Raw genomic sequence first — 57671 nt, 5'->3', positions numbered from 1 at the left:
CCCTGTCGATCAGGCCGATATCATCACCGACGCGCCACGCGTCGGTACGAAGCTGCGGCTCGCGGCCAGACGCGCGATCCGAGCGGACGCCCTGACCGCGCCACGCGTGAGGTCCTTCACCGGCTTGCCGGGACGGGCCTCGAAGCGCGCGCCGTCATCCGACACGGCGAAGTGGCCATCGAACTGGTCCGGCCCGACGACGACCACCCGCTTGCCGTTCACCGGAGCCCAGAGCCTGCACTGGATGAAGAGATCGAGATCGTCGCCGCGGGCGATCGTGTCTGGATCCTCGGCCGGCCTCATCAACCAGACATCCTTGAGGCTGGGGGCGGGCTGAATCGTGTCGTAGATCAGCGTCAGGATCGTCTGCCTGGTCGAGCGCACCTCGTCCTTCATCGCGAGGAAAATGGTGCGGTTCACCCCCGACATCGTCCGCAGGGAAAAGCCACGGGTTCCGTTGCCCGGCGCGATGAGGGCGACCGCCGCGTGGTGGATCGAATGAAGGGCCTGGATTTCATCGTCTTGATGCATTTCTGAAAAGCCTTGCTGATGGACAGCGGCGGCAAGGAAGAATTTTCCTCACTTCACCGCTTTTCGATTTGAAGGCACCACAGTGCTGTCGCGCTGCAGCGCTCTTGAACACCTCGCGCGCGCACGCGCGGGTCCTGACACGGACCTCCCGAATGAAGGTACATGATGGGATTCATGAGTGGAGGGGAAAAGCCGCGTGCGCGCGGCCGATCTTAATCAGATTTTAGGAATTCACCGCTTAGGCTCCGCCTGGGGCGAAGTTCGGAGTTTGTATGCATTTTCCCCTCTATCTACCGTATCACTTCAATAACATCTGTTGAATCGCGCGTGCGCGCGCAGGAAAGGGGGATGGCGCCTGCAGGCGCCCGCCGGCGGAACCGTCGAGACGGGACAGGACCGCGGGCGATGGCCTCAGGCCGCCCGACGGTCGGTGCTGGCGGCCATCCCTGCGAGCATCTCGGCCGTGACCGCCCGTTCGGCGTGCCGAAGGCGCGTCCGGGCGCGGGCAATGCCGTCACCGAGGTACTGCGTGGGCCGCTGAGCGATCGAGAAGAGTTCGATGCCATCATAGCCGAAGCAGACGTTGAGGCGTCGCGGCATGATCAGGAGCGGACCGCCGTCTTCCGGTGCCCACAGAGCGCAGTCCGTCCAGCGGAAGATGACACCCTCGCGTTCGGAGAACAGCACGACGTTCTGTGGACCGTCCTGCGGGCGGGTCTTGGAGAACTCCAGATAGATGAGGTCACCTCGGCACTGCGCGCAGATCGCCGCGGTTCGATCGAGGTCCGAGGGCTCCATTGGATGGCCGCCCGCCATCAACACCGATACGCCATCGTTGGCGTATTCCGGGTCCGGTGCCTGGTACAGCAGAGCCTGCGCGGCGATGAGGAAGCGATCGATCTTGTCTTGGGCCTGGACTGTCATTTACATTTCCTTCGATGATTTCGATTTTCCAAACAACTGTCTGGACACATCAAGATCTACTGAATGGAAACCTCTGAAACCGTGACGGTTTTTCCAGCGAACGGTCCTCAAGGGTGTAAGCGGCAGCGCATTCACGCGTCCCGACGAGTTGCCTGTATGGCATGACGTCCGCGGCCCCTTTTCGAAGGCGATGCCGGGTCGGCGGATGGTCGTTTCAGGGTGATCGCCTGATCGAACGGTCCGCGAGAGGCGCGTCTTCGACACCGACCGTCCGCCATGGTCAGGTCTTGACCGCGCACACCATCGTGGCGGCGGCAGGCATGTCCGAGCGTCGAGATTGCCCCCTCCGCGGGTGTGTCGATCGGAGGCCGGGCTGGCGAGGCAGGGACGTTGCCGACCGCCTCGACGAAAGGTGCACGGCGATGGGATGGCATGGCGGCCAAAGGGGCGAACGACGGGAGACGGCATCGGGCGATGTCCGGCGCGGCCGAATGGCCCCGTCACACGGCGCTGATCTCATGAAGTTTGAACGCATCGGTCCCGATCGCGGCGTGTGCGATCTCCACGAGGTGTTCGTGGTGGGTAAAGACGATGACCTGCGTCGAAGTCGACAGGTCGCTCATCTGCCGGAGCAGCCTTGCCGATCGGGCGTCATCCGCAGTGATGAAGAGATCGTCGCAGACCAGCGGCATCGAATGGTCCGCAGCCTTCTCCTCGATCGCCGCCAGACGCAACGCGAGGAAGAGCTGGTCGCGCGTTCCTTCGCTCATTTCTGCTACGCCGCACCTTTCTCCTCCTGCGCGCTCGGCTACGATCACCGGCTCGTCGCCCCTGCTCCAGTCGAGGGCGAGGCGGCTGAACCGGCCATCCGTCACGTTCGTCAGGATCGAACCCGCCCGCGCAAGCAGTGGCGCTTGCTTGGTCTCCCTGTGCCGGTTGATCGCCCACCTTAGCATGGTGGCGGCCGACTTCGCGCGGATGTACCGGGCGCTCATGTCCACGATCGTGGCACGCGCGGTCTCGGCGGCCTGTGCGGCCGCGGCTGCCTCCGATCCGCTCGATGCGTCCCGCTCGTCGGTCTTTGCAGCCGCCAGATCGGCCGAGAGGACGCTGATCACGCCGATCATCTCCTGTTGGTCACGTTTCACGTCGCCAAGTTCACGGGACGTCTCCTCGATCGTCGACTGGGCGATCTCCGCGCGCAGCTCCTCCTCGGATCCGCCGTCCGTCGCGTCCGTCAGATCGTCCCTCAGAGCCGCTATCTCGGAGACCAGCCTCGACTGGGTGGCGCGCCTATCGATGACGGTTTCGAGCGCCTGCGCGTCGGTGACGTCGGCCGCTTCCATGAGGCCATCGAGCCGGGACTGGATGGCCGCCCGCGACGCTTCCAGCGATGCGATCTGCGCAATTGCCCCAGCGCGTGCCGCCGTCAGGCGAGCTCGATCACGCTCCACATGCTTCGCTCCTTCGTATTCCGCACGCAGAGCCGTCAGATCCGCCCTGCCGTCGGTGACCCGCGATGTCGCCGTCTCCAGGCTTTCGACGTCATTCTCGAAGATCGCGATCGACCGTCTGAGGTTGTGCAGACGCTGCGTCGCCTCCTGGTCCACCGCATCGCGGTTGGCGATGGCGTCGAGCGCCTCCACCGCCTTGTTCGCGGCCGACAGGGTCTCGCGGCCGAGCCCAAGGGAAGCGAGCAGGTCCTGGACGACGACGGCGGCGCGATCGCGATCCTTCACCGCTCCAGCCAGTTCCGCATCGGCGTCCGCCAAGGCGCGCTTCGCGTCGATGGACCGGGTGGTGGCGAGCAACGCGTCGTCCCGCAACTGTTCCAGTCGGACGAGGCATGTCGAAGCGATGCTGATCGCGGCATCCAGGTCGAGGGGGAGATCGGTTCCCTGACCCCAGACGCGTAGAGCGGCGAGGACCGCTTCGCGATGGCGCTCGACCTCGAAGTCGTAGGCTGCCGCTGCTCGACCATGATCGGCAAGTGCGTCCGACGCCTCGATGGACTGAATGCGCGCGTCGAGCCACGCCGCCACCTGCTGCGGCGGGATGCGCGACGTGAATCCTGCAGCGCGCCATACGGCCTTCCATTCGATATCGGCCGCGACCTCTGCGGCCTGAAGACGCGCAGCTTCGTCGGGTACGTCGTTGAGAACGGTCTGCGCTCGCTCGATCTCGGCGAGAGTCCGGGCGTATTCACCGATCCTGGCAGCCTCCGCTTCGCGACGATCGGCGAGTTCGTCGGCCGACCGGACATTCGCCTTCGTGGTGGCCAGCATGTCGGCCCTATCGCCGTTCGCGTCGGCGAGCCTGACGATGGCCATGTCGCGTGCAGACCGCGCTTCGTGGAGAATCTGCGGGGTCGGCGGCTCCCGGTCGAGATTGCTCAGGCGTACAAGTTCGCCCCGGGCGTCGGCGAGCGCGGAACGGGCATCCGCAGCCTGCGTGTCCTGACGCAGGCGACGTTCCGCGAGTTGCGCGAGGCGGGTACGATGATGGTCGAGAACGTCCGTCGACGGGGTCGCGGCCAGTGCCAGTTGCTCCGGAGTCCCGGTCCAAGGTGCCAGTTGGGCGAACGCGCGGCTTGCCCGCATCGTGCTGGTTTCGATGTTGAGCGCGTGTTGCGCCTTCATGCGGAGACTGTCGCGAGGAACGGATCCAAGCGTGGCGCGCAATGGTGCGATGGTCGAGACGTCAGGAACGTCTGCGGCGTCCTTCTCGGCGATCGTGGCCTTGTTCCGAGCGCCAAGTACCGTGTTCTCGAGTCGCCGCACGGACTGCTCCGCGAGACGCAGCGTCTCAACGGCCCTGCGAGCGTGCGCACGGGACGCCGCCGGGGGGACGGTCGTCGTCGAGGGAAGTCCTGCATCCTCAAGGACGCGACGCCGATCCCGCAGCGCATCCTCAACGCGCCGCTCCGCTGAGGGAAGTTCCGCGACATCGGCACGATGGAGCGCGGTGGCGTCAGCTAACCGGACGATTTCCGCGCCGTGGTCCAGGAGAACGCTTCGCGGAGCGAGATTGGCCATGTCGCTCTCGCATGACGCTACCGTCTTGCGGCGGTCGGCGATGCCGAAGCCGGTTTCCGCCAACGTGCCGCGCGCTTCCCTGAGCGTCTCAGCGGCGTCGGCGGGCAGCGCAGGGATCGGACCCAGTCGCTCGAGTTCCTCGATGCGGCCGTCCATCTTCGTCACTATCAGCCGAGCCCTCTGCATCCGCTCCAGCACGGAACGGCGACTTTCGAGCGACGTCGTCCGTTTTACTGCCGCCGCGAGATCCTCCTCCGCCGACGCGACGCGGGCGGCGATCGCCTTCCAACGGGTTGGCGAGATCGCCGCCGTCCGCATGGATGCCAGGCTGATCTCGCGTTCCCTCAGCGCCAGGTTCAGGGGCTTGTTCCTTGCGGTGCCGGCGAAGATCGCGGATGCCTCGTTCTCCAACCCGCTGAGGATCGCGCTCACCCCGCTGAGACCTGTGCCCGCTTCGAAGAGGACGCGCGCGACGTCTTCCCTGCCACTGAGCATGTTGAGCCCCCCGGCACGAAGGCGTTCGTGGTTGAGTCCGAACATCCGGTCGAAACCGACGCGATCGAGGCCGCCGAGAAACGGTGCCAACGAGGAGTCCGCCAACGGTTCCTCGCCCGGCGTCAGCAGCGAGCCGGTCCGTGCCTTCCGGCGGCGGAAGCCGAGGGCCTTGCCGTCATGCTCGACGACGCCTCCCAGACGTAGTTCGCCGTAAGGGTGGCGGAATGCGAACGCTGGCCGTTCACCCATCCCCCAGAGCAGATCACCGATGGCCGCCAGAGCCGTCGACTTGCCAGCTTCGTTGGCGCCGACGATGATGTGAAGATCGGTGTCGCCGTCACCGAAATCGAATGTTCGATCCGTGAAGGCGCCGTATTTCGCGATTTCGAGACGTCGCAGCCTCATGGCCGTTCTCCTGGCATTCGAGACCCGATCGCTTCGGTGGCGGCCTTCGCCAGCAGAGCCCAATCGGCCTTTTGAAGAGCCACTAGCAGCGGATCCTCCTCATCCAGCCTGGCGGGCAGTTTGTCGGCCAGAGGCTGCAGCGCCGCCTGCACCGCGGCGAGCGCAGTCTCGTCTTCGGCACTGCCGTCGATCAGGTCGGCGATCTCCTTCGGAAGAGCGACGGACATCGAACGGTTCGCCTTGTGCCGTACCTTCTCGAGCCAGACGGCGTCGGCGGCCTGAGCTGCGATTGCACGGAAGTCTGTGTCCACGACGTCCATCGTCCTGCCGAGCTCGTCGGCGTCCGCGTCCCGTGCCTCGATGAGGACGCGAACGATCATGGGCCTGCCTTCGGCCTGTGCGGCGAGCTCGTCGAGTCTTGCCCGGAAGACGTCGCGCAGGTTGGCCAGTTCACCGGTTGGCACCACGATGTCCATCCGCGCCCATCGGACGTCGTCGAGCTGAACATGGCGGAGACCGATCACCGTCCTGTCCTCGACCTCGACGAGTACGGCGCCCTTCGGCCCCGTTTCGCGAGCGTGCCTGCCTTGCAGATTGCCGGGATAGACGACGTGGGGATGCTCGCTGTGCACGACGTGGTCGTGCACATGACCGAGCGCCCAGTAGTCGTGCCCACTCGTGCGCAGTTCCACGAGTCTGCAGGGCGCGTAGGGAGCGTGCTCGTGACCGCCTTCAAGGGCGGTATGCAGCATCGCGATGTTGAACATGCCCGGTGTCGGCGGCACGTATTCTGAAGCGAGGTTGTCGAGCACGGCGGCGGTCTTGAAGGAGCGCCCCTGGATGGCGACGCCGAGATTCTCCATGACGACGACTTCGCCAGCCTTGCTCCCGAAGAAGTGGACGTTTGCAGGTATGGGCAGGTCGATCGTCAGTTTGCTTTCGGCGTCGTGGTTGCCGAGGATCACGAACGTCCGGATGCCTGCGCGGCCCAATCGTGCGAACTGCTGCATGGCGAATATTCCGGTCCGCATGTCCTTCCAGGTACCGTCGTAGAGGTCGCCCGAGACTACGACGAAGTCCACCTTCTCGTCGGTCGCGAACTGGACGAGATTCCTCAGTGCCTCGCGGGTGGCGGCACGGATGCGATCGACGGGAGCGTCGGTGCGCGAACCCAGACCGACGAGCGGACTGTCGAGATGGATATCGGCGGCGTGCAGAAACCTGAAGCGGGACATTTCATTCTCCGGCCGGTTGAAACCATGGTGTGCAGGCATTCCTCGCGACCGACCCGACGAAGTGAGACCGACGCGGGTCGGAACGTCGGCGGTCGCGAACGACCGGTTGCCAGATCAGCCCGAACTCATCCTTCGCGGCGTGGTGGGCGGCAGGATCGTGTCGCTGGCGAACCCGAGAAGCTCGTTCACGGTCTTGGCATCGGCACTGAACACGACCTCGCGACCGTTCCGGACTGATTTCACCAGGCCTGCCCGGTTGAGTATCGCCAGATGCGTCGACATCGTGTTCGGCGGAATGTCGAGTGAGATCGCTATGTCGCTCGCACGGACCCCGTCGCCGTTCCGATCGACGAGTAGCTGTAACGTGCGCAACCGCGTTGCCTGGGCGAGAGCTGAGAAGGCGATGACGGCACGATCTATTTCCATGGTTCGAGAATATAGGGTGAATCGAGCGTTTTCAATGCGCGCCCCGCCGGACGGGTAATTAATTCGACGATTCGAGATTGGTTGAAATATCGATCGGGTTGCCCATCTGGCCTCTGCGGCCGTGATTCTCCTGATGGGGCGCCGGCGGGTCGCGGGAGATGACGCATGAGGGACGAGGATCCTCCGGAGCGCCGCGGGGCCGAGTACGAACGGCGGATCAATATCGAACTGATGGCCGCCCGGAGGTGTTATGACACCGCCAGGCTTCGTCTGTTCGATGCCCATCTGCGTTCCGTCATCAAGAGCGTTTCACCGTTGACCGTCGATGCGCTGACGGCGGAGGGTCTTGGGATCGAGGAGGTTGTCGCGCGTCTCCGGGCCCCGACGAACTGGCCCTCATTGTCGTTGCTGGTTCACGACACGTTTCGTCCGACGGATTATGATTCTCTCGCACTGATGCAACACCGCGGCATGGAGGCGGAAAGACGTTTCGAACGTCGGCATCGGTCCGGCGCCGGGTACGTGTTGCGAGAGGCAGGCCGGGCTGGCGGAGGTCTGGGCTTCCGCGTGTGCGGCGACGGTCTGGAGATCGCGATGCTGTGCGAAGACTATCTACTGACGACGGCGGGGGGGAAGGGGCGTTTGCTGATCTTCGGCACGCTACCTTCGACCATCGGGGTGGCGATGCTAGGCCGGCCGGTCGCCGATTTGATCGATCACCCGCTCCTGACGGGGCGTCGATACCTCGTGAAGCGCGTATCACAGAACGTTGCGACCGGATCGTCATTCATCGTCTTCGACACCGGAAGGCAACAGGTAGCGCTGGGAGGCTAGTCGTCGGAGGCTGCTTCGACATCGTCTCGGAGCGTCTCCCCGATGGGACAGGTTAGTAGGGTCTTAATACTAGCGCCTCTACTACCGCGTACGGTTAGCGGAGATGTCGGTTGGCGAAGAAGGCAGTTACTGGATTCTCCCTCTCGCGAACGGTGAAGGTCGTCGGACGGCGCAAGGACGCCGCGGACGGTCGGGCGGATCTCATCGTCGAGATCGACGGTAGATCGACCACCACCGTTTACAACCAGGCCACGCATCAGGAGGCGATCTACGTCGCGACCGTCAAGGCGATGCGACGGGCGAACAACGATGGCGTTACGGATCTGACGATCCAGAGTGCCAACAACTTGGTCGAAGGCCACGTCGAACTAGATTGGCGATCGCGCGAGGAGCGGCTGACGACGTTTCGAAGCGATGTCACCGCCTTGAAGGCCGAATTCGACTCGGTGAAATGGATCTGAAGGATCCGGATTATCCGCGAAGTTCGCCAGCCGGTCTGCGTACCAGTTCAATCCACAGTTCCAGCGTGTCGGCTTCAAGAAGCTTGATGCGGGAGGATGTCCACCGTTCCGCACGGTAGTCGACATGCCAGGTCAGGGTGTCGGCGACATCGAAGGCCGTAAGCGGCGCCATGCCGTCGATGGACAGGGCCGCGATCATCTTGCCATGTGCCGGATCGAAGTAGCGGACATGTCGGATTCCGATGGGAAGAACGATCGCTCGCAACGCCGTTTCGTTCTCTAGGTCCGCCCAAATCGCGACCTCGCGTATGGCGGCGATGACGGGCTGAACGTCCTCAAGTCTTGGGGGGTCACCGGGGACGCCGGCGAATGTGCCCAGGCTCATGATTTCCTTAGACATGCATTTTCCTACCATATGTTACGGACGTCCAAGCCTGCTCGAATGCTTCATCAATTCGTCTGCAAACACCGCCGTTTCGCTCGCTGCGGCCGATCTGGATTGGCTCGGCCAGTTCGCGCGCAAGTCGACCGCGCCGACGTACGTCTCCAGCAGGGCACGCCCGGTGTCACGCGTCGGGTAGCTCGCCGCCGTCACGCCCGGCGGCTGTTGGCGGCGGTCAGTTTGGGTCCTCGGAACCCGGGTCTAGCGGTACTTGAACTATCGCCACCTGCGAGGATGGATCGTCTCCGATAAGGTCATCGAGGCGGAGTATGGCGTCACCTGTCAGAATGCCCGCCACTCGCCGCGCCAATCGTAGAGAACCGCGGTCGTGGCATACTCGCGCAGATACGAGAGCTTGCCTTCGCGCAGATGGGCGATGGTCCCACCGTCAAAGCTTCTTTCTTTACCGCGCCATGTATAGTGGAAGGTCCATTCCGCGATCTCCACCTCAGGAAAGGATCGTATGTCGTGCACCGTCCAATTGATCACGCGGCCGTCCTCGGCGATCCACTTCGAGACCCAAAACGCTACCCGTTCATGCCCGCGGTAGATCGGTCCGAAGCTCTCGGTGACGACGCAATCCGGTGTAAGCGCTGATAGGATCGCGGCCACGTCGTGCGCCCGCCAGCCGTCGATATATTGTTCTAGCGGCGTCATCGGTGTGATGGTCTTCCTGCCCGTCTCGTCTCGTTGTGGTATCTGCCAGACCATACTCGGCCAACGGCGTGTGGACGACTGGTTTCGGCCGGCCCACCGTTAGGGACAGTCGCTGCGTTCGACGATCTGCCTTCGGCGAACCGTGTGCACTGTTGGTAAGCAGATCGAGCCGTTCCGGTGGCACGGGCGTCGCGCCGATCCGCGCCAGCGCCCGTGCACGCGGATCCTGCACCGTTCAGACCGGTTCGGCATCGCGTTGCGTTGCCACGATGCGCCTGGACTTGCGCGTCCCCGATGGAATCCGGCTCGATCGACGACTTCGATTTCCTGGGCAAATGTTTCCTGTCAGGCATGTTCGTTCGCGGTAGTCTCGCGCCATGCATCGAACGAGGTTCTGGCGACGTTGGTGAGCATGCTCGAGAATATCTCGGGTTTCGCCGCGTACAGACAATGACGCATGACCGTAAACGCGTTGAACCGTTCGCCCTTGCCCGACCCGAGGAAGTACGTGCGGTAGCGGCGGACCATCGCAATCGTGGTGCGGAGGTAGTGGTTGAATTCGCCGCGACTGACGGTGGGCTCTCTGTCGATGACCTCGGCAGTGAAGCCGTCAACGCTCTTCGCCTCGAACGCGCTCTCGGGGAAGAAGTGTTGGGCGATCCTCAAAAGGCGGAACGCGTCGAGAGGGGCATGTTGTCGCCGGACTTCGTCAGTCGTCTCTGCGCTGGTTTCGGGGCACGACAGGCTGAGACCCTCGCCCGCTGGACCGGTTTCGGGATCGGGTTCGGCGCTCGCCTTCTCGATCAGCCGGTCGGTCTCCTCGCGCACTTGTCGAAATTCGCGATCGGCGAGCTCGAAAATGGCCGCGAGCATGTTGATGCGCCTCCGTAGCATCGCAGGTATCGACTTCTTGTACTGGATCTTGTGATCAAGCGTACTCCAGGAGTCCTGGATGATCGTGCGTATCTGGAGTTCGAAGCGGTAGGGCGCAAAAAGCTGGTATTCGGGCATCTCCGCTCTGTCCGCCTTCAGTTCCAGATCGAGATGCAGACCTTTGTAGCCGAACGCGTTCTCCATGCCTTCCATCTCGGCCGATTTGTCGGTCACCTCGATCACGTTGAAGTGTGGGCGAACGAGATCCCCCATCGCCTCGATCTGGTCTTCGTACAGGCACACCAGGCGCAATCCGATCAGATCTGTCACGTGATCCTTGATCTCGTACGGCGTTCCGGACCGCTCTAGCTGACCCTGGTACTTCCGCGCGAACTTCTTGATCGACTCCTCCCGATCCTTGATGCGCCCGGACGCCGCAGCCACGGCGATGTCGCCGTGAGCAAGAAGCGATACGATCAACGTCAGGAACGCCTGCTTCGCTTGTTCCAGGCGTTGCGCATGATCATCATAGTACCCACGAAACGCAGCCTTCTCGTGTTCGAAGTCCAGTGTTGGCATCGTGATGTATCTCCTAAGCATTCATGTCCGGCAGTCAGCCGAGGAATGCGTTTCGCCGGATCTTGCCGCGTCGTCATTCCGGTAGCAGCAAATTCACGTACGCCATTGTCCCATTCGTCCTATGCGCGTCTCTTCCTCTTGACGACCGTCGTACGTGAACCGGTCGGTCGTTTATCGACTGTCATTACCGATTCTACCGCGTATCAACGCCCCATGACAGAAAGGGCCGATCACCTAGCCTCGATAGCCGACACGGCGTTAAGCCAGTTCAGCGCGCACGCGAAGGCGGTCGAACGGGTTGCGCTCCGTCTGCCGGACACGGCCGACCGCGCCGAGCTCATGTGGCTGGTCGAGAGCCTGCGGGATCATGAGCACCGGATCCGCGATCGCATCGCTGCACTCGCGAACGGCTCGAGCTGATTGCTCCGGGTCTGTACGGGAGCCGAGAATGGCGTCGGATGGTCGCGCTTGCCGAGACCTGCCGTCGGAATGCCAACGAGGTGGAGCGTGTTCCTGCGTTTCGCGATCACAAGCGAAGATCTTGATGGTGCCAAGATCAGACCGGTTTTTGATCCGCGTTCGTGCCATGCTCACGGTACACTGCCGGTAGGGAAGCGAGTGCGCCGATGCGGCGCCCCACGTCAGCGGCGACGATCTGACATGATGATATCGACGAGCTGGTAGGTCCGCGGCCACGGCAGTCGGCGGCCGCAAATCATCCAGCCCACGACCTGATCGATGAAAAAGTTACGTCGATAGTTCGAGAACTCTTGAAGTATCTTGATCGATGACCATGTTGGCTTTGAACGTTGCATTCCCGCGTTCGCAGCCGGGCGGAGGAGGCCCGCGGAAAGGAGATCTGACATGTACATGGAGACCACGCGCATCGACCGCGCGAACGCCCGTCCCATCGGCCCGTCGACCTGGTTCTACGAGGATCCGACGGATCCGGATGCGCCCGAGGACGACGTCATCACGACGACGAGACGCGGCCTGTGCCGGCTGGCGACGGTGGCTGCCGAGGTCGGCGGGCGATTTCAGCGCGAAGGAACGTCGCTCGATCCGATGGGGTGGATGCTCGCGCCGAGGGACCTTTTCCACGGCGGCGCGGCGATCCAGGCCTGCCTCAGGCGTGATGATTTCATGCGGGCGACGCTGCTTCACGGACTCGCGCTCGGTCTGGATGCCGATCCCGAGGAGATCGATCATCTCCTGGACGATCAGGGTGACGCGGGGGAGGGGACAGGTTCCGGAGAGACGCCTTCCCGGCTGCCGGAGCCCTTCGCCGGACTCGCGGCGGGGCCGCACCTATTCACGGCGGTGATCGTCCACTTTGACGAGGACGTCTCGCTGCATGCTTTCCACGCGTTCGTCGCATCGAATGCCGAGGACGTGGTCGAGTTGCTCGTCGAGCGTCACGGCGCGTTGATCGCTGGAAAGGCGCTGATAAGTTCTGGCGTGGACATGACCGATCCGAACGTTTCGGACCTCGTGTCCCCGTCGATGATCAGGCTCCTGCGGCACATCGAATGCGATCCGGAAGCTCCTTTCGCCGATGGCCTCGCGATCAACATCGAGCAGCGCTTCGACGCCTGAGCCGTCCCAACGGATCGGCGGCCGTCTTCCGCCCGGAACCCCAGAGAGCCGACATGCGAACGGGACCCGTGCGTCCCGTGATCGCGCCGCGCCCGTGGATGATCGAAAGTGGAAGATATGGTCATGTCAGCGCCCGTCACCGTGCAGTCGTCGAGCCGACGGATCAGGGCAGCGTGGCGCCGCCTCGACGCGTTGGTCGATCTCGTGCAGTCCGCTCCCGCGATGCTCTTCGCAGGCGGTCGGCGCTTCCTGTTTCCACCGCGTGAGCCGCTCGACGGCGCGAACGGTGCGAGGGGCGGGACCGGTGGGGATGGGGGCGGATCGAAACCCCGCGGCGTGCCCGCCACGAAGCCGGAAGCAGCGCCAACGCTGTACGACCGCGAAGGCGCTGCCACGGGCAAGGTCGCCAGGCGCCAGTCGAAGGCCGATTGTTCCGCGGCACGGGTGCCGCGCCGGATGCGTCTCTTCACGGCGACGATACTTCACTCCGGAGGGAACGTGATGCTGCAGGCGTTCCATGCGTCCGTCGCGGCGAACCGGAACGAGATCGTGCGGCGGCTCAGCCGCAGACATGGCGGCACCGCGGTCGCGTCCGCCGACATCAGGATCGGCTTCCACTCGGCGAATCCGGTGACGCTGGCACTGGTACCGCAGGCCGTCGCCGAGGTGATCCGGGAAGTCGAGAAGCAGGCGGACATGGCGGCCAACCACACATTCGTCGTCGACATCGAACAGCGGATCGAAGCCTGACCGGTGGGGGCCACCACGCTGGAGCAGACCGAGACCAAAGACCGGGAGTAAGCAGCATGCAGGACCCGAAGACCGATTACTCGCAGGATCTGAGCGAGTTCCCGACCGTCGCCGAATTGAAGCTCGTGAGCGGACCGACGGGAGACGGCGACGCTCGCGGCCCATATGTTGGAGTGGCGCTTGGGGCCACGACGATTGGACTGGCCCCGGAGGACGGCGCGATCATGGATCTGTCCATCCGCCGGTTCCGGTACGACGAGGCCGGCCACATCACGGACATCGACGAGCCCTACGCATGGTTGGAGCATCCGGGTCGGCCGGTACCGGCGGATCTAATGGCTCGGACCGGGCTCACGGAAGCCCATCTCGAGGGCCAATCCATCGACGACGAGGCTGCTGCGACGTTGCTCCGCTCGGCGTCCTTCATCACCGCACACCACGCGCGATTGCAACGGCGTTGGGTCGAACATCGGCTCGAGGGCGCGCGCGGACTCAACTGGGCATGCTCCCACGACCAGATCGACTGGCAGGCCCACGGATACGTGGGCGATGGACTTGGCCTGCTGCTCGCCCAGTCCGGACACCTTCACGGAGGTCATCGCGTCGGCACCGACGTCGACGCGGTGATCCAGCTTCTCCGGACGCCGTTCGACGATGGCAGGACGGCACTCAAGGAGTTGATCGGAAAGGCTTCCCGACGCACCTGGATCATACGCGCGGTCGGGGCGGACGCGACCGCCGCCGACATGCTGCGCCGGCGCGGGTACTTCTGGGATGCCGAAGAAGAGGAGTGGTGTCGCGAAGTAGGCGACGGAGGTCGCGTCGGCGAGGAGTTCTGGCTGGCGGGCCACGTCTACGACATGGCGATGAACCCGAAGGCCATCGGTCCGAGCCTGCACCGTGTCACCGCAGCGACGCGGTTTCTCTGACGCGCCGGCCGCATGATGGCCGCGATGATCGGCCCGGTCTTTCCAGGCCTACCGACGATCAGATCGGACCGCCCCCGGGCGGCTCTGCCAGGCGGCTGGCATTGGACGCATCGAGTGGCACCGTGAGCCTGCCGCGCGACGCCCCACCCCAATCGGAACGGCGTCGCGGTCGTATGGCGGGCCACTCCCGGTCGACGCAGGGCGAAAATCGTCTTCGAGTACATGGTGGGCCAACCGGATCAATGGTCCGCGCGGTGCCGGCTGGCGTCCCTGCTCGGCTCGAACGCCGGTTGGCAGGGTGCCGACAGACGCAGGTGATCGCCGCACTTGGGCGGCGAGTGACCGGTTCGGATGGCCTTCAAGAGGCGATCGACGCGATCCAAAACTCAGCGAGGAGCAGATGATGGTTTCCAGAACGATGATGCGGACCGGCTCGCGAGATGCGGCCGGTGATGCCGACCGCCCGACAGGTAGGGTTGATGGCGATGATGGCTCCGGTTCTGCCGAATGGCCGGCGCCCCCCTTTGCGCGCCGGGATCGCGATGATCTCGCACGCCTCGGAGAGAAGGCCGCATCGCCGTGGGCTGCGTGCGTGCCTGCCCCCAAGTCCGCAAGTCTCGGGTCCGACATGCGCCGTCATGGGGGCGAGCGCCGCGTCGACGGGTTCTACTGGACCGCCGTGGAACGGATGACCAAACCGGTCGGGATGGCGGAGGTCGAGGTCGCCGACCGGATCGAAGCGCTGGCGACCGCCCTCGTCATGTCGTCAGCGGTGAACGGACCGATCGTCGTGTATGCGGCAGCAGCGCGCATGCAACGGACCGAGGCTGCCTCGATGTGCCGCGTCGCGTTCGACGTCATGATGCTGATCAGTGCGTCCGAGCGCGATGTCATGCGCATCGGCGTCGAAGTCGACGCGACGTCGGTCGTCATCCACTGCTCCGGCACCGAGACCGGCGGGGCGCGTGGTGATCTGGAACGCTCCCCGGAGTTTCGCCGCATCCGACGGATGTCGCGAGCCCTTGGGGGCGACGCCCACGACGCGTCGGACGACCGCGGCCGCGGTATGGCCGTCTGTTTCGGGCGTGATGGACGCCGGCGCTGATCCGCTATCGTCGCGACGGGACGGGCATCGGACCCCTTGTCCCCGGCGGTCATTTCGAGCGTCGTTTGGTTCGCGCGACATCGATGCCTTTTCACAGGGGTTTTCACGGAGGGGACTATGACTGACGTAGCGGGAGCAGGCGGCGAAAACCTCGGTCGCCTCAAGAGCCGGCTTCGGCGCAATCCCCAGGCGCTTGCGGCGTTGAGAGGGCTTGGCCTTGGTGGAGCGCTGGTGGACCGACTGCATCTTGGTCTCAAGGAACCATACAGGAGCCGCGTCGATGGGCTTCAGGTGGAGGATGCGCTATGCTTCCCGCTGCTGGGCGACGGTATGCGTCCGTTGGGTCGATACGCGTACGTGAACATCCCGGACGTGACGATGAATCCGGTCGGTCAGACGAGCTGGGGGCCCGGCCCTTCGCAGATGTACAGGCTTGGATCGTTCGCACCCGAAGCGGATGCCTTCGTCGCATTCGAACCGATGGACTGCTGGCTCGCATGGCAGCTCGCCGCGGGAGCGCAGCCAGGCGCGACGTTCATCGCCCGTTCGCATGCGCAAGGCTGGCCCGCCGAGTGGTCCAGCCCCGGCTTCTGGTCGCGTTTCAGACGGATCGTGCTCTTGCCCGGTCCCGGCATGTCCGACTTCGAACAGCGGATCGCGCCGAAGATCGGCAGGTCGATCGAGAAGCTCCATCTTCCGGCGCCGTTCGGCACGTTGGGCGAGTTGGCCGGGAGCCCTGCCAGGCCGTCGTTCGACGACCTCGTGGCGGGGGCGAAGCCGATCGTCGGCGTCGTCGTCCGAGGCGTGGCCGACGTGCCTGATGACGCGCTTGGCAGCTTCGCGGCGGCACCGGTGCGGGTGGCCGGCGCGTTCGTGAACGGTTTCAGCTACTACCCCTTCGCCATCGAGAGCAGGGAACTGGAGACCGTCGACGCGACCACACGCAGCAGGATCGTTCACTCGTATTCCACGATGATCGTCAGGTCGGACGGTCACGTGCTCTCGACCGAAGTCCTTCCGGCGCCGCGGGGGACGCCGGCGGATCAGCGCATCCTCGCGCTGAGCGACGGTACGCGGATCGTGTCCGAGCCGATCGCGAGCAGGACCGGCACGTGGTCGTACGCGGCGATCCAGCGCTTCGTCGATTGGCGCCTGAAAGGTGCAAGACCGCCGTTCAGGCCCTTGTCCGACCTGTTGACGGAACTGGAGGCGCATGTCTCCGCATGCGTGTGGCTGCCGGTGCCCGGACATGCGCTTCTGGCGGCGATCTACATCGTGCTCTCGCACGTCTTCCAGGTCTTCGATGCGATCCCCCTGCTCCTCGTGACGGGGCCGGCGGGAACCGGCAAATCGGAGTTGGGGGAGGCGATCGGGAGGCTTTCGTTCAACGCCACGATTGCGGGTCAGCTGCGGGCGGCCGGAATGATCCGTCTGCTCGACGAGACCAGGGGAACGATCGTCCTCGACGACATGGACGGAGATGGTCCCGCGTCCGTCACCGGGACGGGTGAACTCGCGCAGGCGTTGAAGACGTCATACAAGCGCTCGACGTCGGTGAAGCCGGTGGCCGACCGTGGCGGGCGCGTTCGCATGATCGACTTCTACGGTCCCAAGGTGATCGGCAACACGCGCGGCGTCGACCAGGTTCTTGGAGCGCGGATGTTCTCGATCCTCACGGCGCAGGCGCCCGACGGTTGGGGCGCGACCGGTGCGCGGGCGGACGAGACGGCGTTGGACAGCCTGCGGGACGAGCTGCACGCGTGGGGCATGGCGAGTTCGCTCGAGCTTCACGAGATCTATCGCAGCTTGGATCGGCATCGGACGGACCGCCGCGCCGAGATCAGCGCTCCGATGCTTTGTATCGCGAAGATGGCGGGGGAGGGAGTGGCCGCGCGATTGGGCGCGGCGTTGGACGATCCAAGATCGAACCCGCTGAGTTTGGACGCAGCGCAGGCCGCATGATTTAATGCAGGCATTCAGGCCCCAAAAAGACGTCCACCGCTTTAGTGTAAGAAAATTTGACGATGAGCACCCTCAGAAGCGCGGAAAATATCGTTTGATTACAACGATGAAGCGACGGTTTTCTTGTCGTCGCGAACGAGGTCCGCGGCTGAGGATTTAATGGACTTCACGCTTGGTAGCTATAGCGGTGTTGGCATTGAGTTATGAGCCGAGTGTTTTCACACCGCGTTGAAAAACGGTAATAATTTCTCCGACCGCCGGTTGTAGCACTAACTTAGCATGCAAGGCCGCGGAGCCGTGTGTACTAGCGGTTTTCGCGGTCGTCGGAGCCCGCTGCGCGGTCGTTGATCGAGCGCACGAACAGCCACCCAAACACTTGACCGATAGGGTATCACGCACGATCGACGCGCAACGCGCCGTGGAGCCAGCGTCAATGTTCGCGGACGCGCGGGCCTCATCGGGTACGCAGGAAAATGGCGTGATCACCTATTAGGTTCGAAGAAGCCCGTGACCCGTCAGGCGCCTGAGTAAGGTCCTGGATGTAGAACGAGCTTACCATCGCCGGACGGTGCCTTTGCCAGTCCGGCTCGCTTCAATGCAGTCCACATGTCCGCGATCTCGTCCTCGAGAAGCTCTCCGGAGTCGCAGAGTTCCCTGCCCATCCAATCGATCGCGCTAATGTTGCGAGCGACCAATTCCTCCGCCTCCAGCCATCCCCGGATGAACGCGTCGCGTTCTTCCCCGGGATGCAACCAGCGCAGTCGGCGGCGCACCCGGCCCAAGTCGCTTCGGTCATCGACATCCTCGCCCGCGACGCAACGCTCGGCCAGCTCCGAGGCAACAAGCCACAGGAAGGCGCGTGAGCGCCGTCGCCATCGCATCTCAGCCAGAGGACCACATAGATAGAAGAGGATGTCATTCCAGGCGAAGGTCCGCCAGCGCGCCTCCGTCGCTGGCGAAGACTCCGCCGTTTCCATGCGCGACGGTTGCCACTCGGCCAACGTGTCGACGAAGCCGAGCATATCTCCATCGCCGTCGCTGAGCGTCGCGGAATGGATGGGCGGGCCGCCCGGCGTCAGCATTCTGGCCGCGACATGCCCGGCCTCGTGCATCGCCACGGCGAGTCTCGTCGGTAGTTTCGCCAACGTAGTCTCCTTCGAGGAAGGACCCGGTCGGCTTCCTTTCATCGATCGACTTTTAGGATCGTCCGGTGGGATCAGTAAGCTGATCGGTGGAACAGCCGGTGAAGGCTCAAGCCGCGAACGTGGGGGGGGGGGGGGGCAAGCCGGGACGTCGCAGCGGTCCGGTTCACGGTCATCGGCATTCGTGGAATGAACGTCGGGCAATACGGCCCGTGTGTTGGCGATCAGTTCGAAACGCGAGCCTGCGATGACTTTCACCAAGGCGGTGTTCGTCAAGCTGGCGCTGTGCGGAAGTGCCGGGCGTCGGCCGGAATGGCGAGACGGCAGTCGGTCTAGGACCGACATTGGAACGCCGTCGGCGCGTCAGCGCTTCGTTGGCGAAACCCGGGTCGCGCTATCCGTCTTCTTCTTCTCAGCGGTCCGCGGCTTCGTCGCCGTGTGGAGTTTGTCCACGGGCAGCGTCAGTTCCTCTACCTCCATGGCGCGAAGGCACTGGAGCAGGAAGATCGCGCTGAAGCGTCCGTTGTTGATCCGGTTGCGGACGTTTGGTTCGGTCTCCGGGCGGCCGATCGCCCTGAGCCGATCCGTGAGATCGGCATAGGTCAGGTCCGCCATCGTCAGATGGACCTTCACGAGACCGCGTACGAACTGCTCCCATTCCGAATCGTTTCGCGGCGTACTGGTGATCACCTTCATCGATTCGCTCCAATTTTCACGTGAATATTCCCCTTCAGCATCAGCCTGATTTTCAGGATGAGATTAGAAAGTATAAAAACCACTGTTTTCTCCTCGGTGAAGACTATCCAATTTTCAGGATAGAGAAATCCGTATAAAAGGTAAAAATAACCCTTGAACTAACGGTCAATTACTATCCATTATTGTCGTGTAGCGGCGGTTGAACGAGCGGGTTCAGTCAACGGGTGCGGCGTCGTCTCGATGTGAGCGCGGCTAGACAAAAGAAAATGGGAATGATCGATATGGGTACCAAGAAAAATCTGGCGAACGCTTCGGATGCACGCGACGTCGTGGGGCAGAGCGCGGGCAACGACCGGGTTCCGGCAATGCTCGAGATGAGCAAGACGCCGGCGGCGATCAACGACAATGGTGGGCCGGGAATCTCGCCGCCACCGGGCGCTGCCTCGGCGGCATCGGCGATGCCCGCGATCTGGAGCAAGAGCGAGCCTTACGTGATGAAGCTCGCGGACGATGTTGAGGAGGCGCTCGAAGGCAATCTGCCCGTCTCGGATCGAAAGCTCCTCGACTACCTCGGTGGCGTCGTCGACGGTGACGGGATGCTGCCGTCGATTTTCGGACGACATTCGTACCGCGGCATCTGCAAGGCGGCGGGACTCAGGGGCCTGGCACTCCGGCACAACAAGCCTTTGAGGCAGCGCTACCAGGGTCTGATCGACCGGTTCAAGGTCGACGACGGCAACACCTTCCACGGCGTCGGGTCGTTCACGAAGGAGCCCGTGACCCTGCACGACAGAATCAAGGGCTACGTCGCGGACGCCATCCGGGAAAAGCGTTCGATCCCCTCCGATAGGTGTGGTCGCGTGAGCCGGCAGGGCGTTTCCGACGAGACCGGCATCTCGCTCTACAAACTGAGCCAGACGCCGTACTTCAAGCTCATCCTCGATGCGCTCGACGCCGGCTTGGTGCAGCTCGGTCCTGTCTACACCCCGGGATCGGTGATGACGCCCGAACAGCGCAAGGCGCGGTTCGAGGAGCTGAAGGCCGTCTATGACGGCTTCGACGTCCCCGGCGGCAAGGTTCCCGAGAGCAAGAAGCGCATCGGTGCGGTCGACTGGGATTATTGCGCGTCGCTGACCGGAGTGGTCGAACCGACCATGCGGGACTACCGGCCGCTGACCCTGTACGTGGCGCGCATCGTGGCTCGACGCGGCACGGCGATGGTCGGTCTCACGGCCGACGACAATTCGGTCGCCGTGGTTCGCCGGCACATCGTCGACAGTGTCGAGAAGGATCAGAAGGCGCGGGGCATCGTGAGTTTCGTGAACGTCGTCGCGGGCCATCGCAGCGCCTACGACCGCCTCGTCGAGGCGGCAGGGCTGGAGGCCGAGGACGACGTCGCACCCGCCTTCGGCGACGAGTTCCAGCACCACTACGACAGCGTGTTGCGCGGGGTGGCGAACCCCCGCACGGCGGCGAACGTCGGGCGGTTTCTCGAGACGGCTCGCGAACTCTATCTGGCGCGTCTCGGCGCGGACGACCTTCCGGCGGAGCTCGGCGCCTGTCTGACGCACCTCATCGAGTCGAACAATACGTCGAGAGCCGCACTGGCCCGGGCGGTCGAGTGCGAAGCCTACAACATCGCGAGTTGGCAGAGCGGTATCTGCAGCGTCAGCCGCGAGAACCTGCCGGTGCTCGGCCGTATCGAGCAGCATTTCAAACTGCCGCGCGGAACGCTGCTGGAGAAGGCGTCGAGCACGATGGGGCGCATGCGAAAGCACGGTGGAGGCAGCGATCAGTGGCGGGCTCTCCCGTCCAACGTGCGAGCGCTGCTACCGAACGAGGCGAACGAATGGTCCGCTTCCAAACTCGCGGATGCGGTCGCCAAGGTGAAACCGCTCCTCGCCTGCGGAACGCAGTATGGCAGGCTCTGCAGTCTCGCGCACGAAGCCGACCGAAAGATGCCCCCCTACGAGCCGGGCGACGCCTTGCGGAAACAGTTCGATGAGTTCATCGCCTACAAGACCGCGCCGATCACAGGAGATCTCAATCGGAGCATCCGTGGCGTCTGGAAGTCCGAGGCTTCCGTGGCTCTGCGCATGGACACCATCGGCCAGTTCTTCCGGATCATGACCAGTCCGATGATCCATGGCCCCAATTCCGGCCTTGGCATGGACGCGAGCGACGAGACGTTCGCCTGGTTGGCCCACACCCCACTCGTCGTGGCTTCGATCGCGCAGCGCGGTCGACGGTTCGCGGACATGGACTGGAACGGCAGGCTGCGTGGCACGCTGTTCACGTCCGGTGAGGTGAACTTCGCCAAGATCGTGGCCTCGATGACGAACGCGGCCACCGGGTTCCTCACGCAGCAGCCATGGCTGGCGCAGACGCTGGTCCCATCGACTGCAAGGATGCCGGCGGAGTATGCGGACGCCCTCTACATGCTGGATCGCGAGGCTGGCGCTTTGCTGCTGTCGGACGAGGACGTGGCGTTCGCCCGGCGTGACTGGCCGGGATACTGCCGTCGCAACCACCGCCAGTTGCAGCAGGCGATCCACATGCTCGGGGACGAGGTGGAGATCTCCCGGAACCCCATGGAGAGCATCGAGGGTCTGCTGCGTGCCGATGAACCGCTCGCGGAATTCATCGCGCTCGCAATCGATGCCGAGGCACGCTGGGCCGATGCCCGCATCCATCCGTTCGCGAACCGCATAGACGTCCGCAATTCGGCGATGGCCCGCATTCATCCGATCACGGGCTTCCGACCGGAGAACATGTCTGGACTCCTCTTCACGGGCGATCACCGCGGCGAGATCAGGAAGGTCGATGGCGTCTGGCAGATCGAAGTCTCATACAAGAAGTTCAAGAACTTCAACAGCTGCCGCCTGTTCGGACCGCCGAGCGCCCGGCAGAACTACCGGATCGACCTGAACGACCAGGCGGGCCTGTACGACGTTCTGGATCATTACTTCTTCGAGGCACTGCCGGGAATGCGCAAGGAGAACAGCGGTAAAGCGGCGTTCGTCACAAAGAGCGGCAAACCGATGATACCAAGCGACTACCGCTCGGCCTTCGTCAACTATGGAGCACAGCACATCGCCTACAATCCCGTACTGGACCGTGGTTATCCAGGTGTAACCTCCATAACGCCCTACGCGATCCGTCATCTCCGGGCGACGAACGCCCTAAAGAACGGATCGTCCGTGAATAGGGTGGAGGAGGCCGCTTTCAGCATCCAGACCGGTGAGGAAATGATCAGACAGCATTATGGTTTCATGATTCCGCAGACCGCACTGGTCTCGAGCCACAACACGTTCGGCAGGGCGGCTGAGAAGGCGATGCGCCGCCGCTGACACCCTGGAGTGGCAAGATTACGCCGGGTTCGACAGTGTCGTGCCCGGCGTTTTCCGTTGCGACGCGCCGGACGACGCCGATCGGTCGGCGCCAGCGCGCACGATCTGTCGGCGGTGGAGGTCACCACGTGCAGGTGTCCGCCGATCTTCACGCAGCAACCGTCTAAGAAAATCCAAGATGGAGCTTGGTCACCGCGCCGTTCCCTCCGTCGAAGTCGGCCCGTACGGACGACCCTGTCTGGTCGTCACGATCGCGTTATCGCATCGCAGGCCGTCGATAGCGTTTGCCAGAATCAATTAACGAGCCGGTCCCGCCGCGTGAGGTCAGTTTCGGGATCTCGCCGGTTTTCGCCAGTTGCGGTGTTCAACGGCCAGACGGGAATGTCGAGTTCAATAGCCAGCCCATGCCTGATCGGATTGGCGTCAACGACCCGGCATGGGCAGTCGAACGGAAGCTCGGCGAAGGAGTCGACCCGACGTCCGGCGAGGAGATGGGTGCGTGATCGCACAACTGACGGTTGCGATGTTCAGCGAAGCGGGCGGAAGAAGACGCGAATATCCTCGGCGAGGGCGGCTGGCTGTTCGAGCGCTGCGAAATGCCCGCCCTTCGGCATCACGCTCCAGTGTCGAACATCGAAAACACGCTGGACCCAGCTCTGGGGAGGCAGGGGCAACTCGCACGGGAAGACCGCCACACCTAGCGGAACCGCGACACGCTCGTCCGGACCGAACGACAGCGGGCGGAGCCTGTTTTCCTTGTAAAGCCGGAGAGATGCGTCGATCGTCCCCGAGAACCAGTATAGGGCGATGTTCGTCAGGATCGTGTCCAACGGGATTACTGCGTTAAGATCGCCGTCATGATCACTCCAGGCATCGAACTTCTCGATCATCCATGCGGCAAGACCGACTGGGCTGTCGGAAAGGGCGTAAGCCAGCGTCTGCGGCTTCGTGCCCTGTAGCGCCGCATAAGCGCCATTCTCAGCCGCGAACAACCGTGCGCTCTCGAGGAAACGCTGCTCGCCAGGCGTGACGGGGTTCGTGGTTTCATGGACATGCGGCATGAAGCTGCCCGGGATATAGTTGACATGAATCCCGGTCAGTAACTCCGGTCGCTGCCGTGCTAGCCACATGGACACGCCTGCACCGATGTCGCCACCCTGCGCGCCAAATCTGTCGTAACCCAGTCCGGACATCAACTCTGCCCACATGTCGGCGATGACTGCTGCGTTCACGCCAGCCGCCGGCGGTGCCTCGCTAAAGCCGTAACCGGGGAGTGACGGTACCACCACGTCGAATGCATCGGCCGGGTCACCGCCATGAGCGCCGGGGTTAGTTAGGAGCGGCAGAATGCGCTCCATCTCTATGAACGACCCTGGCCATCCGTGCGTCAGAACGAGCGGCATGGGCGCAGGACCGATGCCACGCTGATGGACATAGTGTACATCCAGACCCTCAATCCTGGCGATGAACTGGGGCAGGCGATTGAGCCGAGCTTCCGCTGAACGCCAGCTGTAACGGTTTAGCCATCGATCGATCAGTCGCTGCACCAGCCGCAGACTGGCGCCGTCGTTAGTCCCGTCAAGATTGATCACTTCGGGTAGGCGCACTGCTGACACGCGCCGATGCAACTCGCTCAAGGCTTCCTCGGCGATCGCGATCGTATGCTGACGTGGTGGCACTACAATCTTCCTTCTGTTCTGGTCATTACGGCAAGAAGCTGGGTTTGCCGGTCAGCGTCGAGAATGAAACTTCGGTTTGCTCGGTCTGTGCCAGATCACCGGGGATCAACTGCGTGACATTGCCCTCGATCCAATCAGTCAATTGGGCGAGCTGACCGGCCGCCTCGTGACCGAGGGGAGTCAGCGTATATTCCACGTGCGGCGGCACGACCGGGAAGCTGCGCCGCTCGATGAGGCGATATCGCACGAGCTGACGTAGGCTCTCGGCCAGCATCCGCTCGCTGACCCCGTTCACGCGACGGCGCAGCTCGGCGAACCGCATCGTGCCGCCATCTAGCGCTACCAGGATCAGAACGCTCCACTTGCCGGTGATGGCGACCAGCACCTCGCGTGATCGACAGTTGGCGTCGAACGCGTCGCCGTGCAGCATCTGGGACGCGAGGTGTCCGTCGGTCGTCATTCGACACTTACCTTCATGTGCGTACTTACTATCCGATAGCTAGTTCAATACGTGAGGTCGCTCAAGAAATAAGGAGCCGACCATGTTCGCAGTCACTGGAGCAACCGGGCAGCTTGGCAAGCTGTCGATAGATGCGTTGCTCAGGATAACGACGCCCGATCAGATCGTGGCGCTCATCCGTGATCCCGATCGGGCGACTGATCTCGCGGCTCGCGGCGTGGCGGTGCGACGCTTCGATTATGACGACCCTGCCGATCTCGCCGCTGCCCTCCTGGACGTGGATCGGCTGATGCTGATCTCTGCCGACGATCCCGCCCGTCGCGTCGAACAGCATCGCGCCGTGATCGATGCTGCGGTAGCGGCCGGGGTGCGCTTCATCGCCTATACCAGCGTTCTTCACGCCGACCGCAACCACCTCGGCGTGGCACCATCCCACCGGGCGACGGAGGCGTTGCTCGCGGAGTGTACGCTGCCGCACGCCGTCTTACGCAACGGCTGGTACATCGAGAACTACCTGATCGGAGTTGACGCCGCGCTGGCGCACGGCGTGTTGCTCGGCAGCACCGGTGACGGGCGTATCTCGGGGGCCGCGCGTGCCGACTACGCTGAGGCGGCAGCTACGATACTCGCCGCCGGACCGGAGGCGGCCGGTGTTCACGAACTGGCTGGTGACACGTCGTTCACCCTCTCCGACGTCGCGGAGGTGTTCGCCGAGGCATCCGGTCATCCGGTGATCTACCGCGACCTGCCCGAAGCCGACTACGCGCAGGCGTTGGCCGCGAGCGGCATGCCGGCGCCCGTCGCGGCGATGCTGGCCGGCCTGAGCGCCGGCGCCGCGGGTGGCGTACTGGAAGACAGCTCGGGTACGCTTGGGCGTCTGCTGGGACGACCAACTGCCAGCCTTCGAGACGTGGTCCGGAAAGCCTTTTCGCAGATCGTGCTGGAGGAGCTCGGCATTCCCTACACCGCGCATCGCGTGTCGGCGCGAGCGGCAGACGACGAGACCTCCCGCCCGATCTGGCGCGCGCGCAACCCCAAGGGGCGCGTACCTGCGCTTTCGCCTGTCGCAGGACGCGCTGCCGGCGAGCCGCTGCTGCTCACCGAGGTCCCGGCGATCATGACCTATCTTTCGCGGCTGCGGCCGGCGCTCGGCCTTGTGCCCACCGATCCGGCGCGGGAGGCGCGCACGATCGAATGGACCAGCTGGCTTTCGGGTCATGTCCACGCGATCGCGTTCGGCGGTCTGTGGCGGCCTGCACGGTTCACCGACGACGCCGGGGCAGAGGCCGGGATTGCCGCGCGTGGGCGCGCCAGCGTGTTGGACGCCTTCGGCAGTATCGAAACGATTTGGGGCGACGGCCGCTGCTGGGCCGTGCCGGACACCTACACGGTCGCCGACGCCTTCCTGCTGGTCTTCTATCGCTGGGGAACGACGATCGACGTGGCGATGTCGGCTTATCCGGCGTGGACCGGCGCCACTCGTCGCCTGTTGGAGCGACCGGCGGTCGCGGCAGCCTTCCATAAGGACGGTCTGCATTTGCCGCAGCCCTGACGCCGTACAGCCTGATTACCATTTCCGATAAGGAACGCCGTACAAGAACGATGTTCCTCGCTGGGCTATCAGCCGCAGCCGTCGATTGGCGCCAAAACGTCAGTTGACGAACTTCGTCCACGTTGCTTGGGGGTTGGCGCGGCTCGCGCGTTGGGGATGCGTCATCGTTCGCGTCGCTCCGGTCGGGGCGTTCGATAATAGCCCTATAATGGGGAAACCCGGATCCGATCCACCAGCTGCCGGGACTAAACGCCTAGGAACGGCATCGAGACGACAAGCGCGTTCTCGGATTCAGATAGTCCATTGAGAACGCGGCGACTTCCTGAAGGTCGTCGTACATGCGGATGTTAGAAGGGTCTGTGCGATAACGAACGGCAATGTCTGGTGAGGACCAGTCCGTCCGCTTCAGAGTGTTCTAGCCGAAGAAGCGGACGTCTAGCTTGACCTAATGATCGGCGGGAAAGCCGCCTTCGAAGGACAGTTCCGACAGTGGCAGTCGGTCGCTCGGCCGCTCCCGCTCGCGCAGCGAGGCGGGCAGGGAGACAGGGTCGCCGAGCCTGCCGATCGCAAAGCCTGCCTCGGCGCTGTAGCCTTCGGGGATGTTCAGCGTCTCGTTAAGGCGCTGGCGATCGAAGCCCGCCATGCCGTGAACGGACCATCCCATGCGAAGCGCCTGCAACGCCATATAGCCCGAGGCGGTGCCGGCATCGAACGAGTGGGTATCCGCGTGGCCGACCGCTATCTCGACGGGCGTGTCTTCCTGATGGGTGATGCAGCGCACGCCATGGCGCCGTTCGGCGGCATGAACGCCAACACCGGCATCGCCGACGCGCACAATCTAGCGTGGAAACTGGCAGACGTCCTGAACGGCAAATCAGACGCCGGTCTGCTTGAGAGCTATGAACGCGAACGCAGGCCAGTGGCGGAACGGAACGGCTTCCAATCCCGACTCCGCACCGATTTCGACGCGAGGTTCGGCATCCGCACCGCTACGAACGCCGCGCAGATCGCCGCGATGCAGGACTATGACGAGGTTCAGATGCGATACCGCTATGGCGATGACGACACTGTCGCGGTCCTGCAGGGCCAGGCTGGCACGCGGTTCCCGCACGCCTGGATCGACGTGGGTGGCGAGCGTCGCTCTACCCTCGACCTGTTCGGATCGACGCCGGTGGCGATCGGCGGTCCTGCATCGGAATCGCCGTCGACTGGTCGATTTTACCGGGACGGCATCGACTTCGCCTTTACCGAAGGAGGCGTGTCATGGGAAAGTCTGACAAGACAAGCTGACGACGCGGTTATCTACGTCCGACCGGACGGTTTCGTAAATGCAGGGGTTTTGGCGCTGTGATAGCGCTCTGGATGGACTACAGTTTTCTCCCCAGAGGAAATGCGCTTGCTCGCGAGACAACTCGCCTGTCTGATAGCGCCAAGTTAAGTCAGTGCATCGATGCCAAGGCGCTCGTCGATCATCCCAGCCCAACTCTGACATGCGTCACACCCAATAGTAACGTTCACGCATCTGCGTCCTTGGTGGGAATACTAGGCCGATCAGATGCGAATTTGCGGTTCATGCCGCTAGTGGTGCCCGCCGTATTCGGAGACTAGTTCTGAGCGCAGTGATAATCCAGGCATTTGGAGGGCCTGAAATCCGACGCTAGCGGACGTATCTGATCTGCAGCCCACCTCCTGCCAAGTCCCGATCGCATAGAGGCGATCAGCGTCGGTTTGTAAGACGTCATGTTACGCAATGGGTCCCTCGCAGCTTATGACTTCAAGGCAGCGCATATTGCAGGAGGGGAGATTGCCGGGACGGTCGCGGCCGTCACGGACGACGCTGATTGGTGGTAGCTTGGGCGTCGTTCCCACCTTCTCGTTCCAGCCGCCGCGAGGCACCTCGGCCCGGACCATGCCGAGCTCGTTCAGCCGACGTGTGCGCGGATCTAAGGGGCGCGGTCGCCGCCATTGGGCGCGATCAGCGTCAACTGGTCGAAGAGCAAAAGCGCCGGCTTGACCCAGGTGACGGGCGGAACTGGGACAAGGAAAGTAGAGCGTGTTTGTCCGGTACAAGCCCAGGATCAGCGACGGCGGCGCGGCCCAGGGCAGGTCCGGTCGCCGGCCAGATGCGTCTGCCGCATCGGAACCGGCATACGCTTGGGGGATGCGAACACCGGAAGTCGATTGACGGGTAACGGGACCACACGCATTCGCCCCTTTGATGGGCGATGTGACGAAGGGGGGCGCCGATGCCGCTGGACGGAACGATCAGGACCCTATCGACGACACGGACGCCCTGGAGATTGCGGAGACGGTCGCCGCAGCTCTGGATCTCGGACTGCAGGACGTGCCGCTGCCTTTATTGGTCCCACGCGAGACGAGGCGGTGCTGGCGCTCGAGCTCGTTCCAGCTCGGTGAAGTTTTCCAGCGGCCAGATTGAAAGAACTGTCGACGACATGGCGCGGGTTGGGGGTGTCCGAGGATAAAATCGGCACTTTCCGGCCAACGTTAAGGCTCGTCGTGTATGTCACGGATAGCCATCCGATCGGTGGATCAGGACCTGTGCGAACTCGACATGTGCCGAAGACGTTCGTACCGGTCTAGGAACTCGCGTTTGGCGTCATCGGGGTTGAGATAACGCACGCGGACCGCTGCTGGAACGATGCCTGCCTCGGCGGCCCAGCTGTTCGTCCCGGGGGCCATCACCTGTGCCTGTTCGGCTGCGAGGACGCTGAGGTCGGCCGCCTTCACCGCCGCTCGGTATCCGTCGCTCATTCCGAAGCGCTTCGAAACGGCGTCCTCGACGTTGGCCTCGATGACCTTGTACTCCGGCAGCAGCTGCTTGAGTGGGCGGGTCACGTCACCGATGAAGGCCTCGGCCGCGTCGTGGAGCAAGGCTTCATACGGGTGGTCGACGGTGACGTCGCTGACCAACATGCTGTGTTCGGCGACGGAGTAGAAGGCCCGGCACTGACCAGCGTACCGGCAGACATGGGCTAGGCCGTGCGCGACGTCCTCAATTGTGAAGTCGCTGCCGTGAGGATCAAGGAAATCGAAGACCCGCCCACTGGCGAGCATGATGGTCGGGCCGCGGGCGATGTTCACGGCGATTATGCGATTGGTCATGACGTTCATTTTCCTCCTTTTGCACGATGGCACCGTCGAGCCAAGGATCTGGACTAGGACTTCTTTGAACCGTCACTGGGGGTGCGAGGCGACGCAAATCGCATCCGATGCGGTTGCGTCGATTGCCAACGCGTCTGGGATGACCAACGGAATGGATCGTGACGAAAACATCCGGAGATGCAGATTATGAAGCTGTTGATTGTGCTCTCCGGTCCGGTGGGTGTCGGCAAATCTTCGTTCGCCGACGAGCTGGGTGTGCTGTTCGGCGCGGAGCGCGTTTCGACGAGCGCGTACATTCTCGCCAACTCTTCGGTCGAGAACCATCGCGGCCAGCTCCAGGTCGCGGGAGATCGACTGGATCAGGAGACCGGCGGCGCATGGGTCGCGACGATGATTGCCCAGGAGGTGGCGCAACGAGGCGACGATGCCACGCTTCTCGTCGATTCGGCCCGAACGCCCGAACAGATCGAGCATTTGCGGAAGAGCTTCGGGGCGAAGGTCTTTCATGTGCATCTGCACGCGGATGACGAGCTTCTGGGCAGGCGGTACCTGGCACGCAGTCCCGAGCATCGCGAATTCGCCTCGTACAATGAGGTGAAGGTGAACGTGACCGAGAGTCGCGTCGGCGAGCTTCGAGATTGCGCGGATCTCGTCCTGGACGCCGACAAGGCGGATCCGACCACTTTGGCGGTGACCGCGATGGCTTTTCGCGATCAAGCGGCGCCGCAGCCGGGACGGCTGGTGGACGTGATCGTAGGGGGGCAATACGGCAGCGAGGGAAAGGGCAATGTCTGCGCGCATCTGGCAAATCGCTACGGGGTCCTGATGAGGATCGGCGGGCCGAATGCTGGACACCTGGTCAAGGATCCGCCCTACAAGTACGTGCAGTTGCCGTCCGGAACCGGCACGAACACGGATGCCGCCATCCTGATCGGCGCAGGCTCGACGCTCTGGCTGCCTCAGTTGATGCTTGAGATACTGGAGTTGAAGCTGACGCCGGAGCGGCTGTCGATCGACCCTCAAGCGATGGTGATCGACGACGAGGACCGTCGGATCGAGAGCAAGGCGCTGACGTCGATCGCATCCACCAAGCAGGGTGTCGGCGCCGCGACGGCGCGCAAGATCGTCAACAGAGGCGAAGAACCGATACTCGGTCCGGCGGTCAAGCTCGCGCGGGATGTGCCTCAGCTCGCGAAGTACGTGCGCGATGTTCGTGCCGAGCTCGATCGGCACTTCTCCGCCGGCACGCGAGTGCTTCTGGAAGGTACGCAAGGCACGCTCCTGAGCATCCATCACGGCTTCTGGCCGAGTGTCACGTCGCGTGAAACCTCTGCTGCGGGCTGCCTCTCGGACGCCGGGATCGCTCCGGCACGTGTGCGGAAGGTCATTCTGGTACTGCGCACCTATCCGATCCGCGTCGGTGGAACGTCGGGTTGGATGGGTCGCGAGATCGACATGGACGACGTCGCCGAGCGCTCCGGCATTGGCAAGGGTGAGTTCGCCAAGGTGGAGAAGGGCACGATTTCGGGAAACAAGCGTCGAATGGCCGAATTCGACTGGGCGCAGCTGCGGCGTTCCGCGCTGTTGAACGGAGCCACGGACATAGCCGTGACGTTTGCCGACTATCTGGGTATCGATAACCGCGCCGCCGGCACGTTCGACCAACTGAACGAAGAGACGCGCACCTTCATCGCTCGAGTCGAGCGGGTAGCCGGGGCACCGGTGACGCTGGTATCCAAGGAGTTCGCCCTGGACGGGGTTCTTGAAAAGGGGTTCGATCATGACTGAGCAGGAGCTGATCGCGCGATACCCCCGGCTCTGGCACATGGCCCATGACGGGGCCTGGCCGGCGATCCGCGACAATGGTCTGCTGAGCGCCGCAGCTCTTCTTCAGGCTTACGGAGTCGAGGGAAAACGGCGTCATCAACTCGGGTCCTGCCGCCGACCGGACTCCGTGCCGTTGCAGGCCGCAAGTCAGCCCGGCGCGGTCCTGCGCGATCAGAAGCCGATGACCGACGACAAGTTGGCGGCCTGTCTCGATGACGGCCTTTCCCCGCAGCAGTGGTACGAGCTTCTCAACTCGCGAAGTTTCTTCTGGCTCTCGCGATCCCGCATTTGGACCCTGTTGGGAGCGGCGGCCTATCGCAACGTGACGCAGACCGTTCTGACGATCGATACGGCGCGCCTCGTGGCCGCCCATCGCGATCGCATCTGGCTGAGTCCGATCAACAGCGGCGCGACGCTCTTCAAGCCGCAGCGCCGAGGATTGGCCACTTTCAAGCGCGTCGCCGACTTCCCGTTCGCGGAACGCGGAAAGACCAGGAGTGACGCGAACAACGTGGTCGAGCTTGTAGTCGATCATTCCGTGCCGGACATCGCCGCGTACGTGCTGGCAGTGCATTCGGTCCGCAACGACACCATATTGTCCGAGATCTGGCGGTCGGCTCAGGCGACTCCGGACGATCATCCTTGATAACACCCTTCGGGTAAGCCCTTGCGGTGGGACTAAGACCCGGACACGCGCGACCTTCCCTGGCAGTTACATGGAACGTGTTACCCAAAGGGGCGTGATGTCGGCGGCATTACCGCCCCGGGCGATGATCCGTGGCTTGGTCGGTACTATCGGCTGCTCGTCAGACCGCCGCGCTGCGTGGCGGAAATCGTGCGGGGAGGCCTGCGCGTCGGAGCAGGTCCGCCACGTGGCTCGTCAGCCCCATCTCGCCGACGACCGTGACGCCGCCGCCGGCCGGGAGCCGGTCCAGCAACGTCCGGAGGCTGTCGAGGCCATCCTCGATCCTGAAATCGGTCCATGTCTCGGCCTCGCCGGGAACGATCGCGGTTGCCGAGCTTTCCGTCGCCCCGCAGTGCAGTTGGACCACCCAAACCTTGGTTCCGTCATGAACCCACTCGAACCGCACGGGCCCCAATGTCCTGCGCAGCATGTCGAACACCGCATGGACGTCGTTGATCACATTGCTGGGAAGGTCCTCGGGAAGCTCGATGCCAAGCATCAGCCTGTCGCCCTCGCCGTGCCGACCTTCGATTAGCAGCGTACCGGTCGATCCGACGATCGCGGCGCCGGAGTGAGAAGCCGGCACCGCGTCCTGCCTCAGCACCGAGGCGATGACCTGCCCATCCGGGTCTTCCTTCGCCAGCAGGGCAAATGGGTCCGTCCATCCCTTGACCGTCGTGAACAATCCCGGATGTGGTTCGACGGGACAGGTACGCGTCCATATCTCACAGGATCCGGTCGGCGTTCCGAAGGTGAACGGCGCCAATCTGCGGTTGATCACGAGTGTTCGCGGTACCGGCAGGCCGAGGCCATGTGCGATCAGCAGGCCATATGTCTTGTCGCCGATCATTCTGCTGAACTTGTTCGGCCAGCGCTGCGCCGCCGCCATGTCGCCGGGAACTTGGCTTTCATGTTCCCAAAGCAGCGTATGGCTTCCAAGCCAACCGCGTTCGGCGGGATGGATGCTGAATTCCGACCGTTCGCCCGGCGCTGACCTGAGGTCGGGGGTGAAACCATATACGTTCGTCAGAAGCGTGACCGCTTGGTCGAACGGAAGCGAGACGACGCCGGGCTTCTCGACGCACCTTGGTGTGTCGTCGGGTGCGAACTCCACGAGGTCGCCTTGGACGACGCCGGACACACCGCCGTCGTGGATGTCTATCGTCTCGTTTACCAGTAGGTGAAGTCCGGTCGCGGCCAGACGGCGGACTGTCGCGATCGCTTCGTCGAGTGATTTGATTCCGTAGACGAATTCGCGGCTGCGGGGATCCGCGGGTACGTAACTGCGGACATTCACGCTGCGCTCTGCGCTGCTGGCGATCAGTGCGGCGATTGCATCTTGATAGCTTGGAAAGGCCACGTTCGGCTCGTGTCCAAGGATGCGATTGTAGCTCTGCTCAAGACCGTTCGGACCAGGGCGCAAACCGACGAACTGCGCGACGTTCCCGATCCTCGCCAGCCGATCAAGGATCGCGTCCTTATGAAGTAGCATAACATTGGGTCTCCGTTGCGCCGCCGACTCTAGCGCGACGCCGGTTATCGAATTGCATAGATGAAGGCGTCATACGTCGTTTCGGTGCGTCGCACCGCGTTGCGTGTTTGCCTTGTAGGATCGATGACGCACCGTGGAAACGAAACTTATGCGCGGTGCCACCATCGCTTGAACCGTGCCGCGCGCGTATATGCGTGAGCGACATCTCGTGGCCGCCCGCCGGGTCCGGTCGCGACGCCGGCATGTCCACGAGCGAAGTCGTCGCCACAGCTAGTGGATGTCCAGCCTGACGAAGAACGGCCGGGGCTTCAACGCGGCGGCACCCTTGGGATCCCATCCCGCCCACGAGATCCGGATGACCTGTCTGCCCGGCAGTGCGGCGAGATAGACCGGAGTCATCGGGTGAGATCCGCTCCGATTGACGACCTGCACGTCGAGACCTCGAGCATGCCGGCTATCGAATGAGAGCGATTGCCCCTTCTGCAGGTCGATGTTGAATTCGCAGAACCGGGTCGCCCGGAGGTTGCCCCTGAACTGTAGCGTTCGCCCATTGAGTCCGCCCTGGGACAGTTCGCAGCCCGACGTCTCCATGGGCACGGGCTCCGCGTCCGAGGCCTGCGCTCCTGCCAGAAACATTCGGACCGATGCGGGGCGGGTCAAAGTTCCACCGGGGCTGCGGTGGATCCGGAAGGCGCCATCGCTGCGCAGGCCGGCTTCCATGCGCTGGCCGTTCGGGTCGAGGAGAAGATAGGCTCCGTCGCCACCGGGAGTCGCGGGGGAATGAGCGACGAGCAGGTCGCCTTCGCGCCGCAACGCCGGTTGTCCGAGCAGTCGCAAGAAGGTCTGGTAATCGCCGGCGAGTAGGTTGCGCACGTCCTGGGCGACGACGCTCTTCGCCAGCAGGCCGCTCCGATCAAGGTTTCTTCCCACCAGTGGTTGCAGTGAGCCCCATGGGCCGACCCTACGGCCACGCTCCTGTACGCGGAGTTCGGGCACATGGGTTTTGGGGGCGATGCGATATGCGACGAACAACGCGCCTGCGGCGATTACGCCGAGCAACGCCAGGCTGACGAGCCAGCCAAGTATGTCGGATCCCTTCGTCGAACGCGATATCTGCACACCTGCGGCGTCGCTGAGGCCCCGGAGCCATTTGATGAACCGTTCCGCCCAGGGTATCGCCCCTGTTCCCCGGAACAGGGCGATGAACGCGAGGAAGCCTGTCCCGAGCAGGACGCTGCAGAACGCTAGCGGATTGGCGACGATGACGTTTATCAGACTCACGACCGGGCCGGGTCCGACCTTGGGACAGGCGACCTGATTGGCGAGCGCGGCGCAGAGTATCGGCTGGATCTGCACGGCACCGGCCCACAAGGCCAGCGCCGACAGGAGGATGCCCACCATGATGGCGTAGAGCTGCAGACGGGATGTGTTAACCGACTCCGCCGCCGAGTCGGTCGCGCCTATCGACATCGCCAGATTGTCGAAATCGTAGCGGATGATGTCGTCATGGGTGACGAATGTCGGAGATGCCGACCGTTCGCGGGCCGTCACCGCCAGGACAGATTGGAAGGCCTTGGCATAGGCGATGATGCCAAGCGCGCGCTTGTGGCCTTGGAGCGATTTGCTCTGCCTCAACTCCACGACGACCCTAACGAGGCCGCGCAGTGTCACATATCGCCAACGCACTTCGTCGGCATGGAAATCAGCGTCCGTCTCGGCGGAGGAGAGGCGGGTGAGTGGTAGGATTTGATCGGAATGCGGGTCGTGATGATAGTGAGCGTGAAGGAGATCCTTCACGAAGTAGTAGGCCTGCGCCGGAAGTCGTTCGGCCGTGAGCGCTTCTTGTGGCGTCGCGGTCTCGTCCGCCGTCTTGCGGCCGACGAATTCGTCGATGTCGAACCAGATGCGAAGCTCGCCGGTTCGGAACAGGGCGAAGCGCAGCAGGTAGCAGGCGACGTGCGGACGGGCGCGATCGATCTCGTCGAGCAGATCCAGCGCTATTCCGCTGCCATGGTCCGCGGCGCCTTCGGCTCTGTCCGCGATCGCGTCGGCAATGGCGTTGTCGAGGCGTCCGAGAAGATTGGTGCGATGCGTCTTCGTCGTGGCGTCGTCATCGACGGGTACGACGATGATAACGCCGCACAGTGCGCCATGCTCGTCGTCCGCTTCCTTCAGTTCGGATCCGACGAAGTACGGCGTCCTCACGCGGCACGATTGCGCCAAGACGATGAACTCCTGCGCGGCCGCGGGACGGAACGTCTTCACCAGATAGTCCCAGAAGGGGTAGTCTTGGGCGAGACGTTGACGTTTCAGCGCGACGACCCGTGGTTTGCCCAGATCGGCCTGGTGATTGTACGTCGATTGGGATCCTCGCGGATCGACCATCGTGAAAGACAGGTGGCCCGACACGTTCGGAACCCAGCCGGCGAACGAATGGCTGGCGCCTACCCAAGGCATCTCGCCTGCCGAAGGGAGGCGGAACGGACTCTCGATCAAGAGGGAATATGCCCGCTCAGATGTCGGAGGTGGGCGCGCGCGTCTGGCGAACGTAGCTCAGGCGGCCGGCCGATGCGCGCATCTCCAGCCCTTCGAGTTCGTGAAGCGTGCTTCCCCCACCGGACGTCTTGGACAGTCCCCCCGTCGCCCAGGGCACGAGTCCGTAGTGCTTGCGACGCAGATACGCGACCTTTCCCGGGCCGGCACGGAGCACGCGCCAGAAGGCCACCGACACGAGGATGGCGACGCAGGTGACTATCGTCGAGGCAAAGGCGAGCAAGAGGTCTGTCATTGTGCGGGTGCCAAGGCGAGGTGGTGGTGCCGAGGTGACGACGTGGCGTTACCCAATTGTTCTCATCAATGCAAACTGCCGAAACTATGACGGTGTCTCGTGTCGGAACTGACGGCGACGATCATCCGACTTCGCGACGTCGAACGCACCTGCTCTGCGAGGTCTCAGGACACGGCGATGAAAGTCGTTTCGCCGGCGCGCCGACGCCGAAGGCGGACATGACCCATTATTCGGCGTACGCACTGACCGCCCTCCACCCGACAGCCGTCGTCAAGGAGCGAGATTGCGTCTCGCCGCCTCAGCGGCGGCCAATGTTCCCAATGTCGGTCGAGGTTCGCGGGCGAAGATGTCCGCAAGATCCAGCAGGTCCTCGTCGTTCAGTGCCGCTATCGATGCCTCGATCTCAGCAAGTTGGATTTCAGCGCGCGCGCCTTGAGCGGCGCGCCGTCGGATTCAGGTCTTCAACATGCTAATCCGATAACAGGACAGAGGTCTTATTGGCAGTGACGCTCGCGCCGAATTCCGAACCTGTTTTGCCGTCCTGGGATCCGGACCATGCTTCGGGTAGCGCTCATTTGCTGGCGGGTCGTGGCGACCGTCGACGCGGTTCTGACGGTTCTGGCGTCCGATGCCTGTCGCACGCGTTATGCGGCGACCGGAGCGTGCCGTGGCTTTCTTCTGGACTGGCAGGTGCGACGAACGGTCATAATTGCAGCTCCTCATTCGGCCGACGGTGATGCCTCGTCCGCATGGGCTGTCTGCAATTCGGCGATCGAGTCCAACATGCGCCGTATGATCCTGGCACCTTGCGGCGTTTGGTCCCAGATCTTGATCAGACTGGAATGGGCTATCGCAAGATCCCGATCCATCGCCTTGGGCGAAACGGTAGGTATTGATACCTTCAATACGTTGCAGACCTGCACCAGGTTGTGGCTCAAGGTCTTGAAGTTCCCTTTGCAGATTCTTCCGACCTGGCTTGCGTCTACGTCCGAAAGCTTTCCGATTTCCGCGAAGGATAGGCCGGAACTCTTCAGTGCGACCGTCATATCGTCCCGGAGGCGCGCTATTTCCTTGATTGTCGGCTTCATGCAAATTAGCATGCATTTTAACGTGCAAATTAGCAAGGAACGACCGCATGGATGAGATCCGCTTCTACCGGGCGAGTGAAAAACCCTACGGTGCGTTCAGCAATCTCCACCGTCGCGACGTCGAGTTCGAAGGCGAGGTCTTCGCTACCAGCGAACATGCCTATCAGGCCGGCAAGGCCCGCAAGCCGGCGGTGCGGCAGTGGTTGATGGATGCGCCGTCGCCGTCGCTCCTCGCGATGGCGGCGCATGGCCTATACTATTGGGATGTGGCACCTGGCTGGTCGACCACCAAGTTCGATCGGATGCGTGCCATTCTGCGCGCCAAGTTCGCCCAGCATGAAGATCTTCGCGCATTGCTGCTCTCGACCGGCGACGCTCGATTGGTCGAGAGCGCAACGGTCGACAATGACGTCAATCGTCTTTGGGGAGAGGTGAACGGCATCGGCAAGAACATGCTTGGCGTGATGCTGATGGAGCTTCGGGCGGAGTTGCAGGCAACTGCCGAAGGCGACGAGATCTATCTGGTCGCCGCCGAGTAGCGGCGCCCTCCGGCGAGGACTGCGCGGACATAGTCGGCACCGCGCGTCCTGAAGAGACCGCGGGCCCCTGCATAGGCACAGTTCTCCGCTGCAAGCCTCTGCCCGGCGACTATGCCCCCGATCAGGTCCGCGGAGGTCAGACGCGTCGGCCCGACCCGGTTGGTGAGGAGCCAGTCGATGACCCCGACGCTGACCATGTCTCCAGATCCGCAGGTGTCCAGGACGCGAGGAGCATCGATAGCCTCGCACCAGACGGAATCGTCGTCATCGCGAACTTCAAGGCCCGCGGCACCGTGCGTCACGATGCGGATGCAAGCCGTATCGAGATAGGCGAGGCTCTCACCGAGACGATCTTCGGAGTATTTCAGCACCGATGCCAAGCCCAACGCGGTGGCGAACAACGCGCTCTCTTCGATGTCGGACGGTTCGAAGAAGATGATCGCTCCTGCGAGGCTGGCGGTCTTCATCGCTTCGACTATGCTGTCGGAAAGCCGGTCTGTGTAGAACACGCTGCAGTGCGCGAAGACCGGCATGGCGAGGGCCAGTTCGTCCCTGCCGATCGGCTGATAGCGCGGAAGGTCCACCTGCGTGTCGGGGCATACGAAGGTGAAGTCGTGCTGTCCGGATATCGTGTCGAGTTCCTGGGCGAGGATGGGCGAGCGCAGATCCGAGCGACGGCTGATGTACTCGATCACGGCACCTGCGCGGCTGAACTCGTCGACCAGTCGACCACCCTCGTCATCGTCGCCGAGAGCCAGGACCGGAGCCACGTTTCGATGCAGCATGGCCAGGGACAGCAGTACGTTTCCACACGATCCCCCGAGCGCTTCCTCGGTCAGATCGCCATCGGCGTATATGCGGTCGAGCACGGTGAAACCCGTTCCTGCAACGTCGACCCGGTAACGCATGCTGCTGTCAGAAATGCCCATGTTCTCCCTATGTACTCATTCCATGCCGGGTGTCGAGCCCAAGTGATTCGACATCGAGCCGGATGCGTCCGGAGGCTGTGGGTACCAGAGCTTGCAGCACTCTGAGAAGAGCGTCTGGACCGGATGGCCTGGAGCCGAACAGCGACCAGCACCCGTCCACCGCACCGCAGACCTCTCCGACGCTGATCCCGAACGGGTGGGAAAGCAGCGCGTTGTCATTTCCTGTGCCAGAACCGCTGTCACCGAAGCAGAGAATCTCCTCGCCATGCCGTGCGGCCGCTCGAAGGCGATCGACCACGACGAGTTTGCTGCTGCCGGCCGGGACGATGTCGTAGCTGTGTCCCGAGCCCAGGACCCGGGCGCCGCCGCTTACGATGAAGGGGCAGTCCATGAGGTCCAGCGCGAACCGGTACGGGTGCCTGAGACAGGCCATGGCGACGGTGATCTGGACTTCTCTGGCATCGAACTTCGGATCGATAAACAAGTCAGGTCGATTCCGAAGCCATTCGGCCACACCGGCGATCGAGGGGTCGGAGGCCGGGCGGTCGTTCGCTATATCGATGTCGGCCGTACGGACGTAACCACCATTGTAGTAGCCGATGACGACCGTGCGCAGTACGTCCTCGGGAAGCGCTTCGCGTAGATCCTTTCCGGCAGACCCGCCACGTCCCGTGGCGATGCCTATCCGTACACCACTGCCGTGAAGTCGCAGGAGCTCGGCGGTGATGGCGTCGCTTGGCGGGTCGAAGCGTCCCTCGGTCGTCACGATCGTTCCGTCGTAGTCGAAGACGATGCCGCCGATGTCGACGAGGGCGAGAGCAGCGAGCCGACCGCTCGCCATGGGCGCGAGATTCCGAACGGCTTCAGTCGAGGCGTCGGCTCGTGCGATGGCCGACCGCTTGTGCCGAACCGTCGAGGACAGCTGGTCTGCGATCACGGCGAGGGAGCGATCATCGTAGACGGTCCGACCGAACTCGCCGATCCCGGGTTTTCCAGGGTCGATCCCAAAGACCTCCCCGATCGCCTCGATCAGACCCAACCCATCGAGTAGGGCAAGGACGTTCTCCAAGCGGCCGCATCCCCCGTATCGCAGCGTGTGCCGGTGGATATCGGCGGGAATCGCGCCGTCGATCGTATCCCAGACCACGCCCGACTCCGCGCCGGCGAGTGCGATGACGCACGTCTCGCCGGCGCGGTGGTGCAGCCACGCGTGACGACCATGCGCCAGGTTTCGGAAGTCGGTCGTCTGTACCGGGCAAAGCGAGGCCTCCCAGAGCGACGTGTCGATCAGGACCGCCAGCGGGCGCAGGAGAGGATCGGCGGCAATGATGATCGTATCCTGGCGGCGCAATGCCGACAGCTTGTCGAGGAGCAGCGCCCGGTTTCCAAGATCGCGCTTGGTGATCAGATGCGATGCAAGAGTGTCTAATAGCACCGCCGACCCTCGCGGCTCGCGTGACGCGAGATCGCTGGCGATGAGCAGCGCACCGGTGAATGCCAGGAGCGAGTGGGTCGCGAGATATCCATCCTTCTCGTCGGCGACCGGCACGACGTGGACGGTGCCGCCACCACGCTCCACGATGCCCGCAGCCGCACCCGTCGGGTTCCGCGTCAGAATGTGAAGCCGCGCGCAGTGCCGGTCGAGGACCGCACCTGCGGCGGCGACGATGTCGGCGTTTTCCGCGCTCGCGCTGAACAGCCACACTTCGCTGTCGTCCAGATCATGCAACTCCATCACCGCCTGCATCGGTGTCTGGACCGAGGTCGCGCCGAGACCGAGGGTGTCGCGACACCGACTGAGAAACTCGGCGGCGACGGTGGAACCGCCCGACCCGATGGCAAGCGCGTGTCTGGCGGCTGATTTGGACAGCGCCGACGCGAGCAGTCGGGGCTCGTATCCGGCCAGCAGGTCTAGCGTGGCGGGAAGACCGTCGAGTTTCGCGCTGAAATGTGGCGTCTTCATGGATGACCGATCGTGGCGTCGTAGCCTTCGTACATGGGGCCCGCGAGGATGAGATGCACGATCATGTCCGAAGACGCCGCCAGTGTTCCAGCGTGCTCGGTGAAGTCGTAGCTCTCGGTCTCAAGATAGCGCACGGACATTCCGTGCGCGATCGCGGCCATCAGGGCGCCGGCCGCGAGGACTTTGCTTCCGACCGGCGACAGCACCATCCTCGGTTCGTACGTGCCATCCATTGTCCTGTCGAAGCGCGTCTTGAGCGTCGACAGTGTCCGGTAGCAATCGAGGGGATTCTTCTCGGACGCGTAGACGATGTCGCGCGGATCGATCTCCCATTCGTTGATGAGCTCGTTCTGGTATTCCGAAAGCAGATCGTCGGCCCTTCGCGGGTTGCGGGCGGGGAATGGCAGCAGCGGGCAGATCTTGTAGCATTTACCGATGTCGGCACCGATCTGGGTCAGCGTCGTGGTTCGTCCGCGGGCAAGTTGCGGGATCCAGATCTGCGCGATCTCCAGATCGGCTGCGCCCATATCGTGAGCGAAGCCCTTCACCGGACTGGGCCTGTTGGACGGGATACTGACGATCCGATCATCCATTTCCGGATTCGAGACGATCATGAGGTGGAACGCCCGCCCGACCGACGCCTCGCAATCCTGTAGCAGCATAAGGGCAGCCGGAAATCCGATTCCTATCGAAAGCGCACTCAGATCGAGGATCACGTCCGTGACGTCGGCGGGAATCGGATTTTCCTCGAGTATGGATACGACGCGCGTCCCTCCCACCGGCGCGCCGTCGTCGGCGAAGACCTCGACTTCGAACACCTTCGAATTCGGGACGATCGCCTTGAGGGCATCCTCGTTCGCGTTCGCCTTGTCGAGAAGGGCGGCGGACGGACTCGGTCTGGTTTCCCGCAGGAAGTATGCGCTCAACCTGTCTCCCAGGGTTTCGGCGAGCATGCCTGCGACCTTTCTCGATCGCGGGTCGAAACCTGCCGCCCCGACCAGCAGAACCTTGCGGGTCTGGTCCCCGAAATAGTCGGGAACGAACTCCGCGACGTCCGTGTCGAAATTGGCGATGCAGTTCGCCCAGTGGGGTCTATTCATCATCGAGGTTCGCGATCTGGCGCAGATACGACACCTTCTTGGGTAGGAAGCCTCCGCGGTTGAAGGTCAGGCCATGGACAAGGCCCACGGTGCCGGTGAGTTCGATGAGCGCCCATTTCTTGCCGCCTTGCCCATAGTCGCGTTCGATCGTGACGGCGCCATTCGCGATCGCGTGCTTCAGAACTGTGCCGAGTTCGTCGTCCAGGGAAAGTGCCTGCATGTCCGATTCCAGGATTGCGATGGCGTTGGCGCCGGCACCTAGCGGCGCGTTGGCGAGCATCGATTCCGCGAGGCAGTCGCGGCCGATAGAGTCGACCATCGCTCTCACCCTCGATGCGTGCGGGAAGGACCAGCCATCCATGATGGATTTGGCTTTTTCGGTCAGTACCGACTGCTGCGTCCTCGCCGGCAGAGGAAGATCGTCGTTGCGGATGGCTCGCGTTTCGATGTTGGCGACGAGCGCGCCCGCGAACTGGAGGAAGACCTCCGCATTCTCGTTGCTGGCATCGCAGATGTCCTCGACGCCGTAGTGGAGGGGGCGTCCGTAGTCGTGATTGAGGTGGATCCGCGCGCCATGTGCGACATCCGCATCGGCTTTGAGCGGCGTCTTGGGATCCGGGTCGAGTTCCTCGAAAAGCGATGGCGTGGATCTGGCTATCCTGATCGAATAGCGGTGCAGCAGTATCCTGGACATGGCCAGCCCGACTTCGGGTCCCTGGTCGAAGCTGGGCGTGCGTCGGAGATAGTCGACGACGAGGGCGTCGATCTCCTTGCGCCGGGCCGCTCCGATCTTCAGCTTCTGCTGGTCGCTGGCGACCTTCTGCTCGAGTTCCCGCAGCTTGCCGGGGGGGAAGGTGGGGGGCGCGGATGGAAGGAGGCGATCGATATCGGTCGCGCCACGGTTCCTCAGCGCCTCGACGAGAGGCAGGTAGCGTTTGGCCATGTCTCGGGCCATCGTCCGGAATTGGCCGCGTGCGACCCCTTTGCGCTCGTTGTCCGCCTGCATCCGGATGTCGACGAAGTCCCGACCGGGCGCGCGGTTGTGCGAAGCCTGCTCGCCTGGTGAACGCAGGACAGCGCCCGGGCTGAGGGCATCCAACCGCATCATCATCCACCGACCGAAGCGCATCTCGCGATGCGAAAGCATCTCGAACATGGCCTCGAGTTGATCGTGATGGAGGGCGTGCACGTCGTCCAGCATCACCAGCGGATTGACCTCGATGTCCTCACCCTGCCAATCTATACGTATTCTGTGGATCGCGTCGAACGGCGCATAGGGCGCTGTCGCATCTTCGGGCAGATCGCTAAGTCTGGGCGGCCGCAGCCCGGCACCGACCGAATAGATCGCGCGCTGCACGGCGAGCGCGCGATCGCGGATGCCGACTGCCGTCAATCCACCGATCTGCTCGAGATGCGCTTCGTATTCAGCTCTGGCGACGAACCTTATGTCGGCTATGTCCCTGGTCCGGTTCGCGGTGAGGTTCCTGATCAGTCCGAGCATCGCCCGGGCCTGCACGAGCCAGAAGGCGAGCCTCGTCTTGACCCCGGGGTCGTAGGGCAGTTCCCAGAACTCGCGATATTCCGACTCCATCGGCACGCGCACGGCGGCAACGTGTGGCTTGCCACCCTGGAGTATCCCCGCGTCGCTGAGTGCGGCTGCGAGCGTTCGATTGGTCGCGTTCGATGGATCCTTGAGGATTGCCTCGACCATCTTGAACTCGGCGAGTGTCGCAAGCATCGTCTTGCCACTGCCTGGCGATCCGATGATCCTCACCGGGACCTCGAACATGTCGTCCTTGTGCTTGTTCTTCGCGAGGAACGTTGTCAGCGGGGAAGGACTGACGATCGACAGGAAAGATGCGTCGTCGCGGACGTATTCCGTGGCGCGGCGCAGGAAGGGGTTTGCCATCGCCCGTCAGCCGTGCCGGTCGCGTCGGTGGAATAGGGAACGCATTGGGAGGCCTTTCGCGCCATTCGTCTCCGCCCAGAGCAACGGGACGGAGTTGTTCGGTGTGTTGTGCTCCAGAACGAGGGGGAGCGCGCAGTCGGCGTAGCCGTAGCGCATGGTCGTCTGACCCGCCTCCCGGCAATGTTTCTCGAGCCGTTTGAACAGGTCCTGGTCGTAGTACCTATCGCACAGGCGGATGAAGGCATCGTCGGCGGAGCTTGTCGCGGTGATGGTTTCGGTAGCCGCGTCCACCGTGCCGATCTTCAGCGTGGCAGGCAGGAGCAGCCCTTCGGTGACGACGGCGTTGCCGTAGTTGCGATTTGGGAGCTTCGTCTCCGCCTCGACGATCCTGCCCTTGAGCGCGGCACGCGCCTGGGTAGTCGAGATGTAGTGGTGGATGTGCACGGTGTAGTTCTCCGCGAGCGGGAACGCACCGTTCAGCCGCGCCTTGGCCTCGCTTACGATGCGCTCGAACTTCGCGAGTTTGCCCTTGGGCGGCCCGTCTTCCGGAAAACGGATGAACGTCGTTCCCGAGGCGGTGAAGTCGTCGATGAGGTACACATCGTCGAAAGTCGCACCGGGGCCAAGCTCCTTCTGCAGATCGTCCGACAGCCCCTTCCACTTTTCGTCGTCCACGTTCATCATGGGTACCACCTGTTCCTGGGAAAGGCGGCCCGCATTCGCCCGACGCAGGATGTCGATCCTGCTGCCGTCGCTGAGACCGACGAACAGACATCGGCGGAGGTGTTGCTGATACGCGGATGAGCCTTCCGCCGTCTTCCAGACCTCGTACGGCTTTATGCCGAGGCGGCCTGCGACCACCCGACGAAGATAGGGCGTCACGATCTCCGGAATGAACGTCTCGATCACGCGCTGCATCTCCGCCCCGGATACGTAGACGAGTCGGGTCTTGACCAGTGCGTACGCCGCCGCGCGATCCTGTGGGTCGAAGTGTCGCAGCCACGATACGAGACTTTCTAGAAACCGCACGCCGGCACGGAAGTCGGAATAGCCGTCGTACTTCATCGAGGACATGAGTTGAAGCCAGGCATATTCCCTGGTCGCGATCTCGTTGTCCCAGTCCATGACTTTGGCTACGAGGTTGAGGGCCAGAGCGTTGTGCATCGGGGCCTAATGCTCTGTGCCGACCCCATCGTCCACCAGCGTGAAGTAGATCCATCCGAAGCGGATGCGATCTATCGTGCATCGGCGTTCGACATCTTCGATGTATCGTCATGCGGGGCGCAGACTCCCGAAGGATTCAGCCGATCCGCGGCATCTCCTGTTGCGACGGCGTGTCGTCTCGTGGAAGACGCCGGGCGTTGCGTTCGTCCATTGTTGAATGTGACCATTGGAGATTGAATGGTGGGCGAAGCGAAAGGACGGAGGATCGCCTACGAGGCGTCGAAGAACCGAGTGCTGAGCGAGATGTCAGGCGACGGCGCCGCGGTAGCCGAGACGGCGATACGACTGTTCGAGCGGTTCGTGGTCCCGAACCGCTACACCGGCGGCTGCTACCTCGTGACGATGTTCCTGAACCGTTACCTGGAGAGGGAGAGGGGGGTGACCACGACGCCCGTGGTGGGCTACGTCAACGACGGAACCGACGACATCATGGTCTCACATGCTTGGCTAGAATTGGACGGGCTGAAGACGGACATCACTCTCCATTTCACGCAACACCCCGAGATACAGCTGCCCGGCGCATTGCTCGTCATGGATCGGCCCCTCCTGGCGGGGCGGGTGGAACACAGCTACCACCGTGAGATGAACGATGCCGGTCGTGCCGAGAACGCGCGGCTCAGCCGGAGCGAGGCCCGTCATGTTCTTCAGCGGAAAGCGGTCGAGCACGCGTTCATGGTGAAGTGCATGACGGATCCGGATCTGATGGACGCGCATCAGGCCGGGGCGCCTCCGGGACTGCGGTACGCGGACTTCAGTGCCGTCCTAGGCTGATATCGAAATCGGCGAGGAATTGACCCGGACGCGTTGCTGCGGAACGGACGGGCGGGCTTCTACGGAAAGCCGGGACAAAGATGAGGGGGCCGGCGAGATGGGCATTTTGACGATCATCATCTTGGTGACGCTGTCGGTGGCGGCCACGGGCATCGCACTCGGCATCACCACCGTGTTGCCCAGCCTCGTGTCGGTCTTGGGATCGACGATCGTCGCGTGGGCCGTATTCGGCGCGGGGCGTACCCAGGATCGGATCAAGACTACTCTGGATCTCCACAAGGACTATTACTCACCGCCGTTCGCCCTGTCCCGGAACATGGCGGAGCATTTCTACCAGTTCCACCATGCGAATGACTGGTCAACCGAGAATCCCTACGATCTCGAGGATCCCGAAGACAAGCTGAAGGGCTATTCCGAGGTTCTGCGCTACTTCCATAGGCTGTCGATACTTTGGCAGCGGGACAGACTGGACGACGACCTGCTGACCGACCTCTTCTCCCGGGAGATGGGATACTGGATGGGTTTCATCTTCGAACCGATGGGCGCTCGCACCGACTGGTGGACGAAATCGGACATCTACCGCCTCGCCGGCCATCTGGCGAAGTCGCACGACGAGAACTATGATCAGGGGCGCAGGGAGGGCGTGGAAAGGCGCGTCGAAGGACCGATAAGAGTTCGACAGGTCGATGGGACGGTCGTGAAGACCATGCGTGGGGCGACGCCGCCTATGGGCTCGACGGGCGCTCCAATGGATCGCGCGGCCAAACCGAGCATCGCCCGACGTTTCGCGACCTTGATTACGCCGTTCCTCAAGGGAAGGGCTGAATGACCGCATCGTCTCGACGCGGAAACGAACCTTGGGCTGGGCTTGCGCCTCGATCGGAGCGGGGTGTTTTCAGCTTTGCGAAGCTGATGCGATCGGGGCACAGGGGAGATCGTCAGACGTCGTCGAGGTAGCGCTGCATCATGTGCACGGCATCGGGCGATAACGTGATGCGCCTGACGCGGGTGTCCTCCATGTCCGTTTCGCTGTCGACCAGGCCGCTCGCCTGCAGTTTCTTCAGCGACCGCAAGGCGGTCGTGACCGGGACGCCGGATCCATAGGCGACGCTCGTCGTCGACGGACGGCGGCCATCCTCGTGGCAGAGGAAGAGTTCCAGCAGGATGTCCCAAGCCGCTTCCTGAAAGACCTTCGCGTGTTCTCCGAACGATCGAGCTCGGTCACGTCGCTGGTCGAAGAGCGTCTGCGCGCGCGCGCGGTACGACGGTCGGTGGGGCAGCGGCAGTGGCATGACGGCCTGGGGGGTGCGCAGTGGCGATGCCGGGACCTTGTCGTTTGCCGCATGCGGGTCGGCGACCGGGTCCATGTAGCCGAATAGACGGACGCGCTGGCGGCTCATCGGGCAAGGTATCCCTCGCCGCGCAGGCTGACGATGCCGTCACGGCCCACGATCAGGTGGTCGAGCAGCGTGATGCCGAGCGCTCGGCAGACCGTTTCGAGTGCGATCGTCGCCTGGACGTCGTGCGTGCTCGGGCGTGGGTCGCCACTGGGATGGTTGTGCACGAGGATCAGCGACGTCCCACCGACCTCGATGGCGCGCCCGACGATCTCGCGCGTGTGGAAAGGGGCGGCATCGATCGTCCCCGTCGACGTCTCCTCGTCGAGCAGAAGTTCGTTCCTCGCGTTCAGGTGCAGCGTCCGAAGGCGTTCGCGGCTGCTGGTGCTCATGTCCACGTGCAGGTAGTCGCGAAGTGCCCTCGACGTGCTGATCACTGGCCCCGAGGTTGCGCGACGTTTAAGCGACAGCAGCACCGCCGACTGGCACCATCGGATTGCTCCGATGTCGTGATCGTCGGCCCCGGCGCGTCGCAGGCGCGCGGTCGAGCCCGAGAGCACGCCGGCGAACGAGCCGAATTCCCGGATCAGGAGATCGGCTAGGCCCGCCGGCCGGCGCGACCCCGATCCTGCGCGATCGAGAAGGTCCTCGATCGCTCGACGTTCCTCGCGATACGATGCCGGGACCACAGGCCCCATCCGAGAAGCATCAGCGTCGGGTAGCTCGATGCCTCCTCCATGACCTGATACCCCAGTCTCCACATGCCGGGCGTGACCATCCGCGTCACATGCGCCGTGGCCGAAACCAGTTGCAGCGCCGCTGCCGCCAACACCCACCATCTACCGGTGCGCGCGCCGTACGCGGCGAGCCCTCCGAAGAGGGCGACGTCGATCGTCAGCATGCCGATGTCCAGTCCGGCGAACCGCGTCGCGAAGGACGGGCGCATCGCGACCGTCAGCAGCGCGGCGGCCATCAGGAGCGTCGCGACCCCGATCTCCGGTTGGGAGAGCGTCGCCCGCCAAGAGGCGTTCCGGTCGCGCCCCCACCACGCAATGGCGGTCAGCACGAACAGGAGCAGCCAGAAGCCGGTGACGTAGATCAGCATCAATGCGTTCGATCACGGCCATGGGATGGCGTCAATCGACGCGGACGAGTGCGGGGCGCGTCCCGGATGTCGTGCCGGTGATGCCGTTGCCGGGTTCGTTGGGCACGCACGCACCGGGGCCGTAGCCTGGAACCTCGAACAGGCTGATCATTTCGGTCATCACGACGTGCGCTTCGGCGATCTTGGCCTGCGAGGAGAGCTGCATGTTCAGGCTCTCGGTCATGAGCGTCATCGCGGCGATGGACTTGTCGTCGATGAACACGCGGGCGTCGGTGCGTTCGCCCTGCATCGCGATGAGACAGCTTAGTGTGTCGGTGATGCCGCGATTGGTGGATCGTTCGGCGGTGACGACGGCCTTCCGGGTCGATTGGACGTGTTCTGCGGTGACGCGTGGCATGGGGATCTCCGCCTCGGGCGGTGGGCCCGAGGCTATCTGGCGTGAGGCCGCTCGAGGCTGTTCGCGACGCGTTGGGCCGCCGAGTCGTAGATCGCCGGAGCGGCGATCAGGACGAGGGCGACCAGCAACGCGATCGCGAGGATCGTGACGACCCGCTGGAGAGGCGTGTCCCGTCGTTGATCCTGCCTACCGGAATTCAGGGCGCCATCGTCGAATACGAATGTCGCCCGTTCCTCCCGAACATCGGTTGGCACCGCTGGAGATGCCCCGGTCGCCTCGGGTTCGACCATCGGCAACGGCGGCCTAGACAATGGTTGTGGAGGGGGTGGAGATGGTCTGGCGCGATCCATCTCCGACATCCGGTCGATGGCTTGGGCGGCATCGAGGCGTCCGGTCGACGGCGCGTCGTGCACCATCGCCGCCGCTTCGTAGTCGCGCAGCTGATCGGCGGCGGTGAGGCGGGAAAGTCCCCCGAGTTTGCGTCGCGCGGCGAAGATGTGGGTGTTGACCGTCGACGCGGCGATGCCGAGCTCATGCGCGATGTGTTCGGTCTTGCGTTCGTGATGGGCCAGGCGAAGGCAGTTGCGCTCCATCGGCGTCAGCGAATCATATTCTGCGCGGTCCATGTCGCGGTGGGCTATGACACTGGCGAAACGCGGCTGGCTATCCGGATTCGGGTATGGCTGCCCGATCTCGGCGGACTATGGAACCGCCACGTGCCGGCGTGGTGGATGCGATCCGGTGATGCCGGGGACCGGATGCCGCCCGACGTCGCGGCGGTCTGACGCCGTCTGCACGTGATGACGGCGCCCCGACCTGGCGCGGCGGGCGGTCACCGACGCCGTCCGTCCGCCGAGGTGGCGCCTCAGGCCGCCAGCAGCTTCCTCCAGCGGAGCTTCGCCACGCCGTGCCCGATCGCCTTCCAATCGATGCAGGAGAAGTCGATCCGGTGCAGGTCGCGGTGGATCGTGCGGATGCGCGGCTCCGAGCCGTACCGGCTGCCCGTGCTGACGGGCGCGTGACCGCAGATCTGGTCCAGGGTCTTGTCGGTGAGCCCCGCGTCGTTGCCCTTGGCCTTGAACGCGTGGCGCAGCGAATGGAATACGAGGCGCCGGTCGGCCGACACGTGGCTGTCGATGATCCGGTTCAACTTCTGGCTCGCCTCCTTGGTGCGCTTGCCGACCGAGTTCTCCTTCAGATCCGGAAACAGTTCGGTGCTGCCGCGCGCGGCGAGCGCGTCCATGTACTCTAGGAAGCCTAGTTCGATCAGACGCTCGTGCACGGGCAGCAGACGCTTGGACTCCTCGGTCTTCACGCTCTTGTCCTCCGCGTCGTTCTCCTCGGCGTATTCGTCGATGTCGAGATAGACGATGTCGCCGTCGCGCCGGACGTCGGCGAGCGCGACCTGGCCGACCTCCTCGAGTCGGGCGCCCGTCGTGATGCAGAGCAGGAAGATCCAGAACACGGTCACGTCGCTGATGCGGGACTTGGTGTTCCACGAGGCGGGGTCGGTGAAGAGGGCGGACGCGCACAGGGTCGCGAGCTCGTGGTCCTCGAAGCTGCGGCGGGTCCGCTTCTTCTTGCTGTAGCCGACGATGCGGATGCCGCTGCCGGCGTTGGTCGCGGTCCAGCGCTGCTGGAACGCGTAGGTCAGAAGGGCCTGGAGGGCGCCGACGCGCTTCTTGAGTGTGGGCGGCGCGCACTTGGGGTTCGCGCCCTCGTGCTTGGCCACGCGGGCCGTGAAGGGCAGGGCGCGGTCCGCGCGGGGCATCGACGCCGGGAGCTTCGCCGCCTCGTCGCGGTAGTCGTAGAGCATGTCGGCGTCGATCATCGATATGGTCGGGTCGCCGGTGAAGTCGATGAAGTCGTCGACGGCGGCCTCGTATTCGCCCGCGGTCTGGGGGCGGGGCTCGTTGCCGGCCTTCCACTCGCGGTAGAGCGCCTTCAGCCGCAGGTTGGGTCTGAGCCGCGAACTCGTCGCGCGCGGCCGGTGACGGCTCAGGCGCGCCCGGTTGGCCTCCTCGTCGCCGCCGCGCCTCTCGTCGACGACGTCGAGGAGCGCCTTGGCGATCTCGTCGTCCGAGAAGCGCTGGCCGCTGGGATCGAAGTCGCGCAGCCTGGTGACGGGCCCGTCGAGGCAGCGTAGCCAGGCGCGTTCGGCGTGGTGCCACCGCAGTCGGATCCAGTTCGTGCCCGTCTGCTCCACGTCGCCGCCATAGGACTCGGCGACCAGCCTTTCGAAACGCGTCCGGTCGCCGAGCACGAGGTCCCAGTCGGTGTTGGACGCGGGGCCCATGATGGCTGGCGGATAGATGTCCTCGACGTCGCTCGACTGTCGCGAGCCGGCGGCGGCGTCCAGTTCCATGAAGGTCATCGCGAGTCGCTGTGGACCGGTGAGGCCGCCGCCGGTCTGCGGCGCCTCGCACCATCGGCGTACCAGCGCTGCGGGCGTGGGGACGAGCGTGCCCTCGGCCATCCGGCGCCGCGCGTCGGCGAGCTTGGTCTCGAACGCGGCGTTCTCGCGCGCGAAGCCGACCTTGGCGGCCGCGGGATCCTTGGTTCCGAGCGTCACCTTGACGACGGCCTTGCCGTCGAAGGCCGCGCGGAGCGCTTCCGGGACCGCGCGTCTGAAGTAGAGTTGGCCGGTGCGGGGGTCTGCGAAGGGGGAGGCCATCGAGCTCTTTTTCACGTCGTTCTGTACCCATGTTCTGTACACATGGCGGGTAAAGATGACGTGAATCCGGCAATTTCCGTGGTTTATACGGAAATGGTGACCCCTACGAGAATCGAACTCGTGCTTACGCCGTGAGAGGGCGTCGTCCTAACCGCTAGACGAAGGGGCCGTGTAGCAGAAGCGGGCGTCTACGGAATGGGTCGGTAGCCGTCAAGACGGTTACCGACAATTCTTGCGACGCGCGCGCATTTTATCAGGCAGCGACCTTCTTGCGTTCGGCCATTTCCTCGTTGAGCATCTCGGCCAGCAGGAAGGCGAGCTCGAGGCTCTGGCTGGCGTTGAGGCGCGGGTCGCAGTGCGTGTGGTAGCGATCGGCGAGGCTCTGCTCGGTCACGTCGACCGCGCCGCCGGTGCACTCCGTCACGTTCTGACCGGTCATCTCGGCATGGATACCGCCGGCGTGCGTACCCTCCGCGCGGTGGACCGCGAAGAAGCCGCGGACCTCGGCGAGGATGCGGTCGAACGGCCGCGTCTTGTAGCCGTTGGCGGCCTTGACGACGTTGCCGTGCATCGGGTCGCAGCTCCACACCACCGGATGGCCCTCGCGCGTGACCGCACGGACCAGACGGGGCAGGTTGGCCTCGATCTTGTCATAACCATAGCGCGTGATCAGCGTCATCCGGCCGGGTACGCGGCCGGGATTGAGCGTGTCGAGCATGCGCAACAAAGCGTCGGGCTCCAAGCTAGGCCCGCATTTGATGCCGATCGGGTTGCCGATGCCGCGCAGGTATTCGACATGCGAAGAGCCCTCGAACCGCGTGCGATCGCCGATCCAGAGGAAATGCGCGCTCGTGTCGTACCAGTCGCCGGTCAGCGAATCCTGGCGGGTCAGCGCCTGCTCATACTGGAGCAGCAATGCCTCGTGGCTGGTGTAGAAATGCGTTTGCGCAAGCTGCGGCACGGTCTCGGGATCGATTCCGCACGCCGCCATGAACTCGAGCGCCTCGCCGATCCGGTCCGCGGTTTCGGCGTATTTCTTCGACCACGGGCTGCGGCCCATGAAGTCGTGCGTCCAGCGGTGGACCTGGTGCAGGTTCGCATAGCCCCCCTGGGCAAACGCGCGCAGCAGGTTGAGCGTCGCCGCCGACTGCGAATAGGCGCGGATCATGCGCTGGGGATCGGGCGCGCGTGCCTCAGCGGTGAAGGCGATGTCGTTGACGTTGTCGCCGCGATACGACGGCAGCTCGACGCCGCCGATCGTCTCGGTATCGGTCGAGCGCGGCTTCGCGAACTGCCCCGCCATGCGGCCGAGCTTCACCACCGGGAGCTTCGACGCGAACGTCAGGACGACCGCCATCTGCAGGATGACACGGAACGTGTCGCGGATGTTGTTCGCGCTATGCTCGGCGAAGCTCTCGGCGCAATCGCCGCCCTGGAGCAGGAACGCCTTGCCGGCAGCGACCTCGGCGAGCGACGCGGTCAGGTTGCGGGCCTCGCCCGCAAAGACGAGCGGCGGGAAGGTCGCCAGCTGGTCGGTCGCGGCGGTCAGTGCAGCCGCGTCGGGATAGGTGGGGAGCTGTCGTGCTTCGTGACGCGTCCAGCTGTCGGGGGCCCAGTTCGCGGCCATATCATGTCGTCCGGATGGTGAATTGTGCGGCTGGCCATGCGCGAAAACGCCTTTTCGCGCAACGAAGTAAAGCTTGTGGGGCTTAAGCAAGTGCCGTTGCTAGGCCACCATAAAGGGGGTAGGCCCTTGAAAGCGCCCGGTTTGACCATTTATGTCGTAGCTGAGACGATTGGGAATGGCGCAACCGCTGTCCCTTCGGCATTAGCCGCGTATGGATATCCCTTTGCGCGTCATGATCGCGTTTTCAATCATCGCCGGCGTCATCGTGGTCGGCGTGCCTATGCTGTTGGTCTTTGCCCGTCGTCGCCGCGCAACCAAGCTGCGTCGGCGCGGCGTCAAGAGCTACAACCGCCAGCAACGCACCGAGCCCCTCAGCATCCGCTCGAACGGTCAATAGCCCTCGTCGAGATCGGCGACGTTCTTCATCGGTTTACCGGCGAGAAACGCGGCAAGATTTTCGAGGAACATCGTCGCCCCGCGTTGGAACATCGTCGTCTGGCTCCTGCCCGACAGGTGCATCGTCACGATCGCATTCGGAGCGGACCAGAGCGGGTGGCCGGCGGGCAGGGGTTCGGGCTGCGTAGGGTCGAGAAACGCGCCGCCGATGGTTCCGTCCGCCAGCGCACTGCATAAGGCTTCGTCGTCGATCATGTCGCCGCGGGCGATGTTGATCAACCAGGCCGACCTTTTCATCTGCTGGAGTTCGGCATGGCCGATCATCGCCTGCGTCGCGTCGGTCGATGGTGCGGCGAGAATGATCCAATCGAACGCGCCGAGCCGGTCGCGCCAGGCATCCGCTGTGATCGTGCCATCGCGGCCGGTCCGCGAGACGCCCGTCACCGCGACGCCAAACCCGGCAAGCCGGTCGCCGATCAACCGGCCGATCGTGCCATAGCCGATGACCAGCGCCTTCGTCCCCTCGAGCTCGATCTTCCCTGGCGCGTCCTTGAGCCATTCGTGGCGATCGTACGCCCGCAATACCGTATCGAAGCGCTTGGCGGCGACCAGCACGCCCATCACGGCATATTCCGCCACCGTCACCGCATTGATCCCCGCGCCGTTGGTCAGCGTGACGTTATTGGCCTTGAGGTGTTCGAGGGGGAACGCGTCCAGCCCGGCATAGATCGTCGACACCCACTTCAACCGGGAGCCCGCGGCACGGATCGCCTCGGCAACGAGATGGGTCGGCTGCATGTCGACCCAGGCGATGTCGGCATCCGCGATCATCGCCTTCGCATCGTCCGGCGTCGAAAACCAGGCGACGTCGAGCGTCGTCGGGAGATGGGGTTCGAGGAGCGGGCGGGCGGCAGCGGGCAGGACGGCTTTCATTCGCTCAGCATCGGTCGTGGACGGAGCCTGTCAAGTGCCGTGATCGGTGCCGGTACCTCGTCGCCACCTCGTCGCATTGCCGGACGTCCTGACCGTCATCCGCCGGTCACCGCGGCGACATTGTCGTCGCCGTTACGGTCCACGTAGAAATTATAGGGATCGACGCCGGCGAATGCGGGCTTGCGCGTCGTGACGATGCGGATGACCTGTTCGCCCGAGCGGATCGGGCGGCGTTCCTTCAGGATGACGTCCTTTGTCGCAAAGCTGCCAAGCCCGGGACGCTGATCGAACACCCCGACGTCGATCATATCCGACAACGGTGCTTCGGTTTCGACGCCTGCACCATTGGCATGAGACTTGGTGGCTTTGATCGTCAGTAGCGTTTCGAAACGGCCGTCGGATCGCTTGCGCGTAACGGCTGCGGTCGTCTTCAGGTCGTACACGGTGATCCGGTCGAGCAGGTCGAGCACGAGTTCTCTTTCCGCCGGGGTTCGCGCCAACGACAGGAACCCGTCGACCAGATCGAGCGAGCGCGGATATGGCTTGCCCTTGAACCGATACCGCGCAAGCAGGCCGCGCAGCATCGCGTTGACCCGCGCCTCGCCAAGCCGATCCTGGAGGAGGTACATCACCAGCGACCCCTTGCGGTAGTGGATGTACCCCTGGCCCTCGACCCGGTCGAGCGGGACTTCTTCGACGACCTCGCTACCACGCGAACGCAGATAGCTGTCGAGTTCATACTTCAGGAAGCGGCGAATCTTGTCGTCGCCATATTGATGTTTCATCACCATCAGCGCCGAATATTGCGCCATCGTCTCAATCAGCATCGAGCCGCCCTGCATATCCGCGCTGACCAGTTGATGACCCCAATATTGGTGGCCTAGCTCGTGTGCGGTGATGTAACTGATATAGTCGACCTTGGCCGGATCGCGGTTGTCGGCAATGAACCCGAGCCGTTCGGAATAAGGGATCGTGCCAGCGAACGCCTGCGCGTAGCTCGCATAGCCCGGATATTCGAGGATGCGGGCATAATCGAACTGATAAGGCCCGAAATTAGCGCGGTAATAGCGGAGCGAACGCTGCATCGCGTCGAGCATCCGATCGACGTTGAAGGCATGCTGCGGATCGTAATACACCGTCAGTGCAGTGCCGTCGGCGGTACCGTTCTTCTGCGCGTATGCCGCTGACTGGACCGAGAAGAAGGCAAGGATCGGAACGGTCGACACGAACCGGGCAGTGCGCCGCCCGCCAGCGACGGCGTCCGAGACTTTCCGACCCGGCGCGATCGGGATCTGGCTGGCGAGCGTCGAGACGGTGATGTCGGAACGAACCCATGGTGCGTTGCCCAGCAGGTTGCGGTCCTGTGCAGTGCGATCCTCGAGCTTGGCAGGACGGAGTTCGGGCGTCAGGCCGTATTTGCGCCGTTTCGAACGCTCCTCGAGCAGGCCATCCTTGCTCATGCCGATCTGCGGCGCGAATTCGCGATTCTCCAGAAACGTACCGTTGGCCACCACGCGCGTGTCGTCGCCCGTGGCGACGAGGCCGCGTTGCCAGCGGGTCGTGTGGAACGTCAGCGTGCCATGCGCGCCCGGCGCAAGCGGAGTCGCGAACCTGTAGATACGGTATTGCAGGTCGGAATCGTCCATCACCAGCACAGCGCCGGGAATGGCGACCGCCCCCAGCCGGGTCCTGTCGTCGGGCAGGCGAACATGAAGGTCGCGCACCGGCGCACCGCTATCGTTGACGAACGCGTAGGTGCCGTCGGTCTCGAGCCGGCGTTGGTCGGGATAGAGCGCGACGTTCAGCCGGATATCCGTGACCGAAGGCTGCTTTACGCCGAGATAGCGTAGATATTTTTTCTCGTAGAGCGCTTGGCGCGCCTCGCCATCCTGCTTGGTGCGATAGACGCTCAGGACGTCCATCTGGTAGTACAGGAATACGCCGGTCGCAGTGGCGATGATGAGCGCGCTGGCCAGGACCGCGCCGGGCGTGCCGATCAGACGACGTGGCACCTGCACAAGCCGCACCCGCAGTCGGGTTTCGGTGCCGCACCGCCAGAGCAGATGCGCGAACACGCACAGGCCCAGCGCAATCGCGCCCCAGTACAACCGCAACCACCATGCCCGCGCGCCACCGATCTGTGCGCCGTTCATGTCCGACAGCGTAACGGTGCCGACCGTGCCATATTGGTAGAGTGGGTGTTCGAAGCCCATGTTGGTCAGCGTGATCGTGCCGACGAGGTAGAGGACCATGATCGCCCAACCGATATATTTGTTCGGACTGAGCGCCTGGACGAATACCGCCAGCACCGCGAGGATCACGGCATCGACGGTCATCGGCAGCACCCACCACGCGACATAATGGCCGAGCGCCAGATCGGTCTGGCCGCGCGAAAGCTGGACGACGCACGCAGTGACGACCGCCACCACGGAGGTCGCGAACAGCACGCCGGTGATCGCCAGGACTTTCGGCACGAGATACGCCCAATTGGGCAGCGAAGTGGCGTCGACGATCTCGTGCATCCCGCGCTCGCGGTCGCGCCAGACGAGTTCGCCCGAATAATAGATCGCGATGATGAGCGGGATGATGCTGAATGCACCCTCCAGCGTCCCGATCACCGCAAAGGTCAGCGGGCGGATCGCGGTACCGTACATCTCGTTGGACGAGAGCAATGCGGCCAGCGCGTTGAAGATGCCGATCAGCATCAGCACGAGGAATGCGGGACTGCGGAACACGAGCGCCATCTCGAACCGGCAGCGCTCGCGAAGGCGGGTCCAGCCCGCGGCGGCGGGACGCGCCGCGGGGAGCTGGTCGACCAGCAGCGGCGGGGTGGCGGCGAGCTTTGCGGTCGTCCGGCGTTGTCGGCGAAGCGCCCGTTTCGAGACGCCGCGCTCGGCGAACGAAAAGCGGACATAGGCGATGCCGATCGCGACGAAGCCGATCAGGATCGCGAACAGCCGGTTCCACACCAGCACGCCCGTAAAGGGGGGCAGGCCGGCATTCGCCTCGCTGGCGGTGAAATAGCGCGTGGTGCTCGCAAAGGCGCCAAGCCCGAACGGTTCGAGATAGCTGCCGACCGCGCGCCATTCCGGTTTCGCCCGCAGCACGGCGTTGATCGCCAGGTACAGGACCAGGAAGACGATCACGCCGAGATAGCTGTACATCATCGACCGCGTCATCGTCGCCACCGCGAAGAAGATTGCGGAGGTCATGAACACGCTCGGCAGCGCCAGCAGGAAATAGGCATAGGCATAGTCGCCAAGACGATTGGGTCCGAGCCGTTCGGCATCGACCCACGGCATCATCGACCCCAGCCAGATTGCCAACGGGATCGCGACGAACGCCAATGCCGCGGCACCAAACGCGCCCAGGAACCGTGCGGTCAGATAGTCGAACTTGCTGACGCGCGTCGACCGGACCATCGGCCCGAACCCGCTCTCGTCGTCGCGGACGATCACGTTGGCGACGAACGCGGTCGTCACGAACATGAAGAACAGCGACATGATCAGGTGGACCTGGGCGATCGCGACCGGTGCATTCTTGTGGATGTTGGCACCGCTGCCGATCTGGATCTGCTCGATCGTCATCGATCCGAAGCTGAGCAGGAAGAACAGGATCGCGACGGTCCAGAAGACCGGGTTGCGCA

51 protein-coding genes and 1 tRNA gene (1 of these 52 only partly in view) are annotated in these 57671 nt (G+C 63.6%); 19 read left to right on the top strand and 33 right to left on the bottom strand.

What is annotated here, in order from left to right; genetic code table 11:
• Positions 1-9: 9 nt before the first annotated feature.
• The 5 genes from U1763_RS02615 to U1763_RS02595 form a co-directional block, all read right to left on the bottom strand.
• Positions 10-531, bottom strand: a complete 522-nt coding sequence (locus tag U1763_RS02615) for a hypothetical protein (RefSeq protein WP_332753975.1) — start codon at positions 529-531, stop codon at positions 10-12.
• Positions 532-942: 411 nt separating this feature from the next.
• A complete protein-coding gene (locus U1763_RS02610) occupies positions 943-1455 on the bottom strand; it encodes a hypothetical protein (protein WP_332753974.1) in 513 nt (170 codons plus the stop codon).
• Between the two features lie 500 nt (positions 1456-1955).
• A complete protein-coding gene (locus U1763_RS02605; protein ID WP_332753973.1) occupies positions 1956-5390 on the bottom strand; it encodes an AAA family ATPase in 3435 nt (1144 codons plus the stop codon).
• On the bottom strand, positions 5387-6625 hold the full coding sequence (locus U1763_RS02600) for a metallophosphoesterase family protein (RefSeq protein ID WP_332753972.1): 1239 nt from the start codon (positions 6623-6625) through the stop codon (positions 5387-5389). Before U1763_RS02600 ends, U1763_RS02605 begins: the two co-directional genes overlap by 4 nt.
• A 114-nt stretch (positions 6626-6739) precedes the next feature.
• Entirely contained in the window at positions 6740-7051 is a 312-nt protein-coding gene (locus tag U1763_RS02595) for an ArsR/SmtB family transcription factor (RefSeq protein ID WP_332753971.1), read from the bottom strand.
• 165 nt (positions 7052-7216) lie between these two features.
• Here U1763_RS02595 and U1763_RS02590 point away from each other — a divergent pair, with 165 nt between their 5' ends.
• Positions 7217-7885 (top strand): hypothetical protein, encoded by a 669-nt coding sequence (locus tag U1763_RS02590; protein ID WP_332753970.1) that lies wholly within the window; start codon positions 7217-7219, stop codon positions 7883-7885.
• 152 nt (positions 7886-8037) lie between these two features.
• Entirely contained in the window at positions 8038-8346 is a 309-nt protein-coding gene (locus U1763_RS02585; protein WP_332753969.1) for a hypothetical protein, read from the top strand.
• Positions 8347-8356: 10 nt separating this feature from the next.
• On the opposite strand, the gene U1763_RS02580 is transcribed toward U1763_RS02585, so the two are convergent.
• The gene (locus tag U1763_RS02580; protein ID WP_332753968.1) at positions 8357-8746 is read right to left on the bottom strand and encodes a hypothetical protein; all 390 of its coding nucleotides are present in this window, start codon (positions 8744-8746) and stop codon (positions 8357-8359) included.
• Here U1763_RS02580 and U1763_RS02575 point away from each other — a divergent pair.
• Positions 8745-8927: a hypothetical protein gene (locus U1763_RS02575; protein ID WP_332753967.1), complete on the top strand. Its 183-nt coding sequence runs from the start codon at positions 8745-8747 to the stop codon at positions 8925-8927. The genes U1763_RS02580 and U1763_RS02575 overlap by 2 nt on opposite strands.
• 143 nt (positions 8928-9070) lie before the next feature.
• Here the strand turns inward: U1763_RS02575 and U1763_RS02570 are convergent, their stop codons facing one another.
• Together U1763_RS02570 and U1763_RS02565 are read right to left on the bottom strand one after the other, a co-directional pair.
• The gene (locus U1763_RS02570) at positions 9071-9445 is read right to left on the bottom strand and encodes a nuclear transport factor 2 family protein (RefSeq protein WP_332753966.1); all 375 of its coding nucleotides are present in this window, start codon (positions 9443-9445) and stop codon (positions 9071-9073) included.
• A 345-nt stretch (positions 9446-9790) separates the two neighbouring features.
• Positions 9791-10897 (bottom strand): GTP pyrophosphokinase, encoded by a 1107-nt coding sequence (locus tag U1763_RS02565; protein ID WP_332753965.1) that lies wholly within the window; start codon positions 10895-10897, stop codon positions 9791-9793.
• Positions 10898-11110: 213 nt separating this feature from the next.
• On the opposite strand from U1763_RS02565, the gene U1763_RS02560 reads away from it, so the two are divergent.
• From U1763_RS02560 to U1763_RS02535, 6 genes are all read left to right on the top strand, one after another.
• Entirely contained in the window at positions 11111-11317 is a 207-nt protein-coding gene (locus U1763_RS02560) for a hypothetical protein (RefSeq protein ID WP_332753964.1), read from the top strand.
• Positions 11318-11761: 444 nt separating this feature from the next.
• The gene (locus U1763_RS02555) at positions 11762-12493 is read left to right on the top strand and encodes a hypothetical protein (RefSeq protein WP_332753963.1); all 732 of its coding nucleotides are present in this window, start codon (positions 11762-11764) and stop codon (positions 12491-12493) included.
• Between the two features lie 123 nt (positions 12494-12616).
• Entirely contained in the window at positions 12617-13243 is a 627-nt protein-coding gene (locus U1763_RS02550) for a hypothetical protein (RefSeq protein ID WP_332753962.1), read from the top strand.
• Between the two features lie 56 nt (positions 13244-13299).
• Positions 13300-14172: a DNA polymerase III subunit epsilon gene (locus U1763_RS02545; RefSeq protein ID WP_332753961.1), complete on the top strand. Its 873-nt coding sequence runs from the start codon at positions 13300-13302 to the stop codon at positions 14170-14172.
• Positions 14173-14800: 628 nt separating this feature from the next.
• On the top strand, positions 14801-15277 hold the full coding sequence (locus U1763_RS02540; protein WP_332753960.1) for a hypothetical protein: 477 nt from the start codon (positions 14801-14803) through the stop codon (positions 15275-15277).
• Positions 15278-15394: 117 nt separating this feature from the next.
• A complete protein-coding gene (locus U1763_RS02535) occupies positions 15395-17239 on the top strand; it encodes a hypothetical protein (RefSeq protein WP_332753959.1) in 1845 nt (614 codons plus the stop codon).
• A gap of 515 nt (positions 17240-17754) precedes the next feature.
• Here U1763_RS02535 and U1763_RS02530 read toward each other — a convergent pair.
• Together U1763_RS02530 and U1763_RS02525 are read right to left on the bottom strand one after the other, a co-directional pair.
• Complete coding sequence (locus U1763_RS02530) at positions 17755-18384, bottom strand: hypothetical protein (RefSeq protein WP_332753958.1); 630 nt, start codon at positions 18382-18384, stop codon at positions 17755-17757.
• A 360-nt stretch (positions 18385-18744) separates the two neighbouring features.
• Positions 18745-19077: a DUF6471 domain-containing protein gene (locus U1763_RS02525; protein WP_332753957.1), complete on the bottom strand. Its 333-nt coding sequence runs from the start codon at positions 19075-19077 to the stop codon at positions 18745-18747.
• A 272-nt stretch (positions 19078-19349) separates the two neighbouring features.
• Between U1763_RS02525 and U1763_RS02520 the strand changes: the two genes are divergently transcribed.
• Positions 19350-22427, top strand: coding sequence for a hypothetical protein (locus U1763_RS02520; RefSeq protein ID WP_332753956.1), 3078 nt, complete (start codon positions 19350-19352; stop codon positions 22425-22427).
• A 527-nt stretch (positions 22428-22954) separates the two neighbouring features.
• On the opposite strand, the gene U1763_RS02515 is transcribed toward U1763_RS02520, so the two are convergent.
• Complete coding sequence (locus U1763_RS02515) at positions 22955-24106, bottom strand: epoxide hydrolase family protein (protein WP_332753955.1); 1152 nt, start codon at positions 24104-24106, stop codon at positions 22955-22957.
• A gap of 25 nt (positions 24107-24131) precedes the next feature.
• On the bottom strand, positions 24132-24566 hold the full coding sequence (locus U1763_RS02510) for a winged helix-turn-helix transcriptional regulator (RefSeq protein WP_332753954.1): 435 nt from the start codon (positions 24564-24566) through the stop codon (positions 24132-24134).
• An 82-nt stretch (positions 24567-24648) separates the two neighbouring features.
• Here U1763_RS02510 and U1763_RS02505 point away from each other — a divergent pair, with 82 nt between their 5' ends.
• The gene (locus U1763_RS02505; RefSeq protein WP_332753953.1) at positions 24649-26118 is read left to right on the top strand and encodes an NmrA family NAD(P)-binding protein; all 1470 of its coding nucleotides are present in this window, start codon (positions 24649-24651) and stop codon (positions 26116-26118) included.
• Positions 26119-26563: 445 nt separating this feature from the next.
• Here U1763_RS02505 and U1763_RS02500 read toward each other — a convergent pair whose 3' ends face one another.
• Positions 26564-26899 carry a nitroreductase family protein gene (locus tag U1763_RS02500; RefSeq protein ID WP_332753952.1) on the bottom strand — a complete coding sequence of 112 codons (336 nt, stop codon included), beginning with the start codon at positions 26897-26899 and terminating at the stop codon, positions 26564-26566.
• Here U1763_RS02500 and U1763_RS02495 point away from each other — a divergent pair.
• A complete protein-coding gene (locus U1763_RS02495; RefSeq protein ID WP_332753951.1) occupies positions 26882-27469 on the top strand; it encodes an FAD-dependent monooxygenase in 588 nt (195 codons plus the stop codon). The genes U1763_RS02500 and U1763_RS02495 overlap by 18 nt on opposite strands.
• Before the next feature lie 1199 nt (positions 27470-28668).
• On the opposite strand, the gene U1763_RS02490 is transcribed toward U1763_RS02495, so the two are convergent.
• Positions 28669-29250, bottom strand: a complete 582-nt coding sequence (locus U1763_RS02490) for an HD domain-containing protein (protein WP_332753950.1) — start codon at positions 29248-29250, stop codon at positions 28669-28671.
• Between the two features lie 177 nt (positions 29251-29427).
• On the opposite strand from U1763_RS02490, the gene U1763_RS02485 reads away from it, so the two are divergent.
• Both U1763_RS02485 and U1763_RS02480 read left to right on the top strand, forming a co-directional pair.
• Positions 29428-31029, top strand: coding sequence for an adenylosuccinate synthetase (locus U1763_RS02485; protein WP_332753949.1), 1602 nt, complete (start codon positions 29428-29430; stop codon positions 31027-31029).
• On the top strand, positions 31022-31714 hold the full coding sequence (locus U1763_RS02480; protein ID WP_332753948.1) for a DUF7002 family protein: 693 nt from the start codon (positions 31022-31024) through the stop codon (positions 31712-31714). The genes U1763_RS02485 and U1763_RS02480 overlap by 8 nt, the downstream gene beginning before the upstream one ends.
• Positions 31715-31874: 160 nt before the next feature.
• On the opposite strand, the gene U1763_RS02475 is transcribed toward U1763_RS02480, so the two are convergent.
• The 4 genes from U1763_RS02475 to U1763_RS02460 all read right to left on the bottom strand — a co-directional run bounded on the left by U1763_RS02475 (position 31875) and on the right by U1763_RS02460 (position 37121).
• The gene (locus U1763_RS02475; protein ID WP_332753947.1) at positions 31875-33245 is read right to left on the bottom strand and encodes a hypothetical protein; all 1371 of its coding nucleotides are present in this window, start codon (positions 33243-33245) and stop codon (positions 31875-31877) included.
• 270 nt (positions 33246-33515) lie between these two features.
• Positions 33516-35741: a hypothetical protein gene (locus tag U1763_RS02470; RefSeq protein WP_332753946.1), complete on the bottom strand. Its 2226-nt coding sequence runs from the start codon at positions 35739-35741 to the stop codon at positions 33516-33518.
• Between the two features lie 16 nt (positions 35742-35757).
• Positions 35758-36033, bottom strand: coding sequence for a hypothetical protein (locus tag U1763_RS02465; RefSeq protein ID WP_332753945.1), 276 nt, complete (start codon positions 36031-36033; stop codon positions 35758-35760).
• 719 nt (positions 36034-36752) lie between these two features.
• Positions 36753-37121, bottom strand: a complete 369-nt coding sequence (locus U1763_RS02460; RefSeq protein WP_332753944.1) for a hypothetical protein — start codon at positions 37119-37121, stop codon at positions 36753-36755.
• Positions 37122-37168: 47 nt separating this feature from the next.
• Between U1763_RS02460 and ybiA the strand changes: the two genes are divergently transcribed.
• Positions 37169-37660 (top strand): riboflavin biosynthesis intermediates N-glycosidase, encoded by a 492-nt coding sequence (gene ybiA / locus U1763_RS02455; RefSeq protein WP_332753943.1) that lies wholly within the window; start codon positions 37169-37171, stop codon positions 37658-37660.
• Here the strand turns inward: ybiA and U1763_RS02450 are convergent.
• The 5 genes from U1763_RS02450 to U1763_RS02430 all read right to left on the bottom strand — a co-directional run bounded on the left by U1763_RS02450 (position 37639) and on the right by U1763_RS02430 (position 44725).
• The gene (locus U1763_RS02450) at positions 37639-38589 is read right to left on the bottom strand and encodes a PfkB family carbohydrate kinase (protein WP_332753942.1); all 951 of its coding nucleotides are present in this window, start codon (positions 38587-38589) and stop codon (positions 37639-37641) included. The genes ybiA and U1763_RS02450 overlap by 22 nt on opposite strands.
• Before the next feature lie 7 nt (positions 38590-38596).
• Positions 38597-40552 (bottom strand): HAD hydrolase family protein, encoded by a 1956-nt coding sequence (locus tag U1763_RS02445; protein ID WP_332753941.1) that lies wholly within the window; start codon positions 40550-40552, stop codon positions 38597-38599.
• Positions 40549-41505, bottom strand: a complete 957-nt coding sequence (locus U1763_RS02440) for a hypothetical protein (RefSeq protein WP_332753940.1) — start codon at positions 41503-41505, stop codon at positions 40549-40551. Before U1763_RS02440 ends, U1763_RS02445 begins: the two co-directional genes overlap by 4 nt.
• 139 nt (positions 41506-41644) lie before the next feature.
• The gene (locus U1763_RS02435; RefSeq protein ID WP_332753939.1) at positions 41645-43561 is read right to left on the bottom strand and encodes a hypothetical protein; all 1917 of its coding nucleotides are present in this window, start codon (positions 43559-43561) and stop codon (positions 41645-41647) included.
• 6 nt (positions 43562-43567) lie between these two features.
• On the bottom strand, positions 43568-44725 hold the full coding sequence (locus U1763_RS02430; RefSeq protein WP_332753938.1) for a phosphoribosyltransferase-like protein: 1158 nt from the start codon (positions 44723-44725) through the stop codon (positions 43568-43570).
• 237 nt (positions 44726-44962) lie between these two features.
• Here U1763_RS02430 and U1763_RS02425 point away from each other — a divergent pair, with 237 nt between their 5' ends.
• Positions 44963-45556, top strand: coding sequence for a hypothetical protein (locus tag U1763_RS02425; RefSeq protein ID WP_332753937.1), 594 nt, complete (start codon positions 44963-44965; stop codon positions 45554-45556).
• A gap of 19 nt (positions 45557-45575) precedes the next feature.
• Positions 45576-46385 (top strand): hypothetical protein, encoded by an 810-nt coding sequence (locus tag U1763_RS02420; protein ID WP_332753936.1) that lies wholly within the window; start codon positions 45576-45578, stop codon positions 46383-46385.
• A 109-nt stretch (positions 46386-46494) separates the two neighbouring features.
• Here U1763_RS02420 and U1763_RS02415 read toward each other — a convergent pair whose 3' ends face one another.
• Genes U1763_RS02415 through U1763_RS02395 form a run of 5 tightly spaced genes read right to left on the bottom strand, consistent with a single transcriptional unit; the run spans position 46495 to position 49021 of the window.
• A complete protein-coding gene (locus U1763_RS02415; RefSeq protein ID WP_332753935.1) occupies positions 46495-46956 on the bottom strand; it encodes a hypothetical protein in 462 nt (153 codons plus the stop codon).
• Positions 46953-47453: a JAB domain-containing protein gene (locus U1763_RS02410; RefSeq protein WP_332753934.1), complete on the bottom strand. Its 501-nt coding sequence runs from the start codon at positions 47451-47453 to the stop codon at positions 46953-46955. The genes U1763_RS02415 and U1763_RS02410 overlap by 4 nt, the downstream gene beginning before the upstream one ends.
• Before the next feature lie 38 nt (positions 47454-47491).
• Positions 47492-47998 (bottom strand): hypothetical protein, encoded by a 507-nt coding sequence (locus U1763_RS02405; RefSeq protein WP_332753933.1) that lies wholly within the window; start codon positions 47996-47998, stop codon positions 47492-47494.
• 31 nt (positions 47999-48029) lie between these two features.
• Entirely contained in the window at positions 48030-48395 is a 366-nt protein-coding gene (locus U1763_RS02400; RefSeq protein WP_332753932.1) for a hypothetical protein, read from the bottom strand.
• Between the two features lie 32 nt (positions 48396-48427).
• Complete coding sequence (locus tag U1763_RS02395; protein ID WP_332753931.1) at positions 48428-49021, bottom strand: helix-turn-helix domain-containing protein; 594 nt, start codon at positions 49019-49021, stop codon at positions 48428-48430.
• Between the two features lie 6 nt (positions 49022-49027).
• Here U1763_RS02395 and U1763_RS02390 point away from each other — a divergent pair, with 6 nt between their 5' ends.
• Complete coding sequence (locus U1763_RS02390) at positions 49028-49180, top strand: hypothetical protein (protein WP_332753930.1); 153 nt, start codon at positions 49028-49030, stop codon at positions 49178-49180.
• Between the two features lie 80 nt (positions 49181-49260).
• On the opposite strand, the gene U1763_RS02385 is transcribed toward U1763_RS02390, so the two are convergent.
• From U1763_RS02385 to U1763_RS02375, 3 genes are all read right to left on the bottom strand, one after another.
• On the bottom strand, positions 49261-51069 hold the full coding sequence (locus U1763_RS02385) for a DUF6538 domain-containing protein (RefSeq protein WP_332753929.1): 1809 nt from the start codon (positions 51067-51069) through the stop codon (positions 49261-49263).
• A 94-nt stretch (positions 51070-51163) separates the two neighbouring features.
• A tRNA-Glu gene (locus U1763_RS02380) sits at positions 51164-51238 on the bottom strand.
• Between the two features lie 84 nt (positions 51239-51322).
• Positions 51323-52696: a class II 3-deoxy-7-phosphoheptulonate synthase gene (locus U1763_RS02375; RefSeq protein ID WP_132741841.1), complete on the bottom strand. Its 1374-nt coding sequence runs from the start codon at positions 52694-52696 to the stop codon at positions 51323-51325.
• A gap of 223 nt (positions 52697-52919) precedes the next feature.
• Between U1763_RS02375 and U1763_RS02370 the strand changes: the two genes are divergently transcribed.
• Positions 52920-53093: a hypothetical protein gene (locus tag U1763_RS02370; protein ID WP_332753928.1), complete on the top strand. Its 174-nt coding sequence runs from the start codon at positions 52920-52922 to the stop codon at positions 53091-53093.
• Here the strand turns inward: U1763_RS02370 and U1763_RS02365 are convergent.
• Together U1763_RS02365 and U1763_RS02360 are read right to left on the bottom strand one after the other, a co-directional pair.
• Positions 53087-54025 (bottom strand): D-2-hydroxyacid dehydrogenase, encoded by a 939-nt coding sequence (locus U1763_RS02365; RefSeq protein WP_332753927.1) that lies wholly within the window; start codon positions 54023-54025, stop codon positions 53087-53089. The genes U1763_RS02370 and U1763_RS02365 overlap by 7 nt on opposite strands.
• Before the next feature lie 95 nt (positions 54026-54120).
• Positions 54121-57671: the 3' portion of an ABC transporter permease/M1 family aminopeptidase gene (locus tag U1763_RS02360; RefSeq protein WP_332753926.1), read on the bottom strand. It continues 40 nt past the right edge of the window; the window shows 3551 of its 3591 coding nt (coding positions 41-3591); its start codon lies off the right edge, out of view; the stop codon is at positions 54121-54123.

Source organism: Sphingomonas sorbitolis, assembly GCF_036663875.1.
In the GTDB taxonomy this organism is placed as follows: domain Bacteria; phylum Pseudomonadota; class Alphaproteobacteria; order Sphingomonadales; family Sphingomonadaceae; genus Sphingomonas.
The sequence above is the reverse complement of the archived record's forward strand: the minus strand, read 5'-3'. Positions and strand labels throughout refer to the sequence as shown.

Bases quoted from the DNA above. Each gene is read 5' to 3' on its own strand.
- U1763_RS02615 (WP_332753975.1), bottom strand. From the start codon at position 531: ATGCATCAAGACGATGAAATCCAGGCCCTTCATTCGATCCACCACGCG.
- U1763_RS02610 (WP_332753974.1), bottom strand. From the start codon at position 1,455: ATGACAGTCCAGGCCCAAGACAAGATCGATCGCTTCCTCATCGCCGCG.
- U1763_RS02605 (WP_332753973.1), bottom strand. From the start codon at position 5,390: ATGAGGCTGCGACGTCTCGAAATCGCGAAATACGGCGCCTTCACGGAT.
- U1763_RS02600 (WP_332753972.1), bottom strand. From the start codon at position 6,625: ATGTCCCGCTTCAGGTTTCTGCACGCCGCCGATATCCATCTCGACAGT.
- U1763_RS02595 (WP_332753971.1), bottom strand. From the start codon at position 7,051: ATGGAAATAGATCGTGCCGTCATCGCCTTCTCAGCTCTCGCCCAGGCA.
- U1763_RS02590 (WP_332753970.1), top strand. From the start codon at position 7,217: ATGAGGGACGAGGATCCTCCGGAGCGCCGCGGGGCCGAGTACGAACGG.
- U1763_RS02575 (WP_332753967.1), top strand. From the start codon at position 8,745: ATGCATTTTCCTACCATATGTTACGGACGTCCAAGCCTGCTCGAATGC.
- U1763_RS02580 (WP_332753968.1), bottom strand. From the start codon at position 8,746: ATGTCTAAGGAAATCATGAGCCTGGGCACATTCGCCGGCGTCCCCGGT.
- U1763_RS02570 (WP_332753966.1), bottom strand. From the start codon at position 9,445: ATGACGCCGCTAGAACAATATATCGACGGCTGGCGGGCGCACGACGTG.
- U1763_RS02565 (WP_332753965.1), bottom strand. From the start codon at position 10,897: ATGCCAACACTGGACTTCGAACACGAGAAGGCTGCGTTTCGTGGGTAC.
- U1763_RS02560 (WP_332753964.1), top strand. From the start codon at position 11,111: ATGACAGAAAGGGCCGATCACCTAGCCTCGATAGCCGACACGGCGTTA.
- U1763_RS02555 (WP_332753963.1), top strand. From the start codon at position 11,762: ATGTACATGGAGACCACGCGCATCGACCGCGCGAACGCCCGTCCCATC.
- U1763_RS02550 (WP_332753962.1), top strand. From the start codon at position 12,617: ATGTCAGCGCCCGTCACCGTGCAGTCGTCGAGCCGACGGATCAGGGCA.
- U1763_RS02545 (WP_332753961.1), top strand. From the start codon at position 13,300: ATGCAGGACCCGAAGACCGATTACTCGCAGGATCTGAGCGAGTTCCCG.
- U1763_RS02540 (WP_332753960.1), top strand. From the start codon at position 14,801: ATGCGCCGTCATGGGGGCGAGCGCCGCGTCGACGGGTTCTACTGGACC.
- U1763_RS02535 (WP_332753959.1), top strand. From the start codon at position 15,395: ATGACTGACGTAGCGGGAGCAGGCGGCGAAAACCTCGGTCGCCTCAAG.
- U1763_RS02525 (WP_332753957.1), bottom strand. From the start codon at position 19,077: ATGAAGGTGATCACCAGTACGCCGCGAAACGATTCGGAATGGGAGCAG.
- U1763_RS02520 (WP_332753956.1), top strand. From the start codon at position 19,350: ATGATCGATATGGGTACCAAGAAAAATCTGGCGAACGCTTCGGATGCA.
- U1763_RS02510 (WP_332753954.1), bottom strand. From the start codon at position 24,566: ATGACGACCGACGGACACCTCGCGTCCCAGATGCTGCACGGCGACGCG.
- U1763_RS02505 (WP_332753953.1), top strand. From the start codon at position 24,649: ATGTTCGCAGTCACTGGAGCAACCGGGCAGCTTGGCAAGCTGTCGATA.
- U1763_RS02495 (WP_332753951.1), top strand. From the start codon at position 26,882: ATGGGTGATGCAGCGCACGCCATGGCGCCGTTCGGCGGCATGAACGCC.
- U1763_RS02490 (WP_332753950.1), bottom strand. From the start codon at position 29,250: ATGAACGTCATGACCAATCGCATAATCGCCGTGAACATCGCCCGCGGC.
- U1763_RS02485 (WP_332753949.1), top strand. From the start codon at position 29,428: ATGAAGCTGTTGATTGTGCTCTCCGGTCCGGTGGGTGTCGGCAAATCT.
- U1763_RS02480 (WP_332753948.1), top strand. From the start codon at position 31,022: ATGACTGAGCAGGAGCTGATCGCGCGATACCCCCGGCTCTGGCACATG.
- U1763_RS02475 (WP_332753947.1), bottom strand. From the start codon at position 33,245: ATGCTACTTCATAAGGACGCGATCCTTGATCGGCTGGCGAGGATCGGG.
- U1763_RS02465 (WP_332753945.1), bottom strand. From the start codon at position 36,033: ATGACAGACCTCTTGCTCGCCTTTGCCTCGACGATAGTCACCTGCGTC.
- U1763_RS02460 (WP_332753944.1), bottom strand. From the start codon at position 37,121: ATGAAGCCGACAATCAAGGAAATAGCGCGCCTCCGGGACGATATGACG.
- ybiA (WP_332753943.1), top strand. From the start codon at position 37,169: ATGGATGAGATCCGCTTCTACCGGGCGAGTGAAAAACCCTACGGTGCG.
- U1763_RS02450 (WP_332753942.1), bottom strand. From the start codon at position 38,589: ATGGGCATTTCTGACAGCAGCATGCGTTACCGGGTCGACGTTGCAGGA.
- U1763_RS02445 (WP_332753941.1), bottom strand. From the start codon at position 40,552: ATGAAGACGCCACATTTCAGCGCGAAACTCGACGGTCTTCCCGCCACG.
- U1763_RS02440 (WP_332753940.1), bottom strand. From the start codon at position 41,505: ATGCTCGCCGAAACCCTGGGAGACAGGTTGAGCGCATACTTCCTGCGG.
- U1763_RS02435 (WP_332753939.1), bottom strand. From the start codon at position 43,561: ATGGCAAACCCCTTCCTGCGCCGCGCCACGGAATACGTCCGCGACGAC.
- U1763_RS02430 (WP_332753938.1), bottom strand. From the start codon at position 44,725: ATGCACAACGCTCTGGCCCTCAACCTCGTAGCCAAAGTCATGGACTGG.
- U1763_RS02425 (WP_332753937.1), top strand. From the start codon at position 44,963: ATGGTGGGCGAAGCGAAAGGACGGAGGATCGCCTACGAGGCGTCGAAG.
- U1763_RS02415 (WP_332753935.1), bottom strand. From the start codon at position 46,956: ATGAGCCGCCAGCGCGTCCGTCTATTCGGCTACATGGACCCGGTCGCC.
- U1763_RS02405 (WP_332753933.1), bottom strand. From the start codon at position 47,998: ATGCTGATCTACGTCACCGGCTTCTGGCTGCTCCTGTTCGTGCTGACC.
- U1763_RS02400 (WP_332753932.1), bottom strand. From the start codon at position 48,395: ATGCCACGCGTCACCGCAGAACACGTCCAATCGACCCGGAAGGCCGTC.
- U1763_RS02395 (WP_332753931.1), bottom strand. From the start codon at position 49,021: ATGGACCGCGCAGAATATGATTCGCTGACGCCGATGGAGCGCAACTGC.
- U1763_RS02385 (WP_332753929.1), bottom strand. From the start codon at position 51,069: ATGGCCTCCCCCTTCGCAGACCCCCGCACCGGCCAACTCTACTTCAGA.
- U1763_RS02375 (WP_132741841.1), bottom strand. From the start codon at position 52,696: ATGGCCGCGAACTGGGCCCCCGACAGCTGGACGCGTCACGAAGCACGA.
- U1763_RS02365 (WP_332753927.1), bottom strand. From the start codon at position 54,025: ATGAAAGCCGTCCTGCCCGCTGCCGCCCGCCCGCTCCTCGAACCCCAT.